General features: G+C 61.5%; 45 protein-coding genes and 10 pseudogenes (1 of these 55 running past the window's edge). 18 read left to right on the forward strand and 37 right to left on the reverse strand.

Going from position 1 to position 57671, the window contains the following annotated elements:
• Positions 1–178 precede the first annotated feature (178 nt).
• The 4 genes from C9I57_RS29965 to C9I57_RS29980 all read right to left on the reverse strand — a co-directional run bounded on the left by C9I57_RS29965 (position 179) and on the right by C9I57_RS29980 (position 5330).
• Positions 179–1696, reverse strand: a complete 1518-nt coding sequence (locus C9I57_RS29965; RefSeq protein WP_258187899.1) for an acyl-CoA synthetase — start codon at positions 1694–1696, stop codon at positions 179–181.
• A gap of 49 nt (positions 1697–1745) precedes the next feature.
• The gene (locus C9I57_RS29970; protein ID WP_107154166.1) at positions 1746–2885 is read right to left on the reverse strand and encodes an acyl-CoA dehydrogenase family protein; all 1140 of its coding nucleotides are present in this window, start codon (positions 2883–2885) and stop codon (positions 1746–1748) included.
• 6 nt (positions 2886–2891) lie between these two features.
• The gene (locus tag C9I57_RS29975; RefSeq protein WP_107154167.1) at positions 2892–4052 is read right to left on the reverse strand and encodes an acyl-CoA dehydrogenase family protein; all 1161 of its coding nucleotides are present in this window, start codon (positions 4050–4052) and stop codon (positions 2892–2894) included.
• A gap of 414 nt (positions 4053–4466) precedes the next feature.
• Positions 4467–5330 carry a reverse transcriptase domain-containing protein gene (locus C9I57_RS29980; RefSeq protein WP_369008111.1) on the reverse strand — a complete coding sequence of 288 codons (864 nt, stop codon included), beginning with the start codon at positions 5328–5330 and terminating at the stop codon, positions 4467–4469.
• Positions 5331–5760: 430 nt separating this feature from the next.
• On the opposite strand from C9I57_RS29980, the gene C9I57_RS29990 reads away from it, so the two are divergent.
• On the forward strand, positions 5761–6345 hold the full coding sequence (locus tag C9I57_RS29990; RefSeq protein ID WP_258187900.1) for an ISAs1 family transposase: 585 nt from the start codon (positions 5761–5763) through the stop codon (positions 6343–6345).
• Here C9I57_RS29990 and C9I57_RS29995 read toward each other — a convergent pair.
• The 3 genes and pseudogenes from C9I57_RS29995 to tnpA all read right to left on the reverse strand — a co-directional run.
• Positions 6342–7208: pseudogene (locus C9I57_RS29995) on the reverse strand (transposase); the annotation flags it as partial. The gene C9I57_RS29990 and the pseudogene C9I57_RS29995 sit on opposite strands and share 4 nt — an antisense overlap.
• A gap of 63 nt (positions 7209–7271) precedes the next feature.
• Positions 7272–7625 carry an IS66 family insertion sequence element accessory protein TnpB gene (gene tnpB, locus C9I57_RS30000; RefSeq protein ID WP_146166295.1) on the reverse strand — a complete coding sequence of 118 codons (354 nt, stop codon included), beginning with the start codon at positions 7623–7625 and terminating at the stop codon, positions 7272–7274.
• A complete protein-coding gene (tnpA, locus tag C9I57_RS30005) occupies positions 7601–8152 on the reverse strand; it encodes an IS66-like element accessory protein TnpA (protein WP_107154170.1) in 552 nt (183 codons plus the stop codon). Before tnpA ends, tnpB begins: the two co-directional genes overlap by 25 nt.
• Positions 8153–8488: 336 nt before the next feature.
• On the opposite strand from tnpA, the gene C9I57_RS30010 reads away from it, so the two are divergent.
• Together C9I57_RS30010 and C9I57_RS33490 are read left to right on the forward strand one after the other, a co-directional pair.
• The gene (locus C9I57_RS30010) at positions 8489–10234 is read left to right on the forward strand and encodes a recombinase family protein (protein ID WP_258187901.1); all 1746 of its coding nucleotides are present in this window, start codon (positions 8489–8491) and stop codon (positions 10232–10234) included.
• A gap of 47 nt (positions 10235–10281) precedes the next feature.
• Positions 10282–10569, forward strand: coding sequence for a hypothetical protein (locus C9I57_RS33490; protein ID WP_258187904.1), 288 nt, complete (start codon positions 10282–10284; stop codon positions 10567–10569).
• 20 nt (positions 10570–10589) lie between these two features.
• Here the strand turns inward: C9I57_RS33490 and C9I57_RS33495 are convergent.
• Positions 10590–11552 (reverse strand): annotated as a pseudogene (locus tag C9I57_RS33495) (IS3 family transposase); the annotation flags it as partial.
• Between the two features lie 51 nt (positions 11553–11603).
• Positions 11604–12141: pseudogene (locus C9I57_RS30025) on the reverse strand (DUF4158 domain-containing protein); the annotation flags it as partial.
• A 135-nt stretch (positions 12142–12276) separates the two neighbouring features.
• Between C9I57_RS30025 and C9I57_RS32930 the strand changes: the two are divergent.
• From C9I57_RS32930 to C9I57_RS30040, 3 genes are all read left to right on the forward strand, one after another.
• On the forward strand, positions 12277–12807 hold the full coding sequence (locus C9I57_RS32930) for a hypothetical protein (protein ID WP_181322004.1): 531 nt from the start codon (positions 12277–12279) through the stop codon (positions 12805–12807).
• Positions 12808–13112: 305 nt separating this feature from the next.
• Positions 13113–13907 (forward strand): FadR/GntR family transcriptional regulator, encoded by a 795-nt coding sequence (locus C9I57_RS30035; protein ID WP_107154173.1) that lies wholly within the window; start codon positions 13113–13115, stop codon positions 13905–13907.
• A gap of 51 nt (positions 13908–13958) precedes the next feature.
• On the forward strand, positions 13959–14762 hold the full coding sequence (locus C9I57_RS30040; protein WP_107154174.1) for a FadR/GntR family transcriptional regulator: 804 nt from the start codon (positions 13959–13961) through the stop codon (positions 14760–14762).
• A 343-nt stretch (positions 14763–15105) separates the two neighbouring features.
• Here C9I57_RS30040 and C9I57_RS30045 read toward each other — a convergent pair.
• The 4 genes and pseudogenes from C9I57_RS30045 to C9I57_RS32935 all read right to left on the reverse strand — a co-directional run.
• Positions 15106–15306 (reverse strand): annotated as a pseudogene (locus C9I57_RS30045) (transposase domain-containing protein); the annotation flags it as partial.
• Between the two features lie 174 nt (positions 15307–15480).
• Positions 15481–15696: pseudogene (locus tag C9I57_RS30050) on the reverse strand (tyrosine-type recombinase/integrase); the annotation flags it as partial.
• A gap of 140 nt (positions 15697–15836) precedes the next feature.
• A complete protein-coding gene (locus C9I57_RS30055) occupies positions 15837–16286 on the reverse strand; it encodes a tyrosine-type recombinase/integrase (RefSeq protein ID WP_107154176.1) in 450 nt (149 codons plus the stop codon).
• A 290-nt stretch (positions 16287–16576) separates the two neighbouring features.
• Complete coding sequence (locus tag C9I57_RS32935; protein ID WP_181322005.1) at positions 16577–16885, reverse strand: hypothetical protein; 309 nt, start codon at positions 16883–16885, stop codon at positions 16577–16579.
• Between the two features lie 117 nt (positions 16886–17002).
• Here C9I57_RS32935 and C9I57_RS30065 point away from each other — a divergent pair.
• Positions 17003–17887, forward strand: a pseudogene (locus C9I57_RS30065) (DDE-type integrase/transposase/recombinase); the annotation flags it as partial.
• Positions 17888–17964: 77 nt separating this feature from the next.
• Here C9I57_RS30065 and C9I57_RS30070 read toward each other — a convergent pair.
• Both C9I57_RS30070 and C9I57_RS30075 read right to left on the reverse strand, forming a co-directional pair.
• A pseudogene (locus C9I57_RS30070) lies at positions 17965–18327 on the reverse strand (ATP-binding protein); the annotation flags it as partial.
• Positions 18320–19711, reverse strand: coding sequence for a site-specific integrase (locus C9I57_RS30075; protein WP_107154177.1), 1392 nt, complete (start codon positions 19709–19711; stop codon positions 18320–18322). The pseudogene C9I57_RS30070 and the gene C9I57_RS30075, both read right to left, overlap by 8 nt.
• Before the next feature lie 80 nt (positions 19712–19791).
• Between C9I57_RS30075 and C9I57_RS30080 the strand changes: the two are divergent.
• The 3 genes and pseudogenes from C9I57_RS30080 to C9I57_RS30090 form a co-directional block, all read left to right on the forward strand.
• Positions 19792–20004 (forward strand): annotated as a pseudogene (locus C9I57_RS30080) (hypothetical protein); the annotation flags it as partial.
• A 30-nt stretch (positions 20005–20034) separates the two neighbouring features.
• On the forward strand, positions 20035–20160 hold the full coding sequence (locus C9I57_RS33725) for an SEC-C metal-binding domain-containing protein (RefSeq protein ID WP_107154214.1): 126 nt from the start codon (positions 20035–20037) through the stop codon (positions 20158–20160).
• Positions 20161–20189: 29 nt separating this feature from the next.
• Entirely contained in the window at positions 20190–21392 is a 1203-nt protein-coding gene (locus tag C9I57_RS30090; protein WP_107154178.1) for a zinc chelation protein SecC, read from the forward strand.
• Here the strand turns inward: C9I57_RS30090 and C9I57_RS30095 are convergent.
• Positions 21353–22882 carry a tyrosine-type recombinase/integrase gene (locus tag C9I57_RS30095; RefSeq protein WP_107154179.1) on the reverse strand — a complete coding sequence of 510 codons (1530 nt, stop codon included), beginning with the start codon at positions 22880–22882 and terminating at the stop codon, positions 21353–21355. The genes C9I57_RS30090 and C9I57_RS30095 overlap by 40 nt on opposite strands.
• The gene (locus tag C9I57_RS30100) at positions 22879–23661 is read right to left on the reverse strand and encodes a DNA-binding protein (RefSeq protein ID WP_440130258.1); all 783 of its coding nucleotides are present in this window, start codon (positions 23659–23661) and stop codon (positions 22879–22881) included. The genes C9I57_RS30095 and C9I57_RS30100 overlap by 4 nt, the downstream gene beginning before the upstream one ends.
• Positions 23662–24169: 508 nt before the next feature.
• Between C9I57_RS30100 and C9I57_RS30105 the strand changes: the two are divergent.
• The 4 genes and pseudogenes from C9I57_RS30105 to pruA all read left to right on the forward strand — a co-directional run.
• A pseudogene (locus C9I57_RS30105) lies at positions 24170–25249 on the forward strand (porin); the annotation flags it as partial.
• Between the two features lie 174 nt (positions 25250–25423).
• The gene (locus C9I57_RS30110) at positions 25424–26272 is read left to right on the forward strand and encodes an N-formylglutamate amidohydrolase (protein WP_107154181.1); all 849 of its coding nucleotides are present in this window, start codon (positions 25424–25426) and stop codon (positions 26270–26272) included.
• Between the two features lie 74 nt (positions 26273–26346).
• Positions 26347–27348, forward strand: coding sequence for a LysR family transcriptional regulator (locus C9I57_RS30115; RefSeq protein ID WP_107154182.1), 1002 nt, complete (start codon positions 26347–26349; stop codon positions 27346–27348).
• A gap of 201 nt (positions 27349–27549) precedes the next feature.
• Positions 27550–29160 carry an L-glutamate gamma-semialdehyde dehydrogenase gene (gene pruA / locus C9I57_RS30120; protein WP_107154183.1) on the forward strand — a complete coding sequence of 537 codons (1611 nt, stop codon included), beginning with the start codon at positions 27550–27552 and terminating at the stop codon, positions 29158–29160.
• A gap of 77 nt (positions 29161–29237) precedes the next feature.
• Here pruA and C9I57_RS30125 read toward each other — a convergent pair whose 3' ends face one another.
• The 4 genes from C9I57_RS30125 to C9I57_RS30140 all read right to left on the reverse strand — a co-directional run bounded on the left by C9I57_RS30125 (position 29238) and on the right by C9I57_RS30140 (position 34908).
• Positions 29238–30911, reverse strand: a complete 1674-nt coding sequence (locus C9I57_RS30125) for an electron transfer flavoprotein-ubiquinone oxidoreductase (RefSeq protein WP_107154184.1) — start codon at positions 30909–30911, stop codon at positions 29238–29240.
• Between the two features lie 217 nt (positions 30912–31128).
• Positions 31129–32673, reverse strand: a complete 1545-nt coding sequence (locus C9I57_RS30130; RefSeq protein ID WP_107154185.1) for an AMP-binding protein — start codon at positions 32671–32673, stop codon at positions 31129–31131.
• A gap of 32 nt (positions 32674–32705) precedes the next feature.
• A complete protein-coding gene (locus C9I57_RS30135; RefSeq protein WP_107154186.1) occupies positions 32706–33779 on the reverse strand; it encodes a hypothetical protein in 1074 nt (357 codons plus the stop codon).
• Between the two features lie 52 nt (positions 33780–33831).
• Positions 33832–34908, reverse strand: a complete 1077-nt coding sequence (locus C9I57_RS30140; RefSeq protein ID WP_107154187.1) for an ABC transporter substrate-binding protein — start codon at positions 34906–34908, stop codon at positions 33832–33834.
• Between the two features lie 390 nt (positions 34909–35298).
• Here C9I57_RS30140 and C9I57_RS30145 point away from each other — a divergent pair, with 390 nt between their 5' ends.
• The 4 genes from C9I57_RS30145 to C9I57_RS30160 are packed head-to-tail and all read left to right on the forward strand — an operon-like array spanning position 35299 to position 38798.
• Positions 35299–36486, forward strand: a complete 1188-nt coding sequence (locus C9I57_RS30145; RefSeq protein WP_107154188.1) for an NAD(P)/FAD-dependent oxidoreductase — start codon at positions 35299–35301, stop codon at positions 36484–36486.
• Between the two features lie 20 nt (positions 36487–36506).
• Positions 36507–37085: a HutD/Ves family protein gene (locus tag C9I57_RS30150; protein ID WP_181322007.1), complete on the forward strand. Its 579-nt coding sequence runs from the start codon at positions 36507–36509 to the stop codon at positions 37083–37085.
• A 33-nt stretch (positions 37086–37118) separates the two neighbouring features.
• Positions 37119–37868 carry an electron transfer flavoprotein subunit beta/FixA family protein gene (locus C9I57_RS30155; RefSeq protein WP_107154215.1) on the forward strand — a complete coding sequence of 250 codons (750 nt, stop codon included), beginning with the start codon at positions 37119–37121 and terminating at the stop codon, positions 37866–37868.
• Positions 37869–38798: an electron transfer flavoprotein subunit alpha/FixB family protein gene (locus C9I57_RS30160; RefSeq protein WP_107154190.1), complete on the forward strand. Its 930-nt coding sequence runs from the start codon at positions 37869–37871 to the stop codon at positions 38796–38798. It abuts the gene before it with no gap.
• 143 nt (positions 38799–38941) lie between these two features.
• Here C9I57_RS30160 and C9I57_RS30165 read toward each other — a convergent pair.
• The 16 genes and pseudogenes from C9I57_RS30165 to C9I57_RS30240 form a co-directional block, all read right to left on the reverse strand.
• A pseudogene (locus tag C9I57_RS30165) lies at positions 38942–39660 on the reverse strand (IS4 family transposase); the annotation flags it as partial.
• Positions 39661–39723: 63 nt separating this feature from the next.
• The gene (gene hutG, locus C9I57_RS30170) at positions 39724–40527 is read right to left on the reverse strand and encodes an N-formylglutamate deformylase (protein WP_107154191.1); all 804 of its coding nucleotides are present in this window, start codon (positions 40525–40527) and stop codon (positions 39724–39726) included.
• Entirely contained in the window at positions 40524–41762 is a 1239-nt protein-coding gene (locus C9I57_RS30175; RefSeq protein WP_107154192.1) for an alpha-hydroxy acid oxidase, read from the reverse strand. Before C9I57_RS30175 ends, hutG begins: the two co-directional genes overlap by 4 nt.
• Before the next feature lie 8 nt (positions 41763–41770).
• Positions 41771–43219: an FAD-binding oxidoreductase gene (locus tag C9I57_RS30180; protein ID WP_107154193.1), complete on the reverse strand. Its 1449-nt coding sequence runs from the start codon at positions 43217–43219 to the stop codon at positions 41771–41773.
• 7 nt (positions 43220–43226) lie between these two features.
• Positions 43227–44393 (reverse strand): ABC transporter ATP-binding protein, encoded by a 1167-nt coding sequence (locus tag C9I57_RS30185; RefSeq protein ID WP_107154194.1) that lies wholly within the window; start codon positions 44391–44393, stop codon positions 43227–43229.
• A gap of 14 nt (positions 44394–44407) precedes the next feature.
• Entirely contained in the window at positions 44408–45259 is an 852-nt protein-coding gene (locus C9I57_RS30190) for an ABC transporter permease (RefSeq protein WP_107154195.1), read from the reverse strand.
• Positions 45256–46089 (reverse strand): ABC transporter permease, encoded by an 834-nt coding sequence (locus C9I57_RS30195; protein ID WP_107154196.1) that lies wholly within the window; start codon positions 46087–46089, stop codon positions 45256–45258. Before C9I57_RS30195 ends, C9I57_RS30190 begins: the two co-directional genes overlap by 4 nt.
• A gap of 77 nt (positions 46090–46166) precedes the next feature.
• Positions 46167–47237 carry an ABC transporter substrate-binding protein gene (locus C9I57_RS30200; protein ID WP_107154197.1) on the reverse strand — a complete coding sequence of 357 codons (1071 nt, stop codon included), beginning with the start codon at positions 47235–47237 and terminating at the stop codon, positions 46167–46169.
• A gap of 38 nt (positions 47238–47275) precedes the next feature.
• The gene (gene dapA, locus C9I57_RS30205; RefSeq protein ID WP_107154198.1) at positions 47276–48199 is read right to left on the reverse strand and encodes a 4-hydroxy-tetrahydrodipicolinate synthase; all 924 of its coding nucleotides are present in this window, start codon (positions 48197–48199) and stop codon (positions 47276–47278) included.
• A 1176-nt stretch (positions 48200–49375) separates the two neighbouring features.
• On the reverse strand, positions 49376–50692 hold the full coding sequence (locus C9I57_RS30210; RefSeq protein WP_181322008.1) for an MFS transporter: 1317 nt from the start codon (positions 50690–50692) through the stop codon (positions 49376–49378).
• A gap of 28 nt (positions 50693–50720) precedes the next feature.
• Complete coding sequence (locus C9I57_RS30215; RefSeq protein WP_107154200.1) at positions 50721–52367, reverse strand: FAD-dependent oxidoreductase; 1647 nt, start codon at positions 52365–52367, stop codon at positions 50721–50723.
• Positions 52368–52594: 227 nt separating this feature from the next.
• On the reverse strand, positions 52595–53485 hold the full coding sequence (locus C9I57_RS30220) for a fumarylacetoacetate hydrolase family protein (protein WP_107154201.1): 891 nt from the start codon (positions 53483–53485) through the stop codon (positions 52595–52597).
• Positions 53486–53513: 28 nt separating this feature from the next.
• Positions 53514–54569, reverse strand: a complete 1056-nt coding sequence (locus C9I57_RS30225; RefSeq protein WP_107154202.1) for a cupin domain-containing protein — start codon at positions 54567–54569, stop codon at positions 53514–53516.
• A 16-nt stretch (positions 54570–54585) separates the two neighbouring features.
• On the reverse strand, positions 54586–55551 hold the full coding sequence (locus C9I57_RS30230) for a PDR/VanB family oxidoreductase (RefSeq protein ID WP_107154203.1): 966 nt from the start codon (positions 55549–55551) through the stop codon (positions 54586–54588).
• Positions 55548–56597, reverse strand: a complete 1050-nt coding sequence (locus C9I57_RS30235) for an aromatic ring-hydroxylating dioxygenase subunit alpha (RefSeq protein WP_107154204.1) — start codon at positions 56595–56597, stop codon at positions 55548–55550. Before C9I57_RS30235 ends, C9I57_RS30230 begins: the two co-directional genes overlap by 4 nt.
• A protein-coding gene (locus C9I57_RS30240) for an aromatic ring-hydroxylating dioxygenase subunit alpha (protein ID WP_107154205.1) crosses the window boundary here: on the reverse strand, positions 56594–57671 show its 3' portion. It continues 44 nt past the right edge of the window; only the last 1078 of its 1122 coding nucleotides appear in the window; its start codon lies beyond the right edge, outside the window — the gene reads right to left on this strand; it ends in the stop codon at positions 56594–56596. Before C9I57_RS30240 ends, C9I57_RS30235 begins: the two co-directional genes overlap by 4 nt.

Genomic DNA, 57671 nt, shown 5'->3' on the forward strand with positions numbered 1-57671 from the left:
GGGCCCGCAGCCAATCATCAGGCTGCAACAAGGCCGGATATAAAGCAGCAACCCAACCTAGGTCACGTCAGAGCACGCAAAAGCCTGGCAAACGGGAGGCGTTCATATAAAGTCATATCAGTATCTATGGCAGACTACCGCTCAATCCGAAAAGTTCAGCCACAGCGAAAATTCACTTCTATATTCGACGTCCAGCGTTCTGCCAGAATGGATCGCGGAGCCTACGCTTAAAAATCTTTCCACTATCCTCACGAGGCAGCGAGTCGTGGAAATCGACGCGGCGTGGAACCTTATACTTTGCAAGGCGAGCCAGCAAGAATTGCTGTATCTCTTCCGCCGTCAACTTAACTCCAGGCGAGAGTTGTACCGCTGCCGCAAGCGACTCGCCAAACTCCTCATCTGGAATGCCAAATACCGCACAATCGTGCACTCCAGGACACTGGGCCAGAACCATCTCGATCTCAGCTGGATAGATATTCGTCCCTCCGGAAATGACCATGTCCGATCTGCGATCGCAAAGATACAGTCGGCCATCTTTCAGATATCCAACGTCACCGACGCTGATTAGTCCATCTCGCTCGGCCGTTCGACGCTTCTCTTGGTTATTGAGATACGTGAAATCCGCGTATGCTGGCACACGCATATAAATCTCACCCGGCTCGCCATCTGCAGCCGGCTTTCCATCCTCGCCGTAGATCGCGATGCGGGTACCTGGCGTTGGGACGCCAACTGACCCAGGATGCGCCAACCAATCTGCAGGGGTCGCGAGCGTCGCGGTCCCGACTTCTGTACCGCCGTAAGTTTCGTAAATAATGGGGCCCCACCACTCCATCAGTTGCTGCTTTACCTCTCGTGGGCAAGGCGCCCCTGTATGCGTAACCCATTTCAGTGAACTTACATCGTAGCGCTCCCTCACTTCCTTCGGTAACTTGAGAATCATCAGGAACATCGTCGGCACCATCACCGCGTTCGTGATCTGATACTTCTCAATTGCGGCAAGCGTCTCGACCGGATCGAATTTGGACTGAAGCACGAGAACGTCTGCTACGGGGAATGCCTGCCTCCCATACGCGTTAGGCGACGCGTGATAAAGCGGGCCGGTTACCAGTGCTCGCACGCCAGGGGTAAGTCCAGAGACGCGTTCAATCAATTCGACATACGCTTTGGCCTGTTCAGGGGTGGCCGCCTCTCGCTTAACACCTTTGGGATGCCCAGTCGTCCCCGACGTATAGATCATTGTCGCGCGGCTACGTTTGGGCCCTTCCGACCAAGGTTCAAACGCATCGCACCACTCTGCCCAAACGGTGTCGGCTTGAAGAGGCTCCGCCTTCTCTTTCGGGATGCCGTATCGCCCTTGAAGCTCTTTCGGCGTGGGAACAACGAACACCTTAACTTCAGGTGGAATTACGTGACGCAGCGGCTCCAAAAGGTCAGAGTGTGCGACCAATACTTTCGGCTTTGAGTCGTTGATAATGTAAAGCGCCTCGTCGACCTTACCGTGCCAATTGAGGGGAACCGAGTATGCACCGATGTCCGCCGCTGCCTGTTGAACTTCGAAGAACGCGAAATCATTTCGCAGCAACAAGGCTACGCAATCGCCCTCTTGGACACCGATGCTCGAGAGTCCTTTCGCCGCGCGCTTAGCTCGCGCCAACACCTCGTCGTGCGGAATACCGCGATCGTCAAGGTAAATCATTCGTCCACTCATTGCCTGTCTCACTCCGTCTGAAATAGATTCTTAGGGGTTAGATCCCTGCTAGCGCTGCAAGTCTTCCAGCGTGCGCGTCACTGTCACCGAACAGTTGATCTAGAACGTGAATCCGGCAGAGATAGTGCCCAACGGCATACTCTTGCGTCATGCCGATCCCTCCGTGTAGCTGGATTGCACCGTGCGCAACAATGCGGGCGTGCCGCCCCACGGAGAGCTTTGCGCGATGAAGATCGAGTGCCGCATCGGTAGAAGCAGGGTCGTCTACAGCAACCGCAGCGGCGATTGCCATACTTTTTGCTAACTCGAGACTTACTAGCATCTCAGCGGCGCGATGACGCAGTGCCTGGTTTTCACCAATAAATCGTCCAAATTGCTTTCGTGTGTTGATGTATCCGACCGTGAGCTGGAATGCGGCATTCGCTGCGCCGAGCATATCTGCGCACACCGCCGCTGTTCCCAGCGCAATCGTTCGATCAATCGCAAGGCTCGCACGCGCCCCATCCAGATGATCACCCAATGGCAGCGCGGCGACGTCAGTCAAATCCAACGTGCTGGCCGCCGTTTCGTCGATGAATCTGAAATCCCGCTTTTGCAGACCGGATGCATTGGCGTCCACAAGAAACAACGCACATCCTTCGCTGTCGCCACTTGCACCATTCGTACGTGCACTCACAACGAACTTGTCGGCAGTCGGTCCGCCCAGTACATTCACTTTCTGCCCAGTCAATCGCCAACTTCCGCCTTTCTGATTGGCAGTCGTCTCGATCCAAGTGGCCGCATGCCTACCGGCATGCTCGTCGTGAGCCCATGCAAGGCGGGTAGTTCCCGCTGCGACGCCCGGGAGCGTGTCCCTAGCCATCGTCGTATCGTCAGCCAACTGAATGGCTGTCGCTCCGAGCACGCTAGACGCAAGGAATGGTTCCAGAGACAGCGCTTCACCGAACGCCTGCATGATCGGGAACAGATCTCTCGCGCCGCCCGAAAAGCCACCGCACGCCTCCGGTATTGGGAGCGCCAGGACACCTAGCTCCGCCAAATTGTGCCAGGTCACAGTGTCATGCCCGGCTTCAGTCGCGGCGTACCCCCGCCGCATTTCGAAGCCGTAGCGGTCACGCAGCGCACGCTGCAAGCTGTCTTTAAGCGCCAGTTGCTCAGCATTGAGTTCGAAGTACATTACCCGTTACCCCACGATATTCTTTGCCAAAATGTCTTTTTGCACTTCGCTAGTGCCCCCGTAAATGCTGGCTGCCCGGGAATAGAAATATCGTGGCGCCAATGGTCCGAACTCAGTGTCGTCAGGACCGCGTCGCTCCAATCCACCAGGACCGGCAAGTCGAGCTAGCAATGAATTAACTTCTTGCTGAAGTTCGACACCTTTGAGCTTGAGGACAGATGGAAATGCCGGCAGACGCTTTTGCTCACTCTCTGTGAGTAAAAATCGCCAATTCGTAATTTCAAGCGCCCTCACCTCAGCGTCGAGAGCGGCAAGATCGCTTTGAAGTTTCGGGTCGTAGATCAACCGTGTACCCGCCTGCGTCGTCGTTCGCGCCACTTCACGCGCGTGTTCCAATCGTTCGCGGTAAAGTCCGACGTTGGCGATTCCTGTGCGCTCATTGCCCAGAAGAAATTTCGCACAGTCCCAACCCTTGTTTTCCTCACCAACAAGGTTCGAAAGCGGCACGCGCACATCGTCGAAGAAGACCTCGTTCAGGTGATGATCGTCGTCAATCGAGCGAATGGGTCGGATTGTGATACCAGGCGTTTTCAGGTCGATCAACAGAAAGGAGATGCCCTCCTGTTTGCGCCCTTCGGGATTCGTCCTCACTAGCGCAAATACCCAGTCTGCCCAATGCGCGGTGGTCGTCCAAATCTTCTGACCATTTACAACATAGCTATCGCCATCGCGGCGAGCCGACGTCCGTAGCGAGGCCAAATCTGAGCCGGAACCCGGCTCAGAGAACCCTTGGCAAAACCACAGATCTAGGTTGGCGAGCTTGGGCAAAAAGTATTCACATTGCTGTGGCGTCCCGTACTTCATCAGAACGGGGCCCAACATGGTCACGTTGAAAGCCTGGGGCAAAGGCGCCGGAGCTCGGGACAACTCGTCGAGAAGAATTAGGCGTTCCAACTGGCCCAACTCGGCACCGCCATATTTGCGCGGCCAATGCGGCGCAGCCCATCCCTTCTCGTTCAGGATGCGCTGCCATTGAACGATTTCCTCTTTTCGCGGAGGATGGCCGGCCTTCAGGCGAGTCCGCACTTCTTCGGGTAGCCTCGCCGCGATAAATGCGCGAACCTCTTCGCGAAACGCTTGCTGGGCGGGTGAAAACCGAAGATCCATACCTTGCTCCTCTGATGATGATTTAGCTCGATTCCGCAGTCAGATCATTGTGGTTCAACCATTGTGCTTTTGCAAGTGGGAAGTTACGCTTCTACTTCGGCGCTGCCGCACTGACGGCCTCTGACCAAGATTCGGTCGAATTGCTATCACAAGCCTTGAGGTCATGAGGCAGGCACTTCTTATTCCCTATAGTTATAAAGAGATCAGGTTGTGAATGCTTTCCCGAACTGTCGCGCCCGTTTGACGTCGTCGGTGTGCAAGTAGTGCAAATGTGCTGCAGCACATTTCAGGTAATGTATAGGGGTAGGAAACGGCTCTCGCCGTCCCACCGGGTGACCGGAGGCAGTCACCCGCCCCCGGTTCCCACAGAACGTAGCGTGCGGATTTCCCGCACTACGCTCTTCAGCAGTTGATTCACAGCACCGCGATTGCTTGCAACGCCCGGTAGGGAAGATGCAGCTTTGGTCGCATTAATGGAAACCGCTTCTTGATCTCCTGGAATGTCTCCCAGGTAACGCCGCCTGAACGGCTCCGGCTGCTAAGCATTTTGCGCCAGTAACGCTCCACCGCTCTATGTACTTTCTGCAACGCCCGGAAGTTCCCGGCAATGCCATAGTAGGCATAGTGGCCACGTAATACCCGATTGAGCTTTTCAGCTTGCTCCCGAATCGATAGATGCCGAACTTGACGCATCAGGTCTTGCAAGCTAGCCATGCTACGCGGGAGTCGAGACTTTTCCGTGCGCATCCCTATCTTGAAATTGCCTTTCAGGTTGCGCGTGCAGTACAGGGTGAAGCCCAGAAAGTAAATCGTCTCTGGACGCCGCTTCCCATGCTGGCTTGCGTACCGTTGGGCAAAACGACCAAATGCAACGAGCTTGGTTTTGGTCGGTTCGAGCGCGAGACCAAATTTCCCCAATCGTTTGCGCAAGGCATCTTGAACACGAAGGGCATCGGACTGATTCTGGAAACACATCACAAAATCGTCGATATAGCGGACCAGATAAGCCTCGCCCTGCAGGTGACGCTTGACCACGCGTTCAAACCACAGGTCAAGTACGTAGTGCAGATACACGTTGCTTAAAAGCACACTAATCGAACCGCCTTGCGGGGTCCCCTCCTCGTTTGGATGCACCTGTCCATCTTCCAGAATGCCTGCTTTCAGCCAGCGCCGGATCAGACTGATCAAGCGCGGATCCCCGACTCGGTGCTCAACAAACCGGAGTATCCATGAATGATCCAGACTTCCGAAGAAGTTCTTCAAATCCGCCTCCAGCACCCAGCTAACCTTGCCACCGGCAATTCTGCCTTCCTCTTAGAGAGATAGAGTCGGCTACTCCGACCACGATCGATTTCGGGGCTATCTTTCCGTTCACTTATGTTTCGGCCTACAACCTCCCTGTCTACGCTTCGCAGTGGCCGTTGCCGGACACCACGCAAGACTCGGTACACGGCTGCTGGCTAAGCTTTGCCGCGGTTGCCATCTCAGGCAACTGAATTTCATGCGCTTGCAAGGCGCAACTCCCTCCGAACCCGGTGTGCGGTTTTCCCGCGACGGGCTCTCCAGTCAGTTGTTTCCACATCGGGATTGGCGCCCCAATCGAACAGGGCCATCGCATGAAGCGGCGTTAACAATCAACGACTTACAGAAGGGGTTGTAAACGAAAGGGTTTTGCGGGTTTACTGTCGCTTTTTGGGCGGCAGAAAAGATGGATGAACTCTTGAGCATCGAAGAAGCGTTTGGTGACCTGAAAGACCCGCGCAGCCGCACGCCAGAACATGGCCTGACTGAGATGCTGGTGGTGGCGCTGTGTGCGATTCTGGCGGGTGCGGACAGTTGGAGCGCGATCGAATTGTGGGGGCAGGAGAAGCTGCAGTGGTTGCGCCGCCATGTACAGCTACAAAACGGCATTCCTTCACACGATACCTTTGGCCGGGTGTTTGCAGCGCTCAATCCCAAGCAGTTCGAAGCTTGTTTCATCCGCTGGATGAGCCAGTTGTGCCCGGCGCTGGCTGGACAGGTGGTGGCCATCGACGGCAAGACGGTGCGGGGTTCGCATCAGCGCGGTGCGCGTGCGATCCATCTTGTATCGGCATACGGCGCCGGGCTGGGAGTTGTGCTCGGTCAGGTACGCACAGCCGAGAAAAGCAATGAAATCACTGCGATTCCTGAACTGCTCGATGCGCTCATGCTCAAGGGGGCGATCGTGACAATTGACGCAATGGGCTGTCAGCAAAGCATCGCACGAAAAATCGTGGAGGCGGGCGCGGACTATGTGCTATCGGTCAGCTGAGCGCCGCGTCCCGGCGTGTACGTGAAGCAGCGGACCGGATGTCCTGAATCGGTCATCTGCGACCAGAGGTAGCTCTTCGTTTGAGGCTTTCGCCCCTTCTCCTTCAGGACCTGGAATGTCGTCTCGTCGCAGTAGACCAGATCCGCGTCGAGCAGCGCATCACGCATCAGGTTGATCACCGGCTGAGTCGCCAGACCGACGCGTACCATGCTCGCGGCGATCGTGTTGGACGAGATGTCGCCGCCGAAACGACGTAGCAGTCCGGCCTGACGGTACAGTGGCATCCCGAACTGATACTTGCCGGTGGCGATCCACGCAAGCGCTGATTCACTCAGCAGCCCACGCGGGATGATACGCGGCGGCGCAGGCGTGACCTTGATGCCGAGATCGCAGCATGGACACGCATATTTGACGCGCTGGTTCTGGAGCACGCGAAGCTGCTCCGGAATTACATCGAGCTGCTCGCTGATCTCAACGCCGATCTCGACGAGCGGGTGGCCGTCGTTCGTACAGAAGCGTTCGGCTTCAGGCAGTTCATGGCGCACGACCTCACGCGGCAGATCGGGATCGAGCGGCTTGCGGTGACCACGCCGCTTGCGCGTGTGCGCGGCAACCGTCGTTTCCGGTGTGTCTTCCAGGGCGGGCGCGCTGTTCGCGCCAAGTGCTTCGGCTTCGTTGAACAGCCCGGGTTGATTGGAATCCCGTCCTTCACTTTTCGCGCCGAACAGTTCGCGACGGTAAGCACGCAGCCGTTCCTCGGCCAGATCACGTTCCGCTGTCACGAGCCGCAGGGCGCCGCGTAGCGCCTCCTGTTCTTCGCGCAACGCACGGGCGGCATCGCGCTCAGCGAGCAGCTCTTTCAGTTCGTCGGTGGTGATCGTGACCTAGCCCGGCATGCGGATTAGACCGGCACCCCGATGACGCGTTCAGCTGACGCGCAGATACTCGCGCTTCGGATGTCGCTGGATCGTGCTAATGTCATCGCCCTCAAGCAGCGCATGTAACAGATCAGGCGTCATCGTCACGATCTCGGCTTTCCGGTCGGGCCATATGAACCTATCGGTCTCAAGGTGTTTCGTCAGGAGCCAGAAGCCGCTGCCATCCCAGCCGAGGATCTTGACCCGGTCGCGGCGACGGTTTCCAAACACGTAAAGCGAGGAGTCCATCGGGTTCAGGCGCATCGACTGCTCAACGAGAATCGACAGGCTGTTCATGCCGTACCGGAAATCGACGGCATCGCGATGCAGGTACACCTTCAGATTCGCGTCGAACCGGAACACGGCATTCTCCCAAGCATCTGGACCACGGTGGCCAGTTCGTCGATGGTCGCGTCCGCGATGTCGAACTCGACACCGTTCGACAGACGCACGTGCAGGGCAAGCGTCATGGACGGCGGTGAGGGTATCGGCGTTCTCGCCGAGGCGCTTTCTTCGGGGAGCAACGCCGGCGGAACCGAAACGACAGGGACGAATGCAGATGACGTTCTCGTGGGTGATGCGGCCTTGCGCGGAACCAGAAGGTCGATGGCCACGCCATCGATCACTTCTGCCGCAGGCGCCGTCTCGTGATGGTCAGCAACAGGCTCCTGTGATGCAGGCGAGATGCTTTTCTCCCGCTCCAGCAGGTATTTTGTGATCCATTTACGTAGCAGATTGGCATTGATCCCGTGTTCCTGAGCCATGCGCGCGACGGAAACGCCGGGTTGCAGCGCGGCCTCGACCAGCGTGCGCTTACCTTGCTCGTCGTAGCGACGCCGGCCATCACGGCTCTGTCGTACGACTCTTAACTCTGAGTCTTTGTCAGCCATAGGTGTCCACCTCGAATAGGTGGACACCTATGCTCCTCGCTCCTGGCGATCACTGCCAGACGCTAAAGATGGACCGCTTACGTCTGATCTCGCGTTATGAGGATCTGAGGCAACAGGCACTTGGACTGCCGTGCGAGATTCCTCGCGGCCAGGGCCTCGTGCTGTTGATGCGTAGCGGCATGAGAGCGTGGATGCAGCATGGGCCCAGTGCGCGACCACGGTTGTACGGCGGCAGTCGCCGTCGGGCGATGCAGAGATCATCTCCTTCACGCTGCATCAGGAGGCGACGATGATTCTGGATTCAATGCTTCTACACCGGCGTCAGGAGGCAACAGCATGATGAGCGATCCTCACCAAAAGGTCCAGGCGAGTCATATCAAGCGCAACGCCTATTTGTATATCCGGCAATCCACATTGCGCCAGGTGTTTGAGAATACCGAGAGCACCAAACGCCAATACGCGCTGCGCCAACGGGCGGTCGCGCTGGGGTGGTCCGAGGACCGCATTATTGTGATCGATAGCGACCTCGGCCAGTCCGGCGCGTCATCGGCGGACCGCGAAGGCTTCCAGCGCCTGGTCGCCGAAGTCGGCGTGGGTCACGCCGGCATCGTTCTTGGACTGGAAGTATCGCGCCTGGCGCGCAACTCCACCGACTGGCACCGGCTGCTCGAGATCTGCGCAATCACCGACACCTTGATCCTTGATGAGGATGGCGTATACGATCCTGCTCACTTCAACGACCGGCTGTTACTGGGGCTGAAGGGCACCATGAGCGAGGCCGAATTGCATGTACTGCGCGCGCGACTTCAAGGAGGAATACTAAGCAAGGCGAGGCGTGGTGAGCTGCAGATGCGCCTGCCCGTCGGCTTCGTGTACGACGCCGCGGGCGCGGTCGTTCTCGATCCGGACCAGCAGGTCCAGCACTGTCTGAGGTGGCTGTTCGACACCTTCAGGGGCACGGGTTCGGCGATGGCCACCGCGCGCGCTGCGCATCACCTCGAGCTGGCGTTTCCACGACGGTGCTGTAAAGGTCCGCACAAGGGCGAACTGCTGTGGGGCAGTCTCGGTCATCGCCAGGTAGTGCGCATTCTGCACAACCCGAGGTATGCCGGCGCGTTCGTCTACGGTCGCACTCATACGCGCCGGACAGTCGATGGACGCACGCGTACGATTCGCGCGCCGCGGGACCAGTGGGATACGCTGATTCCGGGCGCCCATGCCGGTTATCTATCCTGGGAAGAGTACGAGCAGAATCAGAAGCGTTTGCATGAGAGCGCACAGGCGATCGGGGCCGACCGGCGCCGTGGCGCGCCGCGTGAGGGACCAGCACTGCTTCAAGGACTCGTAGTCTGTGGTCGATGCGGGAATCGCATGACGGTTCGTTATCACAGCCGCCAGGGCGGACTGTGTCCCGAGTACGTCTGCCAGCGTGAAGGCATCGAACTGGCCGAACCGGTCTGCCAGCGCGTCCATGGCGCGGCCATCGACGAGGCCATTGGCGAATTGCTCGTCGAAGCCCTCAATCCGCTTGCCATTGAGGTGAGCCTGGCGGTTCAGCGCGAACTCCAGTCCCGCATCGAAGAAGCCGACCGCCTGCGTCACAAACAGGTGGAGCGCGCCCGGTATGAAGCCGATCTGGCGCAGCGTCGCTACATGCGCGTCGATCCGGAGAACCGGCTGGTTGCCGACTCACTCGAAGCTGACTGGAACCATAAGCTGCGAGCGCTGACTGAGGCTAACGAGGAATATCAGCGTCGCCGCGAACAGGACGCGCGCATTCTGACGGACGAGCAGCGCACCGTCATCGTCTCGCTGGCGTCCAACTTCCCCCGGCTATGGCGCGATCCCGCCACGCCCGACCGGGAACGCAAACGCATGATGAGGCTGCTTCTGGAAGACGTCACCCTGAACCGTGACCAGCAGGTTACCGCACACATCCGCTTTAAGGGCGGCGCTCACCGGACTCTCAAGCTGCCGTTGCCGCTGAAATCGTGGCAGCGATGGGTCACCCCAGCCGCGGTGATTGAGGAGATCGATGCCTGCTCAATCACCATACTGTCCTGCAGATCGCCAATATCCTGAACGAACGTGGCTCCCCGTCAGGCACGGGTCGGCCCTTCAATGCCAAAATGGTCGCACGCCTGCAGCGCAACTACTGTCTGAAGCCACGCTATGACCGGTTGCGCGAAGCGGGCCTCCTGACGCTGCAGGAGATGGCCGACGCGCTGCACGTCACGCCGACGAGCGTGAAGATATGGAACCGTCGCGGGCTCATCCGCGGTCACGCCTACAGCGACAAGAACGAGTGCCTGTACGACCCGCCGGGCAATGACGCGCCCCGAAAGGCGATGGGCGTCAAGCTATCCTGCCGACGTCGCCATCCCGACGTCGTTTCCGATCGCCGCGAGGAGGTGTAGTGTGAAACGCAAGCCTTGTCGAAGCAATCCGCCACCGTCCCCATCGACAGACGCACGCCAGCCTCGCGGCAGCGGCGGCCGAAGGCAATGGACGTGTATTGGGCAGCCTTGATCGGAGTGGTGAATCACGCCAGCGGGACGACGTTGCACAAGCGCCATATCGAGCGCCCTGAGCATCAGCTCCGTGTACAGGTGATCCGACATCGCCCAACCCACGATCCGGCGGCCGAACACGTCGAGCACCACCGCGAGATAGAGGAACCCTTCGGCGGTCGGCACGTAGGTCGCATCCGCGACCCACAGCCGGTTGGGCGCGTCGGCGCTGAAATGTCGTTGCACCAGGTCCGGCGCGGGCCGTGCGTCAGGCCGCCGCCGTGCGGTCGAGATCCAGCGTCGCCGGCTTACGCCACACAGGCCTGCCAAACGCATCAGGCGGGCAACACGTTTGCGGCCAACATGAATGCCTTGCTCGACCAGTTCGGCGTGAATGCGGGGCATGCCGTAGGTGCCGCGCGATTCAGCGTGGATGGCGCGGATGCGCGCGAGCAGATCGGCATCGCTGCATGCACGTTTCGATGGAGCCCGTTCCAGCCACGCGTAAAAGCCGCTGGCGGAGACCTCCAGCAGTCGTGCCATCGTGGCAATGGGCCATGCGGCCTGATTCGCTTTCATGAACTCGAACCCTTGTCGGGCACCGTTCCGGTCTCCCGTGCGAACCAAGCCGCGGCTTTTGAGAGTATCTCTCGCTCAAGCTTGAGCTGGCGATTCTCGCGGCGAAGGCGCGTGGGCTCTTCACGCTCGGCGGTCGTCAGCCCGTCGTGACGCGTACCCGCGTCACGACCCGCCTGCGCCACCCAGTTGTAGATGGTCTGCGCGGTCGGCTCGAACTCCTTCTCCAGCTCCTCGGGCGTGCGCCCGGCTTTCACCAGTTCGACTATCTGGGCTCGGAATTCCGCCGGGTACGGGGTGCGATGCTTCGCCATGGTGGCACCTCCTTCTGTTCAAAAGGTGTCCACGAAACCGGGTCAACTCCAGCGACGCGAGACACGCCGGAACAGCGCTGTTTGAACTCGCGTGTGGACCTGCTCCACAATGGCATCGAGCGTCGAGAACGCGGGCAGTTCGACCTGCTGCTGGATCAGGCTGTCGATGGTTGCATTGATGATGTCCACCGGCTGATCCATCGTCCCGGCGGCTTCATGTGCTGCGCGCACCGCGATTTCGTTGGCATTGGAGCCGTAGTAGGACTGGATGCCAAGAAATTCCCGCATAGTGACGAATCAAGGCAGGCGACCTTGCCCTGTTGTAGTCGAGTGCGGCCTCGGCATCGATGTTCGCGCTCGCCCGGATGTGCTCGATGACAACGACGGGAATGGCGTCAACGAAGGGAAAGTAGTGCATCTGCTGAAAGACCTTCAGCAGAGCCAGCAGGCCCAGTCTCGAAGACTGGCCACGCGCGTTGCGGCGCACCCACTCAAGTTCTTCGACGTCCGGCGTATAGAACGCCTGCAGTTCCTCCGGTGAAAAAGCCTTCGGAAACCTCGGATACGCGGTACGTTCGATGGTCGCCATGCCAGATTCCGGATCTCGAATGGGCTGGCCAGTGTAGCCAAAAAATCCGGCAAAGCCGCAACACCTGTACAGATCTGTACGACCCGCTGGCCGCTATAATTTTCGGATTCGGAACGCAGCGAAGGGGGCAGAAACATGGGCAAAGCCAGCCAGCAGAAAAAATCGTCGCGTGCCCGCAAGCTGGGCGTGGGCGACCTGGAGGCATTGCGACGGGGAGCGGTTCAGTCAGGGATCCCCGACGCGATCGTTCTCGATCGTAATGATCTGCCGCCGGAGCAGAAAATCTCCTGGCCTCTCGCGCAAATGCTTCAGGATGAGGTGTCCGATCATCCAACACTGGAGGAATATCAGAGCGCGCTGACGGCGATTGTGGCGGCGTGGAATACCAGCCTCCTGCCCGAGAGCGAGCGTGCTGAAGCGCTACGCGATCAGATCGGATTCGATAAAAATGTTCCACCCGAAATACGACGCGAGATCATACAGGCCATCGAGCGCCTGGTTGGGGAAAAACTGAGCCGCTTTCCCCATGACCGCCGCCGTATCGTTTCGTGGGAGGCGAGCCTCGAAGGCGATGTACTCCGGGTCGTAGGCGCAGCGTCCGACGGTCCCCGGCACGACACCCTTGAGGATGTCATGCGGGGTTTGGCGCGAACGGTGTCCGCGTAAGAGATCGCACATCCAGACCAGTCGGCCGAGGACCCGGCCGTCCCGCGCTGGCTGACCACGTTGACCTGTCTGCATGTCGCCGACGCAAGCGGACGCGATAGTTCACGGAAGCATCCGCAGCCCGATTTCCTTATTCCACCGAAATATAAAGATCCACTGTCTCATAACTTCGACGCTTATGATCGCAATTCGGCTGAATCGTGGTCAGGGGCCCTGACCGTGCCCTGACCGAGGGCGAAGTCACAGGCCTAACGCCCTCTGGTATTATATTAGTCTAAGGTTGATCCAATCCAAAAGAGGGCAAAATGGTCACGAATCAGAAGGCTGCTGCGCTACCAGAGCAGGAATCTGGCTCAACGGGCGGTCCGGTGTTCCGCCGGGTTCGTACGCAGCGTTCGTTCGAAGCTATCTGCGATCAGATTCGTCAACGGTTGGCTCGGGGGGAGCTCAAACCGGGTGACCGGTTGCCAACGGAGCGTGAACTCGCGGAGCAACTTGGGGTCAGCCGCAGCGTCGTCCGCGAAGCCATTCGCAGCCTCGAATCTGCAGGCATTGTCGAAGCTCGTCCGGGTTTGTACGGGGGGTTCTTTATCAGGACAGGCAGTAGCAGTACTGGCTTGAGCCAAACCGTGCAGGACATGGTTTCCTTGGGCCAACTGTCAATCGCAGACGTCACCGAAGCACGAATCGAGCTTATGAGTGTCGCCATTCGGCTTGCGTGCACACGAGCGACCGAAGAAGAGTTGGACAATATCGCGGCTGACATCGACTACCATACCGAATTGCTCCGTGAAGGTGGACGGCCGCGTAACGTAAAGTCGGTCATCGAGTTCTACCGTTTAATCGCGCTTGCAACACACAATGAAGTCATCGTACTGCTGGTTGACGCGCTCTCGGAGGTCATCAGAAAGTTGATCGTGAGAATCGCTCCTGAACCTAGTCTCGACATCACGCAAGTGCGCCGAAAAGTGTTAACGTTGATGAGGAAGCGAGACGCCGATGGTGCTTGCAAAGCAATGGCATTGCATCTGCGCCGAGTCAGCGAGTACCTTGAAAGTGAAAGCAAGAAGCACTTGGGCGGCAAGAATCTCGCGGCGTAGCCCAGATGCTTCATGTAGCTCTCAATTACCCAAACTTGCACAGCAATAGCGATGGCAATCAACACGCTCCGTAAAGACAGCGCATCCTCAGACTCACGCGAACTGCAATTCCAAGCGGTGCGATCCGCACGCGCCTTTGAGGAGATTGCGAATCAAATTCGCGCAGAGTTAGCGGAGGGTCGGCTCAAAGTCGGCAGTCGGCTGCCTGCTGAACGCACGCTCGCGGTCCAGTTCGGAGTCTCGCGCAATACCTTACGCGAAGCGTTACGCTCACTGGAGCATGCAGGCCTAGTTCGCCTTCAGAAAGGCGCGACTGGTGGCGCATTCATCAGCGAAGGCTCTGGCGATGTAATCGCTAAGGGCTTACTCGATTTGCACCACGTCGGTTCAATCACACCAGAGCAACTGACGGAGGCTAGAATCTGGATGGAGTCGGTGATCGTAAGGGAAGCTTGCCGTCGCGCGACCGCCGACGACTTGGAATTGTTAGCTCAAAATGTGGAAGAAACCGTCCGCGCCACAGAAGAAGGGGATTTTCCACGCCGAGCGGAAGCCAATTTCGAGTTTCACCGAATACTTGCCAGAATGACTAACAATCCGATCATGGTAATCATGATGGACGGGTTGATGGGCGTTCTTGCTCGCTATGTCAACAGTATCGGCGAATACGAGAACTCCTTTGTGCTGCCATCACGTAAGCGATTCCTTAAGCACATGCGCGAGGGTGACGGTGACGCCGCTGCTGCGGAGATGGAGGCGAGCCTTAAGCGTCTACAGAAAAGTTATCTGTCTCACGCAAATGAAGATGCGCAGACGAATACGAAGCGTCGCAGCGGTTCGAGGAACGAAAGCTAACACTGATCTAGTCAGGACGTGGTTTAGGGAGCGACCTACTAATTAGCGCCCCACCCACCCTTGAAGAATGTCCTCAATCGTTGACGCGTGCGCAGGGGCCGGCCCACGAATGCCACCTGGTGTTCGCGAAAACCTCGGCGCAGGTGCGGGATGCCTCACTCCGTCTACGGCGACAAATGCTTTTCGGCTTTGGAGGTGAGGATTATCCCCCGCCTCTCCTTGTGACAGGACGGGGGCAAAGCAGGCGTCGGTACCGTCGAGATGTTTGCACCATTCGTATGCGATCCACGAAGGACGCCTCCCAGAGCGAGGTGGAGCGCGTGATGTGTAGTAACGGTGCGGGTCAGCGTGAGTGGGCAGGCATTTTCCAGGGAAGCAGTGCGTCGTAGTCGTCGACGGTCTTCGCCAGAGGTATCTGCCGGAACAGCCAGGTGAGGTATCGGTATGGGTCGATGCGATTCGCCTTGCACGACTCGACGAGGGAGTACAGGTTGGCGCTCGCGTTTGCTCCGTTGACGCTGTCCGAGAACAGCCTGCCGCGGCGCTTATAGAAGCCCTTCTATAAAGCGCCGCTATCCACAGGTCTTAGTTATGGAAGGCTTGGATGAATTAGGCATGCTGAATAGGTGGCAATAATGCCGCGCCCTCGCATTTTCGGGGAGACGGCATCAATGCCGATGTGTTCTCGGCGACATGACCGATAGCGAACTATCCATAACTACAGCGCTTGCAGAAAGCGAAGAAGGTCATCCTTGGGCCGATAGCGAAGTGGCTTGCTCGACGGTGATTGGAGTGCCTTCAGTGCCCGGTCCTTCATTTGCAGATCGGCTTCGACATAGCGATGCGTAGTGACAGGGCCCTCGTGACCGAGCCACAATGCGATGACCGACAGGTCAACGCCAGACTGGAGCAGATGGGTCGCTGTCGAATGTCGATAATATACCCAACGATATAATCGACACTATATGCCCTTCCGGATTATATCGGGCGGCACGATTGAACTTCGACGGTCGACCGACAATTTCGCGTCAAGAAGCGGATGTGCCGAAGCGATTACCCGACATAATTTCAAGGCTATAGACTGTTCAGAAAGTCGAGGAGTTCGTCTGTCGGCTTGAAGCGTCCAGACTTGCCGTGTCGAGGAGTTGCCTTCTCCAGTGCCTGCTCCTTCATCGCAAGGGTCGCTTCGACATAGATCTCCGTAGTTTCCACCGATTCATGCCCGAGCCACAACGCAATGACCGAGCGACGAACGCCTTGTTGCAGAAGGTCCATGGCCATGGTCTGTCTCAAACAGTGGACGGTGACCCGCTTCTCTTTCAATGACGGGCAAACTTCACAGGCGGTCTTGCGGTGCTTGTTTAACAGGTACTGCACACCGTGGACACTGAGGCGTCTACCCTGCGCGCTGGGAAACAGGTGAGCATGAGCGCGTTGGTTGATGGGAATTCGCGGTGTTTTGGGCGTCCAGCGTGATGTAGAGAGGGGGATCTCCCTCAGGCATCTTGCACAAACGACGCCCAGGGGAGAGTCTCACGTCTGCCAAGAACAGAGACTCCCCCAGTGTGCCACGTGAGAGCCAACACCCCCAATTTTTATCGCCTGTTGCTACGTATTGGTCAGGACTACGCCGACCAGACCCGGGAACAGGGTTGCCGCTGCGGCGGCGTACTGCATAGCGCCCGTTACCCACGCAAGCCGCGCGGAGTTTCATGCGAAGCCCGCTGCCACTGCGATTTCCGCCACAGCTTCTGCTGCGCTGGCTGTCGCCGCCGCACCACGCCATTCTCGGTGCGCTTTCTCGGCCGGCGCGTCTACACCGCCGCAATCATGATCGTCGTCAGCGCCACGCGTGCCAGCGCCGGTACGGCTGTGGCAATGCGCCAGCTCGATGCGCTGGGCGTACCGCCCTCGACGATTGCGCGATGGCAGCACTGATGGACGACCGGCTTCGTCGGCACACCATTCTGGTCGCTCGGACGGGCGGCGTTCGTGCCGCCCGTCGAGATCGCACAGGTGCCGGCAAGCCTGCTCGAGCGCTTCGCTACCACGCAGCCTGCCGAACCATTGTCATGCCTGCTGCGCTGGCTCTCGCCGCTCACCAGCGGCAGTGCCGTGAGCATCCTGCGTGAGGGACGGTAACCGCCCGCAGAACTTGTTGCTCGCCCCCTCCGAACAGCGCTTGTAGTCTCGCCTCTCCCCTGAATCGCGGCGCGTTGCGCCGCATCTTTGGAGAACGTATGACTGAACTTCACGATTTACCCTTGCGGGATCGTTGGGCGCGGCTGCGCTTTGCGATCGTCGGCCCCTTGCTTGCCGCACCACCTGAACCCGGCGAGTTGCGCGAACTCATCACCGTGCTGGCCGCCAGACGCTGGCGTCATCCGGTGACCGGCGACGATGTCCAGTTCGGCCGCTCGACCATCGAGCGATGGTTCTACAAGGCCCGCAAGGCCGCCCACGACCCGGTGGACACCCTTCGCAACCGCCAACGTCCTTCTGGCGCCGGCGCACTCCTGTCGCCCGCAGCGGTACAGTCGATCCGCGCGCAATATCGCGAGCACCCAGGCTGGACATGCCAGCTCCAGTACGACAACCTCAAGGTCATACTCGGCGAGGTGGGCGTACCGTCCTATACGACACTGCGCCGTTACCTGCGCGCCCAGGGGATGTATCGCGAACGCAAGCCGCGTCATACGAGCACCGGCGCGATGCTCGCCCGCGATCGTCTCGAGAAGCTCGAGGTACGCAGCTTCGAGGTCGAGCACGTCAATGCGCTCTGGCATCTCGATTTCCACCACGGCTCGCGTAAGCTGCTCATGCACGACGGCCAGTGGATTACGCCGATGCTGCTGTGCGTGCTCGACGACCGCTCGCGCATCGTCTGCCATGCGCAGTGGTTTCTCGACGAGACCGCGCGCAGTCTGATCCATGGACTGTGCCAGGCGTTCCAGCGGCGCAGCCTCCCACGCGCACTGATGACCGACAACGGCGCTGCAATGCTTGCGGAGGAAACGACCGCTGGACTGCACACGCTTGGCGTGCTGCACCAGACGACCCTCCCATACTCCCCATACCAGAACGCCAAGCAGGAGACGTTCTGGGCCCGCATCGAAGGCCGCGTCCCCGGCGGGCAGTTCAACTTCCTCCACTTATGGGCGCGTAAATTCCCCCACCCCGTGAAGCAGGACGAGATCGTTATTTAGCTCTCTTTCGTCTTTCGTGCAAGGGTTTCGGCGGCCTCCTTGAGGCGATAGCTGCGCCCGTTGAACTCGAGCAGATGGCAATGATGCATGAGCCGGTCGAGGATCGTGGTGCTCATCGTGTTGTCGCCGAGATAGGTGCCCCAGTCCTGCACGATCCGGTTGGAGGTGACGACCACGCTGCGGTGCAGCTTGTAGCGTTGATGGATGAGCGTTTGCAGCAACGCGCCCGCCTCGTCGGGGATCGTCCGCGAGAGGAACAGATCGTCGAGCACAAGCAGATCGCTCTCGAGGATGGCCTGCAGCCTCGCCTCGCGCTGGGCCGGCGGGCTCAGCGCGTAGCGGTTAAAGAAGTCAGCCGTCCTGTACAGCGTCGAACAGCTTGCGATTCTCGCGGTAAGCGAGATAGCGTTCAGTCATTGACGGTTGTACGTGCCACATCAACTGCCGCAATTGATCGAGCGCCCGCGTGTACTTCGTCCCGTTCGCTGTCATCGCGTCGACCATGTTCAACCCGAAGGTCGCGCGCAGGTCGTGGAAGCTGAACTCGTATCTGGGGTTGCCGAGTCGCACGCGCATCATGGGCAACAGTTCGTCCCTGATGAACTGGCGTACGGCCTGCCCAGTCTTGACGTGGCGGCGCACGCGCGGGCCAGTGCCGACCGGGCTGCGCGACACGCGATCCTCGTAGAGTGGCGCACCGCGATGGCTCAGAAAGAGCTGCTGGTCGGGGTGATCGCCGCCGTCCGCCATCTGGCGACGCTTGCGCGCGCGATCGCTGTGCATGTAGATGTACAGCCGTTCATAGAAACCGCGCGGCAGGTGCAGCACGCCCTTGACGCCGCCCTTCGTGTCGACGCCCGTACCTGGCCCGCAGGCGAGCCGGATGTCATCACCGTGAAACTCTCGCGGCTTGCGCATCACGTGTTTCGCGCGCACGGTCAGCACCGTCTGGATGCGAGCGCCTGTCAACAGCGCGAACAGATGAACAAGCGTCATCTCGGTGTTGCCGAATGCGGCTAACGATTCAAGCAGCGCCGACTGCTCGGCAGAGGGCAGCGGGCGCAGGCGACCACCGTCCTGGATGTGGTCGTCCCACGGGTCGTCTGCGCGCCGACCGCTGATTGACAGGTCGGTGGTCTTGACCTCGATCGCGCTGCTGAAGCCCTTCTGGTCCCTGAACTCGATGAAACGGCCAGATTCGACCCACGGCGCGTTCGCGGGCTTGAAGCCTGCTTCGGCTATGAGCCAGCGATAGAAACGCACCACGGCACCAATACGACGCCTGGCGACGCTCGCAGACAGTTCGCCCGCCTGCACGGCCAGCCTGATCGAGGCGCTATAGCGGTAGGTCGGACGTTGCCGCTTGTTCGCGGGAAACGCCAGCCAGTCGACGCCCTCGTCATCCAGATAACGACGGAACGCCACCAGGTCGTCTGCGATGCTGGCGAACGTCAGCATGTTGGGCGACGACTTCGACTCCATAATGTCGATGAGCCAGAGGTTCGCCTCAGCCCACGGCGCGCCGTCAGCGAGACGGACCACAGGGAACAGTGGGAAGGTCCTTGCAATCCACTGCGGGCGGGCGTCGCGTCGCCTGCCGGTGTCGGGGTCTGCAAGCGGAACGGTGTGATAGATGGTGCCGCCATCTGGGGTCGTGATACTGACCGGCGTCGCGCCGGGTGTGTCGCGGTCAACGACCTCGGTTAGCGGCAGTAGCCGGATGGTCGTTCGTCTTGCGGTCATCGCCAAGATACTCCTGGTGTGTTGAGAGGGCGTCCTCTGTAACACAGCCTGCGAGTATCAGAAATTCGTTACTGACTTGCGCATACACGACGCACATGCAACGCGCGCTCGACACCATCGAGGCGCTTGGCCAGCAGCCGGTCGTCGCCGAACACATGCGCCGCATTGCGCCCACCGCGCTGGAAGGCATCAACTTACGCGGTACGTTCGATTTCCCGGTCGCTCAATATGTGAGTCGTCTAATGCCCAGCACCGTCGCCGTTCCGGTGTCAGGCCTCGCGCGCGCGAGGTAACATGCGGCTGTCGTGACCACGGTGATCACCATGCCCCATCGACCCGGCCGCAACGATCCTTGTCCCTGCGGTAGCGGCAAGAAGTACAAGCACTGCTGCCTCAATGCCGCCGATCCCCGCGAGGAGGATCCGTCCAGCGTTGTTCCCGTGCACTGACCTGGCTGGAGAGCCGGCACGGACGTGCCGTGCGCGAGGCGATTGACGATGCGTTATTCGAAGACCTCGACGACGATGATCTCGAGGATTTCGACGACCTGGATGACGATATTCGCGATTTCATCACGGGTCAGGCCTATGAATGGTTGCTGGCCGAAGGCGAGATCCAGATACATGGCGAGTCCCGTCGTGTCGCAGGTCTCTTGCTCGGCGCGGGCGGCCTGCCCTTGAGCGACGCCCAGCGAACCTGGCTGACACAGCTGGCCACGACGCCCTTGCGGCTCTATACCGTGACCGATGTGCAGCCTCAACGATCGATGACCGTGTGCGATGTGCTCGATCCCGATGCCGAGCCCGTGATCATCTCCGAAAGCGTGGGCAGCAAAGCCAACCTGCTCGGGTCGACGATCGGCTTGCGCGTCATTCGAGAGAAGGAAACCTTCGTCCTGTCAGGCACGATGTACGCCTTCGTCCCGATGCAGGCCTCCAACCTGCTTCGGTGGATCCGCGAAACCAGCGAACCCGGGCGAGAGCCGTCCGCCTCGGAGCTGAGCTTCATGATCCGCCGCGCCTGGCTCGCGCAGTTTTTCGAGGAACTTGAATTGCCCACGCTGATGGATGCCTACAGCAACGAGCCGTTGCTGTTCGTGACCGACCGTTACCGCGTGCGCGACTGGAACAAGGTGAACGCCGTGCTCGCGGCGCAGCCCGATGTCGACGGCAATTCCGAGCACGGCTGGGAACGCCGCATCAACTGCGACGATGGCCAGAACCGTAGCGCCGCGAGCATCACCCGCACACGCGACGAGGAACATCTCACGGTGTTCTATCGCACCCAGCGCCATGCCGACGAGGGCCGCCCCTGGTTCGAGGCGATTATGGCGGACGCCGTCGAATTTCGTATCCGCGACCTTCAGGATCCCGTCGGCGCACTCGGCCACCTGGGCGGCGATGCTTCTTCCGCACCCCGCTCCGATGTGCCGCCCGAGCTCGCGCCATCGGCCATCCGGCAGGCGCTGCTGCGCATCTACGCCAACTGGGCCGACGAACCACTGCCGATCCTGAACGAGCGATCGCCCCGCGAGGCAATCGCCACGCCCGCCGGCCTGGAGCGTGTCAAGGGACTGCTGCGTGCCTACCAGCACGATGAGAACCGGCAGGCCGGGTTGCAACAGCGCGAACCCGTGTCGCTTCAGTTCCTCTGGGACGCCCTGGGCCTCGTGCCCGAATGAGGTGGCTCATGCGACGCGAACGTCCCCTCGACGAAGGCGCGCAATTGCGAGAGGTCGGTTTTCGCGTACGCCGCGGTCGTCTGCACCGAGGCATGACCCAGCAAGGCTTGCGCGGCAGGTAACGGCACTTGGTGGTCAACGATCATCTGCCGCGCGTAGGCATGCCGAAGCCGGTGCGGCGACGCCCGCCGCAGGCGCGCGGCACCCTCAGGGTCCGTGTTCGCAAGACGTTCCGCGGCCGCCACGAAGATCGTCTTGACTTCGTCGTACAGGCCCGAGCCCTTGAGCGAGCCGCCCTTGAGTCCCTGGATCAACGCCGCGTGCTCAAAGAGCGGCGGTTGCGGCGGCAGGCCGCGCAGCACACGGTAGGTCCGTAACACGGACACGCAGATCACCGGCAGGGGGATCGCGCGAGTCTTGCGTCCCTTGCCGAGCACGGTCAGCGTCCAGCTGCCTTGGTCGTCGATCTCGAGCCTCGGCAACTGCGCCTCTTCGGACCACACGAGCTCAATCAGCCGCACGCCGGCATAGCGGTACAGCGCCCAGATCGCACGGCGCCGCGCGCTCACCAGGGGCTCGTCGCCCGCGATGACTTCGGCCACCCACGCATCGCACGCGGCCAGCAGCGCTGGGGGCAACATGCGCTTCGGTGCGAAGCTCGCGCGCGAACGCCCGCCGCGCACCAGTCCCGCGGCGGGATTTGCGCTCAGATACCCGGTCTCGGTCCAGTAGCGGAACAAGCTCGCGACTACGGCCAGCGCGCGGGATTGCAAAGCCTCCGATACCCGGCGCCGCACATCACCCACCGTCTCGTGTGTCGGCTGACGCAGCGCCTGGCGGTACGCGAGCAGGTCGTGGCGCGTCAAATCGGAGAGCGGCCCAAGCTGATGCGCCTCGCACCACGCCACTAGCCGGCGCAGCTCGGCTCGGTAGGCGCGCAGCGTGTGCGGCGAGCGGCTCGCACGATCGCGCAGGAAGAGGGCCACCGCTTGGGCGGCATCGCCGACGCCGAGCGTATTCGTGGTACTCGCCACCGCCGCGAAGCGCCCCGCGCGCGCCAGCCATATGACAAGCGGCTGGGGCAAGGTCATCAGCGCTGTCGGCTCTCGTTTCGGCTCACCGGTTGCGGCAAGCTTGTTGGCTTCGATGGCAGGCCTGAAGCGCCGGCGATGCGTGTGCAGTACGCGCGCCAACACGACGCCGGGCGCCGGCGCCTCATCCACGGCAACCGTGCGTACGCGGCCGCGGTCCCGGTATTCGATTACGGCGGGATGATCAAGCAACAGGCGCATGATGGCCGGACGCGCCGTCTTCGCGTCGGCGAGCGAGGCGTGACGCTGCTTGATCGTGGCGAGCGTCCAGCGCGTATAGATGACGTGACCGAGCGCGTCGGCCAGATACGCGAGTGCCGCGTCGACCTCGGCCGGCAGGCGCTGCGGTGGCGTCGTGCCGTGATCGATCCACTCGGCTGAGTGCGGTGTCGTGTTCATCGTTTTTTCGGCCGCGTGGCGCTGCCGCCTTTCGGTGTGGTCTTCGTGCGCCGGGCGGTTGCGAGCCCCGGCGAGGCCGCCGGCGCCCGACGGGGCACCTCGAGCGCCGACACCACGCGCATCAGCTCGTCGAGCTGCGCATGCTGGCTCGAGTTGACGGCTTTGAGCGCGAGCGCCTCGCCAACCGCCTGCTGGCGCGTCGCGCGCTCGCTGAAGAGCTCCGCCTCGAGCCGCTCGCGTTCGCCTTCAAGCGCGGCGATGCGCCGCTCGGCGAACTTTAGCTGCGACGCGAACTGCTCGTGCTCCTTCTTCAGGGCCGCGCGCTGGTGGGCGGTTTCCTGCAGCAACTGCTTCGACAGCGCTTCGTACCGGTGCTGGGCTTCAGCAAGCCACTCCGCGTGCGCGCGTTCGAGCGCCTCCCGTTCGGCAACTGCGGCATCGAGCCGGTCCTGCCGGTCCTGCCGGTCCTGCAGTGTCGCCTCGAGCGCGGCACAGCGTTCCCGGATCAGGGTGTGCTGCGCGCGCAGATCGGCCAGCTCCGCATCGCGGCCCGTGAGGACCGTGCGCAGCTCGGTGAGCTCCTGCCGCAGCAGCTCGACGCGTAGCTGCGCGTCGGTACACGCGGCATCGGCCGCAGCGATTGCCTGTTGCGCGTCCGCCTTCAGGCGCACAACGTCGTCGAGCTGGACCGTGACGGCCGCCTGCCAGAGCGCGCGCAGCTGCTCGGCAATATCGGGGGGAATGCCGGGCATCGCGATGTCGGCCAGGCCCGCGCGCACGACTTCGGCCTCGATGTGGCGTTCAGCGCACGTGCGAGGGTGGCCGGGTCGCCGGCGCCGAGCCGCGCGCGCAGTTTGCGCACCGACACGAGTTGCCGGAAGCGCGCGCCGGTCACAGGCGCCGCGTCACCGGCCTCGGCGAGCATCGCGAGCACGGTGGCACGGATCTGGCCAGGGGTGGCGCGGGCCGGACGGGGCATGCAAGGCTCCGGAAAGGGAAATCGCGGATTTCCGGCCAATTATTCAATACAAATCTAACGTTAGAAAAGCGGATTTTGAGCGGGAAAGATCGAGCCATCGCGGATAAGACGATCTTATCGTCGCCATGCGGGCCAGCCGGGACCTCGAACGGCCGGACAAGCCCCTTCGGAGAGGTCTTCACGTGGCACAGAAAGACCAGACAGCAGGTGATTGATTTAAAAGAATATTGTTTTAGGGTCCGACCGAAAAGCCTTGTCACGCCTAGACGCCGCTAGCCCGGTAAACGGCACGAAAAGCACGGGGACCCCTATACGGTTTGATCGATGTCGGCGTGGTCTACGCCAACAACGCCGGCGGCCATAGCCAGTATCAGATGAACAGCGGCAATATTCAGGGCAGCCGCTGGGGCCTGCGCGGCAACGAAGATCTCGGCGGCGGGCTCAAGACGCTGTTCGTGCTGGAAAACGGCTTCAGCGTGGCGACGGGCAAGCTCGGCCAGGGCGGCGACGAATTCGGGTGCCAGGCCTATGTGGGGCTTTCGTCTTCGAATCTCGGCACGATCACGCTGGGCCGCCAATACGATTCCGTGACGGACTCCACGTACATGTTCGAAGCCGCCAACGCGTGGGCGCCCTACTTCGGCGTGCACCCCGGCGATCTCGACAACCTGAACGGCACCAACCGCGTCAACAACGCGATCAAGTACAAGAGCCTCTCTTACGGCGGCTTCACGTTCGGCGGCCTTTACAGCCTCGGCGGCGTTGCGGGCCAGTTCAGCCGCAACCAGATCTGGTCGCTCGGCGCCAACTACGCGCGCGGGCCACTCGTGCTCGGCGTTTCCGACCTCAATGCGAGGGACTCGAATTACTCGTACTTCGGCAATAACTCGACGTCGAGCACCACGGGGTCGAACATGACGTCGAGCCGGGTGTACTCCGGTGATGCATCGGCGAAAACGCAGCAGGTCATCGTCGCGGGCGCGCAATATACCTACGAAGCGGCGACCTTCGGCGTGACGTACAGCAACACGCAGTTCAAGGACATCGGCGCGCTCGCCGGACTGCCCGCCACGGGTGCAGGCGGCGACGCGAAATTCCACAACGTCGAGGCAAATTTCCGCTATCAGCTCACTTCGGCGCTGCTGCTGGGCGTGGCCTACGACTACACCAAGGGCTATGGCGTGAACAGCGCGAAATATCACCAAGGGGTAATCGGCGCCGATTATTTCCTTTCGAAGCGCACCGACTTGTACGCCGACGCGGTCTACCAGCACGCATCCGGCACCGATTCGACGGGGGCGAAGGCGGTCGCGAACATCAATTTCCTCACCGCTTCGACCACACAAAATCAGGTCATGGCGGTTGTCGGGATACGGCACCGCTTCTAAACCGCGCAAACGTCGGTGTATTTGCGTAAGCGGCGCTTATGGTTAGGAACAGCGCCACTTACGCACCGGCATTTCGCAGCGGGTTCGGCTATGGTGAGACAATACGCGCCGCGCTCAAGGCCGGCACGCCGCTGCCCGCAATCATGTGCACAAGCGAACCCGAGGGTATTGAACATGCAGAGCCTGGCTTTCGGGCACGTTTATCGTGCCGATTCACCGCTTGTCCTTGTCACGCCGCATAGCGGGACCCGGATTCCCAGCGAGCTCCTGAGCAACGCATCATGGGCCGCGATCGAAGGACGCATGGCCGATCCGGCGGGTCTCGCGCTCGAAGCCCTCGCCGCGAAGCACGGCATCACCACGATCGGCGCGCGCTACCATCCCTGCGTCATCGACTTCAACGTGGCAACGGAAAACCGTCCGCTATCGTTGCGCCTGAACCGCAGCGGCCTGTGCCGGACGCACACGTCGCGCGGCGAGCCGCTCTATGACGACTCGCACCCGCCTTCCGAGCGCGAGGTCGAAGCCCGCGTCGAACACTACTGGCGCCCCTTTCACGCGGCCGTGGCGGCGGAAATCGAACGCTTGCGCAGCGTACACGCACACGTGCTGCTGCTCGTTTCGCACGCGAGCTACTGGCTCTCGCCGTATCGCGACCAAAGCGGCGCGCTCGACTGCAACGTCGGCAGCAATCGCGGCCGCTCATGCGACAGGCAACTGGTGTCCGCGCTCACGGACACCGTAGGCGAGCACGACCGCTCGTGGGTCGTGAATGGCAAGGTCGCGGATGTATTCGCGGCGCAGCACTACGGCTCGCCCACCGAAGGCGTCCATGCCATCGAAATGGAAATTGCGGGTCGCTGGCGCACGGCGCTCGAATACGAACGCGAGCAGGACGAAGGCGCCGAAGCCACCGCCACGCTCAGTGCGCTGCTCGACGCGCTGGAGGACGCACTCGCACGCTTGCCAGCCGAGCAAGCGCAAACGCCAACGCCAGCCCACGCCGACCGGTCGCCGAAGTAACCGCGGTGCGTCATTCCCCAATATGTGCGCCCTGGCAACCGTGTAACATTTTGGCTGTCACGTCGCAGGCAACCATGAAAGAAAGCGCACCTGAACACTATCCGGACTGGGATCTGCTCGCGAGCTGGGTGGCCGTCGTCGAATCGGGTTCGATTTCAGACGCGGCGAGTCGCCTCGCGATCTCGCAGGCAGGCGTATCACAGCGCATCAAGGCGCTCGAAAGCATCCTCGACACCACCTTGCTCGATCGCGCCACGCGCCCCGCGCGTCCCACGGCCGCCGGTCAACGCCTGTTCGAACATGCAACGGTGCTACTGCAAGGTGCGGACCAGATGGTCGAAGCCGTGCGCAACGTCACACGCGCCAAGCGGGTCGTCGTGCGTCTCGGGTGCGTCGACTCCTTCGCGGCCACCATCGGCCCGATCATCATCAAGGCGCTCGCGGGCACTTCGCATCAAATCCGTTTGTGGTCGGGCATCACGCCCACGCTCGACGCGCAGCTCGAAGCGCGCCAGCTCGACATGGCCGTGACGACCACCGAGCTTTCGCAGGTGCTAGGCATTCGCCGCCAGAAGCTGTTTTCGGAACCGTACGTGGTCGTGCTGCCGCGCAGCTTCGAAATGGACCGCTTCACGACGCTCACCGAACTGAGCCGCCAGCTTCAACTGATCCGCTACAGCGCGCGCTCGGTCATCGGCCAACACGTCGATGCCTACCTCGCCGCCAACGCCGAAAACATCGAACGCACCTGCGAATTCGACGCCACCGACCCGATGCTGAGTCTCGTTGCCGCCGGCCTTGGCTTCGCGGTGACCACGCCGCTGTGCCTGTGGCAGTCGCGCCATTACGTGCCCGATCTGCGCGTGGTCGCCCTGTCGTCGCTCTCGCGGCACGGCCATCCTTACCAGAGCCTGAGCCGCTCGTTCTTTCTCGCATCCCGCGAGAACGAACTCGGCCATCTGCCCGCCGATCTCTACGATCTGCTCAGACGCGCTTTCGATCGCCAAGTGTCGCGCGACATCGCCAAAGCACTCGCGCTCGCGCCCGAGGAAGTCTGTATCCCCGACGAGCAATGACGCGCGCCGCATGCTCCCCGCGGGCTCCGGCACTTCCATAACGCTCGCCGATCCAAAGCATAAGTCGAGGTTTAGCAACGCCCGGTTTGCCGCCCGTCCTTTAGTCTCTACACTGAGCCTCGCCTGCGGCGCCGCTCGCAAACCACAACGGCGGCGGTGTTTTCGAATCCCCTTCCGAATCCCCTTCCCTCAGGAGCCAGTGTGATTTCAGGTCCTCAATTCCCGTTGCCCGCGAACGAACCCGAAGTGCATTTCGGCACGGGCACGCAGGCGCAAGCGGAGCTGCGCAAGGCGCTCGAACAGCGCGACGTAGTCGACATTCCCACCGTGATCGACGGCAAGCGCTACTTCTCGAACGACGTCGTCGAAGTGCGCGCGCCGCACGACACGCAGCGCGTGCTCGCCCGCATTCACCGTCCGAGCGAAACGCAGATCCAGCAGGCGGTCGATAGCGGCAAGCGCGTGGCGAAGGACTGGGCCAAACTCACGCACGCCAGCCGCGCCACGATCCTGCATCGCGCCGCCGACATCATCGCGACGCGTTCGCGCATGAAGATCAATGCCGCAACGATGTTGGGGCAAAGTAAGACGGTGGAAGAAGCCGAGCCGGACAGCGCCTGCGAGCTGATCGATTTCCTGCGTTTCAACGCCTACAACGCGCAACGCGTGTACGCGGAGCAGCCGATGTCGGTGGCCAACGCCGCGAACCGCGCCGACTGGCGCCCGCTCGAAGGCTTCGTCTACGCTGTTTCGCCGTTCAACTTCACGGCCATCGGCGGCAACCTGACCACGGCGCCCGCCATCATGGGGAACACCGTGCTGTGGAAGCCCTCCGAAAAATCGGCGCTCGCCAACTACATCTTCTTCGAAGCACTCGAAGAAGCGGGGCTGCCGCCGGGCGTGATCAACTTCGTGCCGGGCGAAGCCGAACTCACCACGCGCGTAGCGATGGCCTCGCCAGATCTCGCCGGCATTCACTTCACGGGCTCGTCGGCGGTGTTCCAGTCGATCTGGAAGGGCGTGGCGTCGAAGGTCGATTCGTTCCGCACGATTCCGCGCCTCGTGGGCGAAACGGGCGGTAAGGACTTCGTGCTCGCGCATGCGTCGGCGCATCCGTCCGAAGTGGCGATCGCCCTGATTCGCGGCGCATTCGGCTATCAAGGGCAAAAGTGCAGTGCAGCCTCGCGCGCCTATATTCCGCGCAGCTTGTGGTCGGCGGTGCGTAACGAGTTGCGCGAGCGTCTCGCCGAACTGAAGGTGGGCGACGTGGCCGATTTCAGCACGTTCATGGGCGCCGTGATTTCCGAAGCCTCGCACCAGAAGCTGAGCCGTGTACTGGCAGCGGCGAAGGACGACTCCGCCGTGACATTCGTGAGCGGTGGCAAAACGTGGTCGGAGCCTGGCTACTTCGTCGAACCGACCGTGCTCGAAGTGAACGATCCGAAGCACTCGCTGATGACCGAGGAACTGTTCGGGCCGATCCTTTCGGTGTTCGTCTACGAAGACAACGCGTGGGACAGCACGCTCACGTTGATCGACTCGACCAGCCCTTACGCGCTTACCGGCTCGATCTTCTGCACCGACCGCTTCGCGCTGCATCAGGCCGAAGACGTGCTCGTGAACGCCGCGGGCAACCTCTACCTCAACGACAAGCCGACCGGCGCCATGATCGGCCAGCAGCCGTTCGGCGGCGGCCGCGCGAGCGGCACCAACGACAAGGCCGGGTCGTATCTGAACCTGCTGCGCTGGGCGTCGCCGCGCGTCGTGAAGGAAACCTATCTGCCCACGCGCGAGTGGCGCTTCGGCGCGTAAGCGCACACTGGCTGCGGCGTCCCTGCATCGCCGGGACGCCATGAAGAAGGGCTCATCGCAAGATGAGCCCTTTTGCCTTACAGGTTCGGATAATTTGGACCGCCGCCCCCTTCTGGCGCGACCCAAACGATGTTCTGCGTCGGGTCCTTGATATCGCAGGTCTTGCAGTGAATGCAGTTCTGCGCGTTGATCACGAGTGCGCTTTCGCCTGCTGTAGCCTGCGTGAACTCATACACGCCCGCGGGGCAAAAGCGCGCTTCCGGTCCGGCGTAGCGTTCGAGATTCACGCGCACGGGCACACTGGCGTCCTTGAGCGTGAGATGCACGGGCTGGTTCTCTTCGTGATTCGTGTTCGAGAGAAACACCGAAGAAAGCCGGTCGAACGTGAGTTTTCCATCGGGCTTCGGATATGCGATCGGTTTACATTGCGCCGCCGGACGCAATGTTTCGTTATCCGAATGATGATGATGGAGCGTCCATGGCACGCGCCCGCCCAGCATCTTCTGCTCGACGCCAACCATCACGCTGCCGAAGTAAAGCCCCTTGCTCATCCATTGCTTGAAATTGCGCGCGCGATGCAGCTCCTCCTTGAGCCACGATTGCTCGAATGCTTCGGGATACGCGTCGAGCGTGTCGTTGCCGCGCCCTGCTTGCAGCGCGTCGAACGCGGCTTGCGCGGCCATCTTGCCGGAGGCGATCGCCGCATGACTGCCCTTGATGCGCGAGGCGTTGAGCATGCCCGCTTCGCAACCGATCAGCGCGCCGCCGGCGAACACGAGCTTCGGCATCGACATGAGTCCGCCCGCCGCGATGGCGCGCGCGCCATACGAAAGACGCCGGCCGCCTCCGAGAAAACGCCGGATCGCCGGATGGGTCTTGTAGCGCTGAAATTCCTCGAACGGCGACAGATACGGATTCGTATAACCCAGCCCCACGACGAACCCCACCACCACCTGGTTGTCGTTCAGGTGATAGAGAAACGAGCCGCCATAAGTGTCGCTTTCGAGCGGCCAGCCAGCGGTGTGGATCACGAGGCCCGGCTGATGCAAAGCCGGATCGATCTCCCAAAGTTCCTTGATGCCGAGGCCGTACACCTGTGGATCGGCGCCTTCGTCCAGCTTGAAACGGGCAATCAGTTCACGGCCGAGGTGGCCGCGCGCGCCTTCCGCGAACAGCGTATACCGCGCATGCAGTTCCATGCCCAGTTGGAAGTTCGCGGTCGGCTCGCCGTCCTTGCCGACGCCCATGTTGCCTGTCGCCACGCCGCGTACTTCACCGTGTTCGCCGTAGAGAACTTCCGTCGCCGCGAAGCCCGCGAAGATCTCGACGCCCAGTGTTTCAGCCTGTTCGGCGAGCCAGCGCGTCACGCTGCCGAGGCTCACGACGTAGTTGCCGTGGTTCTTGAAGTTGTCGGGCAGCAGCCAGTTGGGTACCGGCCTCGCGCTGCGTTCGGAAAGGAAAAGAAAGCGGTCTTCGGTGACCGGCACGTCGAGCGGCGCGCCGCGTTCCTTCCAGTCGGGAATCAGTTCGGAAAGCGCTCTCGGGTCCATGACCGCACCCGAGAGCGTATGCGCGCCAATGGCCGAGCCCTTTTCTAGCACGCACACGCTCAATTCCGTGTTGCGTTCCTGCGCCATCTGCTTGAGACGAATGGCGGCGGATAAACCGGCCGGCCCTCCGCCGACGATGACGACGTCATACTCCATCGATTCGCGCGGGCCGAACCGCGCTGCGAAGTTGTTGGTGTCCATTTCGACCGATATTTGACTGTGTGGGATGGCTGCCGCTCGCGCACGCGTGAATGCAACGCGGGCCGCGGCCTTGTGGAATTCCCGGCACGCGCCGCGCGAAGCGGCACGACCGGCCTGAAATCCATCCTACGTCGCCAAGTACCGGATGCGCGGGACATCACCCGCGCTTATGCAGCATTCAAGTTCGCGTTGGCCTTGGGCGCCTGGCGGGCCCGATTCAGCGCGGCGATGCGAGCGCGTCCCAACAATCGTCGATACGCTTCGACAGCGACTGCTTCTGGATGCGCTGCGTGGGCGTTTTCGGAAATTCGTCGACGAGCGCGATGAAACGCGGCACCTGGAACTTCGCCATGTTCGCCTCGCACCACGCAACGAACGTTTCGGGCGTGAACGCGGCAGCGCCCGGACGCAGCTTGACGAACAGCTTCAGGTCTTCGTCGCCGAACTCGTTGGTCACACCGATCAGCGCGCTTTCCTCGACATCGGGATGGCCGTTCGCGACGTTCTCGACCTCCCACGCCGAGATGTTTTCGCCGCGACGCCGCACGCTGTCCTTCTTGCGGCCGAGGAAAAAGAAATAGCCTTCCGTGTCCTGACGCCCGAGGTCGCCCGTATAGAGCCAGCCGTGACGCAATGTTTCGCGCGTTTTTTCCGGGTTGCGGAAATAGCCCTCGGTGATAGTGCCTGGCTCGCGCGCCGCCACGCGAATTTCGCCAACCGATCCGGGCGGCAACGGGCAATCATCGTCGCCGACGATCTGTACGTCGAAATAGTCGACGGCCTTGCCGATCGAGCCGACCCGGCCGTCGAGATTGACGACGCTGAAGCTCGATGTTTCGGTCATGCCGTAGCCTTCGCGCAAGGGAATGCCGAAACGCTCCTCGAACGCTTGCCACACTTCCACCGGCGCGCCACCGCCCCACGCCACGCGCAACGTATGATCGCGGTCGCGCAACGAAGGCGGTTGCTTGAGCAGCAGTTGCAGCACGCCGCCCACGAAATGCAGATGCGTGGCGCGGTAACGCGCGACTTCGTCCCAGAAACCCGAGGCGCTGAAGCGCGGCACGAAGGCGAGCGTAATGGGTTGCATCAGCGCCATCACGAGCACTTCGCTGCCGAACACGTGATAGATCGGGTCCCAGAAATGCAACACGCTGCCCGGCGTGATGGAGCCGATCCACGACGAGCCGAGCGCCGCCGCACGATACATGCGATCGCTCATCAGCACACCCTTGGCGGGGCCGCTCGTGCCCGAGGTGTAGAGAATCGCACGCAAGTCCGCATCCTGCGCCGCGAATTCCGGCTCGGATTCGTCCGGGTCGTCGCACAGGCGCGCGAACTCGCCGCCGCCATTTTCCGGGCGCCAGATCACGCGCAAGCCTGCCAAGCGCGCCGCCGCCGGGTCGAGCGACGACGCATACACGTCGTCCGCCAGCGCGATCGCGGGCTCCGAGTCCACCAGCACGTGTTCGAGCGCCGCGCCTTTCAGATGCACGTTGACCGGCACCTGCACCGCGCCGAGCTTGCACAGCGCGAAGTACGCAAGCGCATGATCCACGTGGTGAGAAAGCATCACCGCCACGCGGGTTTGCGCGCGCACGCCAAGACGCGAGAGACCGTTGGCGAGCCGGTTCACGCGCACGTTGAGTTCGGCGTAGGTGAGCGAGACTTCGCCCGAACGGCAGAACACGTGTTCGGGATTGCCTGCCGCGCAGTCGCGCAGCAGTTTGGGGATGTTGTCATCTGCCGAGAAATGCGCCATCGATCGTATCCTCGTTGCGTTGGCCGGGCCACTTACCAGAGCCACGTTTTCGTGTCGGTGAAGGTCCAGCGCTCGAAACCGCTCGCCTCGTCGTAGTGGCGCGCGAGCCGCACATGGCCGTTGAGCGTGCGTACGCTCATCTCGAAGTACGCGAACACGGCCGCGCGCATCTGCGCCGAGTGCGGGTACGGGAACGGCTCGAAGGTTTCAAAGCTCAGTTCGGCAACGTCTTCGCTCAGCGCCTTCCAGTGCGGCGCATTCTTGAACGCGCCAATGATCGTTGCATAGGTTTGTGCGAGCGCTGCCGGGCTATTGCCCTCCACCTCCGTTGCAGCCTTCAGCGACGGCGTGAACTGCACGGCCAGCAGTTTCATCGCCGATGCGACCAGATGGCTCGCCGCATGCATGCCGAACTGACTCACCACGACTTCGATCGCGTGCTTCACATAGTCGGCCGCGTAGTTCGCGCTGCCCTTCAAGATGCGCGCTTCGGGCCACTGAGACGGGTCGAGCTTCGGCGCCTTCGCCGCATCGAACTCGGGCGAACGATCGACATGCTCCACGCGAAAACGCTCTTCCGGCCTCAGGTCGTGGTCGTACTCCATGAAATAGCCTTCATCGTACGGGTGACCTTCCGCGACGAACTTCGTCGCCACCCACCCGAGTCTCGGACAGCCGATCAATTCGCCATTGCGCGGATGCCATGTAGAGAGAATCGTTCGCCGTACAGATGAAGGCACGGCCAGGGCGGAAATACCCGGAAACGTCCCCCACGGCGGCATATAGCGGATCCAGACTTTCTTCGGCGTTTCTTCGACATATTGCAGCGTGAGCCCGCCGATCGAATTACTGAAGTAGTGATACTTCGCGGCCGTCACCGCAGGCGGATCGTTGCGAATGCCGAGCTTTTCCAGCGCTTCGACGAAGCGCTGCGATTGCTCCGCCGCCATCAGCGTGCGCCATACGTTGTTGAGCGCGGCCTCGCCCTTCTCGCGCAGGACGATAGCCGTCACGCCCGATACGACCGACCAGCCGAATGCCCCCGCAATGTCGACACGCTTTTTCAGTGCTGCCATATCGTCTTTGCCGAACTGCTTCGCTTCCATGCTTCCTCCTGTTTTCAGTTTTGGCGACTTTCCACCGGTGCTGCGGCCACACTCACGACATCGTCCATTCCTTGAAGCGGCGCGTGACTTCGTCGAAACTCGTTGCCCACCATGCGTCGTCCATCAGCACGCTGTTTTCCGATTGCAGGTCGGGAATCCACTTGCGGCTTTCGGGGCTCATCAACGTGAGGGCTTTCTTGCTGCCCGGCGTGTTGCCGATCAATTCCATGAAGGCCGCCTGCCGGTCGGGGCGCGCGGCGAACGCAAGGAACTTCATCGCGTTCGCCTTGTTCGGGGCGTTCTTCACGATGGCGAGATATTCGAAGCCGTTCACGGTCTGGTCGAACGAAAAATCGACGGATTGCCCCGACGCCTTCGCGGGTTTGACGCGCGAGGCGTAGGTGTAGCTGAAATCGGTTTCGCCCGTTTGCAGCAGCGTGAGCGTTTGCGGCGTCTGGTCGATCCACTTCACCACGTGCGGCTTGATGCGCTCCAGCACGCGAAAGGCGCGGTCCACGTCGAGCGGATAGAGTTGCTTCGGCGAAACGCCGTCGGCGAGCAGTGCGGCTTCGAAGGTTTCGCTGGGGCGGTTGCGGAACGTGCGGCGGCCGGGAAACGCCTTGACGTCGAAATACTCGCGAAAGTTGCGCGGGTGCTTGCCGTGCGGATACTTCGCCGGATCCCACGCAACCCCGCCCACGAACACGTACCAGGGCAGCAGATTGTTCTTGATGTCGATGACGAGGTCGCCACGGTCGAACATCGAGAGATCGAGCGGTTCCCAGAATCCCGCGTTCGCGCCGGCCACGCCGAGCGCATTGGGGGCGTCGAACACGTCCCACTGCACGTTGTTGGTCTGGATCTGCGCCTTGAGTTTGGCGAGATCGGGCGTATCGATGATCGTGACCTGAACACCGGTCTCTTTCATGAACGGCTTGACGACCGACTCTTCCACGGCCTGCCGGTACGCGCCGCCCCAACTCACGAGCGTCATCTGCCCTCCGGCGGCGATCGCATTTCTCGATGTGAGAATGGCCGGCGCAGCGGCGGCGGCCAGCGCGAGACTCGATAAACCCGCGACGAATTGCCTGCGTTCCGTTGAGACCCCTTCCTTACGAAGCTTTGACATAGCGTGTCTTCTCACAACTGTGGTTGGAATGACATGCCCGGCGAGTCACGGCACGATCGCCGGTTCTGGGTTCGGCGTGGAGCGAGCCGTGACATCGAAGCTATGCAGCCACAATTCGGTGGGTGACATCGAGCACCCGTGCTTATTTAATGAATAAGGCCCAGTGATCCTGTGCGCGTCGCGGTGAATGCGAAATTGCCAGGCGAGCAGACGGCAAGGCGCCCCAAAACCGCACGGATAGCACCCGAATTCCACGCAAACCAGCCTGCGCGGCGTGCCAGTGCGACGGCCGCTTTTACTAATCATCGATCCTGCTTATATTGGCGCCCCGCGGTTTATGGCGTTTCACACTTCGCCCCATAACCTTTGCTCAGGAAAGGACGCAAAACCGTGAACAAATATGATGTGATCGTGATTGGCGCTGGCGTTATCGGCAGCTCCGTCGCATTTCAGCTCGCGAAACTCGGCACGAAGAACGTGCTGGTGCTCGATCGCGGCACGATAGGCGCCGGGACGACTTCTCAGTCGTCCGGGATCTTGCGCACCCATTATTCCGTCAAGGAAAACGTGGAGCTCGCGCTCAAGAGCTGGGAAGTCTTCAACAATTTCCCGGCTTATCTCGGCGACGACGAAGCATCCTGCGGACTCGTGAAGTGCGGCTACATCATCGTGGCGAGCGAAGGCGACAAGCTCGAACCGCTGCGCGCGTCGCTCGATCAGCAAAAAGCCCAGGGGGTGCCGCTCGAATTGCTCGACGCGAAGACCGCGCACGAACTGCTGCCGATCGCCCGTTTCGACGACGCCGCGCTGATCGGCTACGAGCCCGAAGCCGGCTTCGCCGATGCGTACCTCGTCGCCACCAGCTTCGCGCGCGCTGCGCGCCGCGGCGGCGTGACGATCCGCGAGAACGTGGCCGTCAACAAGATCCTGTTCGAAGGCAACCGCGTGGTCGGCGTATCGACGAGCGCGGGCGACTTCGCGGCGGGTATGGTCGTCAGCACGCAGAACATCTGGACGCCCGAACTCGCGGGCTGGACCGGCCGTAACCTGCCCGTGATGCCGGAGCGCCACGCTGTGCTCGCGCTCGAATGCGACGCGGCGAAATACACGTTCTCGATGCCCGTCTTCAAGGACCTGGCCTCGCCCGGCATGCTCTATTACCGCAGCTACGGCGGCAGCCAGATGCTGGTGAGCGAAGGCATCGTGGGGGAAAAACTCACCGCCGCCGAAACCGAGCAAGGCGACATTCCGATGGACTATGTCGTAGAAGTCGGCGCGCAGGTGGCCGAGCGCTTCCCGGCCTACGAAACGGCGGGGATCGCGTCGTCGTGGACGGGCGTCTATGACGTCACGCCCGACTGGAATCCGGTGCTGGGCCGTCTGCCCGGCATCGAAGGCCTCGTGGTCGGCTATGGCTTCTCGGGCCACGGCTTCAAGCTTTCGCCAACGGTGGGCCGCGTGCTCGCCCAGGAAGCACTCGGCTTGCCGACCGACGTTTCGCTCACCCCGTATTCGATCGAGCGCTTCGAGACCGGCGCGCTACTCACGGGCAAGTACGGCCTGGGCGCCGTGTCGTGAGCATGCGCGAGCCCGTGCCGATGACCATTGCCAACGTGCGCGCGCTCGCCTCGCTGCCGCCCGAACCGTGGCGCAACGGCGGCGGCGTGACGCGCACGCTTGCCGCGAGCGGCGACGCATGGCGCGTGAGCATCGCCGAAGTCGAGCGTGACGGTCCGTACTCGCGTTTTGCGGGCATGACGCGCGTGTCGTTCGTGCTGCGCGGCGCGGGCGTCGTGCTGCGCGAAGGCGCGCTGGAAGTGTCGCTCGCGCCGAACGAAGCCGTGGAATACACGGGCAACGCAGCGTGGGAAGCGCGCCTCGCAGGCGGCGCGGTCACGGTGCTCAACGTGATGAGCACGCAGCAAAAGTATCGCGTCGCGGTGCGCGCGCTCAGCGCGCCCGCGAGCGTGGCCGCGGGTGACATAGCGCTCGTGCTCGCGCTCGAAGGCGCCTGCGCAATCCACACTCACGCGGCCGAAAGCACGCGGCTCGAATCGGGCGAATACGCCACGTTCACCGGCCTGCGCGCGCCGCTGCACGTTGCGCCTGCCACACCTCGCGCGCGCATCGTGCTCGTCACCTTGTCGCCTGACGGGTCAACATCGGCATCAACATGAATGAATGCATTTGAGTATTCCGAGGAAACCAGCATGAAAGTGATTACCGCAATAAAACGCGTCGTCGATTACAACGTGAAGGTCCGCGCGAAGGCGGACGGCAGCGGCGTCGATATCGGCAACGTCAAGATGTCGATGAACCCCTTCGACGAAATCGCTACCGAAGCCGCCACGCGGCTCAAGGAAGCGGGCCAGGCCACCGAAGTCGTGGCCGTCTCGTGCGGCGTCGCGCAAAGCCAGGAAACGCTGCGCACCGCGCTCGCCATCGGCGCGGACCGCGGCATCCTCGTGGAAACCGCCGTGGAATTGCAGCCGCTCGCCGTCGCGAAGCTGCTCAAAGCGGTGATCGAGAAAGAGCAGCCGCAACTGGTGATTCTCGGCAAGCAGGCCATCGACGACGACGCGGGTCAAACCGGCCAGTTGCTCGCCGCCCTGCTCGACTGGCCGCAAGCGACGTTCGCGAGCGCAATCGAAATCGGCGACGGCACGGCCACCGTCACGCGCGAAGTGGACGGCGGTCTCGAAGTCGTTTCGCTGCGTCTGCCCGCTATCGTGACGACGGACCTGCGCCCGAACGAGCCGCGCTACGTCACGCTGCCCAACATCATGAAGGCGAAGAAAAAGCCCATCGAAACGCTTACGCCCGAGCAACTCGACGTCGATCCCGCGCCGCGCCTGAAGACGCTCAAGGTGGTCGAACCGCCCGTGCGCAAGGCCGGCGTGATCGTGCCGGACGTGGCCACGCTCCTCGAAAAACTCAAAACCGAAGCGAAGGTGATTTGAATGACAACTCTCGTGATCGCCGAACACGGCGAAGGTCAACTGAAGCCTGCGACGCTGCACACGATCGCCGCCGCGAAGCAGATCGGCAACGGCGTGCATGTGCTCGTGACGGGCCATGCCGCGAACGCCGTGGCGCAAGCCGCGAGCCATGCGGCGGGCGTCGACGAGGTCGTGCTGATCGATGCGCCACATCTCGCCGATGCGCTCGCGGAGAACGTGGCCGCCCAGGTCGTGGCGCTCGCCTCGGGCTACACGCATCTGTTCTTCCCCGCTACCGCATTCGGCAAGAACGTCGCGCCGCGCGCGGCCGCGAAGCTCGACGCCTCGCAAATCTCGGACGTGATCGCCATCGACGCGCCGGACACGTTCCAGCGCCCGATCTACGCCGGCAACGCCATCGCCACGGTGCAAACCAGCGACGCCGTCAAGGTCGCGACGATCCGCACGACCGCATTCGAAGCGGCATCGGCGCAAGGAGGCAACGCTTCGATCACCGAAGCGCCGGCCGTGCCCGATAGCGGCCTCTCGTCATTCGTGCGCCGCGAAATTGCGGCGTGCGACCGGCCCGATCTCACCTCGGCGCGCGTCGTCGTTTCGGGCGGTCGCGGCCTTGGCAGCGCCGAAGACTTCGCGCGCCTCGACCCGCTCGCCGAAAAGCTGGGCGCGGCGATCGGCGCATCGCGCGCGGCCGTCGATTCAGGCTATGCGCCGAACGATCTGCAGGTCGGGCAAACCGGCAAGATCGTCGCGCCGGAACTCTATGTTGCCGTCGGCATTTCGGGCGCGATCCAGCATCTCGCGGGCATGAAGGACTCGAAGGTGATCGTCGCCATCAACAAGGACGCCGATGCGCCGATCTTCGGCGTGGCCGACTACGGTCTCGTCGCCGATCTATTCGAAGCGGTGCCCGCTCTCGCACAAGCGCTGTAATGCATTGCTGCGCTCGCGCCGCGTTCCTTAGGAATCCTCACGCAGCAAGTTTGCCGTCTTCGCAATACGTTCGCGAAGACGGCTTTTTTACGTCAGCGATGCGCTGTGCGCCATTGAAAAAGCGGGCCATGCCCTAATGCCGTTCAGTTAAGGTTTCTTTTGAGGACACGAACGGTATAACGGAATGGTCTGGATTTGACGGCCCGAGCGCAGGTGCGCCCGGGCCGTTTCTCGTTGGGAAGTTGTTTGAGCCTTTCGCGCAGGCGCTTGAGCAGCGCAGGCAGTTTGCCGTACGAACGTGTCACGGCCGCCATGCCATTTCGTACTGGATGGTGTGGAACGCGCGCACGAAACTTAGTGCTTCGGGCGCGTGCCCGACCTCCAGTGCCGCTTTGGCCATCTCCAGGCGGATCAGGTTGTAGGCGATCAGGGCGCCCCAGAACTCCTGATACACACCCTCCACGGTGTGACTGCGAAGGGTCAGCTCCATGCCCAGCATCGACCGCTTGAGCTCATGGTAGCAGGTCTCGATCTGCCAGCGACGCCAGTAGCACGACACAATGTCTGCTGGCTTGAAACGCCTTCGATCAGTCAGCGACGTCAGCAACATCCGCTGCCGACCCCGTGCATCGACGGCAAGCACGGCGCGCGCTTGCCAGAATTCGGGCAGCCCCGGGCATTTGCTGCGAGCTTGCGACGACACGCGCATGCGCACGATCTGGTCGCCCGGTGCGCCACTCACCACCTCCCAGCACGTATTGGCCTTGGCCGGAATGATGAAGTGCCGGTTCTCGCCGCCCGAAACCAGATTGCACAGGAGCTGGGCCGACAGGAACCCTTTATCGAATACGGTGATGGAATTGGCCGGCACACGGGCCATGCCCGCGTTTTTCTCACACCCGCACGTGAATGCGTTCAACGCCGTTCAGCGTACCAGCGCACGCGCCGCCTCGAACGCCGCCTTCACCATGCGCGCGACGACCGGCTCGACCTCGCCCGCGACTTCGGGCAGGTACGCGAACGGCGACGTCTCGCTCATATACGTGGACTGGCACATTTCGAGCTGCACCGCATGCACGCCCTTTTGCGGCTCGCCGTACGCACGCGTGTTGTAGCCGCCCTTGAAGCGCCCGTTGGCGATCCACGTGAACGGCTGGGCGTCGAGCGTGCGCGTGATCGCTTCGAGCACGCTGGCGTCGCAGCTCAGCCCGCTATTCGTGCCGAGGTTCAGATCGGGCAGTTTGCCTTCGAACAGACGCGGCAGAACGCTTGCGATCGAATGCGCCTCCCACAGCAGCACGGCGCCGAATTCGGCACTCAGGCGGTCGAGTTCCGCGCGCAACTGCGCGTGATACGGACGCCAGTACTGCTCCAGACGACGTGCGACTTCGGCGGCATCGGGACCGCGGCCATTGCGATACAGCGGCTCGCCGCGAAACGTTTCGGTCGGGCACAGGCCCGTGGTCGTCTGGCCCGGATAGAGGCTTTCGCCCGAAGGCGGCCGGTTCAGGTCGATCACATAGCGCGACACGCGCGCGCCCAGCACCGAAGCGCCCATCTTTTCCGCGAATGCGTAGAGGCGGTCGAGATGCCAGTCGGTATCGGCAACTTCGCTGGCGACGTCGGTCAACTGCTCACGGATATCGGAGGGAATGGCCCTGCCTAGATGCGGAATGGAAATGAGCAACGGCACGGTGCCGCGGCGAAAATCGAAAATCGAGGACGTCATGCGGGAGTCGTTGCGGAAGCGTTGAGGGGAGCAGCGTGGGTGGCAAGAGCGGCCTGGGCTACGTGCTGCAAATGCGGCGACAACGGCGCAAACGCGCCGCCATGCGTGGTGAGACAATCCGCACCGAGGGCGTCAACGCTCGTGCAGCCGAGCAAACGCATGCAGATGTCGAGTTCCTTGTGGAGCAGCGCCAGCACGCCGCGAGCGCCGTCCTGACCGCGGGCCGCGAGGCCATAGAGGGGCGCGCGGCCGAGCAGCACGCCTTTCGCGCCCAACGCGACGGCTTTGGCGATATCGCTGCCGCGCCGGATGCCGCCATCGACGAGAATCTCCGCACCGCGCGGCGCGATGGCCGCCGTATGCGCGAGGATGTCGACGGGGCTTTGCGCGCCGTCCAGTTGCCGGCCGCCGTGATTCGACAGCACGACGCCATCGGCTTCGTGACGAAACGCCAGCGCGGCATCCGCGACTGTCTGAATTCCCTTGATGAAGATCTTGCCGGGCCAATGCTTGCGCAGCCACGCGATATCGCGCCAGTCGAGCGTGGTATCCATCTGCCGGCCGAGCGCGGCCGCCTGGGCTTCGATTCCCGGTCCGAGCCGCGCGCTGCGTGCGAGATTCACGAGCTGCGGCACGCCATGCACACCCACTTTCGCCAGCCAGCGCGGATGCGTGGCGATGTCCCACAGCAGGCGCGGCGTCCGGCGCAGCGGCAACGTGAAGCCCGTGCGTGCGTAGTGATCGCGCTGGCCGGTCACGGGCGTATCCACGGTCAACAGCAGCGTCGAGAAACGCGCGGCCTGCGCGCGTGCCATGAGGTCTTCGGCGATACGACGGTCCTGCTGCACGTAAAGCTGAAGCCACAGGTCGCCGTCCGTCGCGGCGCGCACGTCCTCGAGCAAACTCGTCGAAGCCGTCGAGAGCGCGAACGGCAGTCCCGCCGCATGCGCCGCACGCGCGAGCGCTTCTTCGGCGCCACGGCAGTAAAGCCCGTTCAGGCCAGTGGGCCCGACCACGGCGGGCCATGCGGCCTCGCAGCCCGCGAGCGTCGTGTGCGTGCTCGCGGTCGAGACATCGACCAGCACTTTCGGCGCGAAGGCGATCGACTCGTAGGCCGCGCGATTGCGGCGCATCGTGATCGCGTCTTCCGCGCCCCCTTCCAGATACGACCAGGCGAAATCGGGCAGATAACGCCGGGCCGCAACGCGGTAGTCGGCGACGTTGGAGAACACCATCGGCACGGCTATGCGGCAGCTGACGGCGATGCAACCGGCACCACGCGGCCCGGATTCATCGTGTCGTTCGGATCGAGCAGCTGTTTCATCTGCCGCATCAAGCCAATTTCGTTCGCGTCCTTGTAAAGCGACATCTCCGGTACATGCAGCGAGCCGATGCCGTGTTCGGCGCTAAACGTGCCGCCCATGGCCGCCGCGATGTCATAAAGCCGATGACTCAGCGCGAGCTGCACGGCGGCCTTGTCCGAGACGCTCGCCCAGTATTCGTGCGAAAACATGGCGATGTAGTGCAGATTGCCGTCGCCCATATGGCCGACCACGACTTGTGTGGCCTGCGGATAGTGCTCGGCGAGCGTCTTCCCGGCGGCCTCCATGAAGTCGGGAATGCGATAGGTGGGCACGGCGATGTCGTGCGTGAGGCCCATGCCCTCCCGGCCGTTCGCCTCAGTCACATGATGGCGGATGTGCCACAGGTCCGCGCGCTGCTGCGCGCTCGCGGCCACGACCGCGTCGACGATCACGCCCGCTTCGAACGAAGGCGCGAGCGCACCCGTCAAGAGCGCGGCAATCGCTTCATCGTCGCCGGACGACGCCGCCAGTTCGACCAGCACCATCCACGCCGGCGTTTCGCTGAACGGATTGCGCGCCTCCGCGGCATGGCGCAACGAGATTTCGAATTCGCTTCGCGAGATGAGTTCGAGCCCGACCAGCTCGCCCGGAAACGCCGCCTGAAGCTTGAGCCCTTCCTGCACGGCGGCATGCACCGTGTCGACGCCCAGCATGGCCGTGGCCGTCGCGCGCGGACGCGGATACAGCTTCAGCGCGGCCTGCGTGACCACGCCGAGCGTGCCCTCCGCTCCCACGAACAGGTTCTTCAGGTCGTAGCCGCTGTTGTTCTTGCGCAGCGTGCGAATGCCGTTCCAGATGCGCCCGTCGGCGAGCACGACTTCGAGTCCAAGCACGAGGTCGCGCGTATTGCCGAAGCGCAGCACGTTGGTGCCGCCCGCGTTCGTCGCGATGTTGCCGCCGATCTGGCACGAGCCCTCCGCGCCGAGCGTGAGCGGAAAAATACGGTCGGCTTCGAGCGCGGCCTGCTGGAGATCGGCCAGGATGCAGCCCGCTTCGACGGTCATCGAATTGTTGTCGGCGTTGACTTCGATGACGCGGTTCATCTTCGCGAGATTCAGCAGGATGCTGTTACCCGAGGCGTCCGGCACCGAGCCGCCGCACACGCTCGTGTTGCCGCCTTGCGGAAACACCTTCACACCGCGCGCGTTGCACCACGCCAGCACCTTCGACACCTGCGCGGTGTCGCGCGGAAACACGACGCACGCGGCGCGGCCCGAATGGCGCTTGCGCCAGTCGATCAGATGCGGCGCCATGTCGGCATAGCTCTCCAGCACGTTGGCGACACCCGCGAGTTCGCGCATCGCCTCGACAATCATGGCTTGATTCATGGTTCGATCACTTCCTCAACACGACGGCGTCGCGCGCGGTCCAGCGCACGGCCAGTTGCTGCCCGACGTTCGCGCGCTCGGCGGCGCGCGCCGAAATGCCCTTCACGAGCAGCGTCGAGCCGTCGGCAAGTTTCAGCTCGAAGCGCGTCATGCCGCCCACGAACGAGACCTGCGCGATCGTGCCCGTGCACGTGTTGTCGTCCTCTGCGCGCATCTGTTCCACGATGTCGATCTTTTCCGGGCGCACCAGCACCTTCACCTTCGAGCCGATCGCGTGCCCCTCTGTGCTGCGCACCTTGAGCACGCGGTTCGCGGAAACACGCACCACGCCATCGTCCTGCACGACGCCTTCGATCAGGTTCGATTCGCCCACGAAGTCTGCGACGAACTCGTTGACGGGCTCGAAGTACAGTTCGTCCGGCGTGCCGAGTTGCGCGATGCGGCCGCCGTTCATCAGGCACACGCGGTCGGAGAGATTGAGCGCTTCCTCCTGATCGTGCGTGACATAGACCAGCGTCGTGCCGAGATCGCGATGCAGCCGCTTGATCTCGCCTTGCAACTGGTCGCGCAGCTTCTTGTCGAGCGCGCCGAGCGGCTCGTCCATCAGGATCACCGAAGGCGAATAGACGATGCAGCGCGCGATGCCCACGCGTTGCTGCTGACCGCCCGACATCTCGCGCGGCTTGCGATTCTCGTAGCCGGTCAGGCCGACGCGTTCGAGCGCGTTGCGCACGCGCTGCTGGATCTCCGACTTCGCCACGCCGCGAATGCGCAGCGGAAACGCCACGTTGTCGAACACATTCAAATGCGGCAGCAGCGCATAGTTCTGGAACACCATGCCGAGGCCGCGCTCGCGCGGCGGCACGGTCGACACATCCTTGCCGTCCAGCACGATGGTGCCTTCGGTCGGCGCGACGGCGCCCGCGATGATGTTGAGGATCGTGCTCTTGCCCGAGCCGCTCGGTCCGAGCAGGCTCAGGAATTCGCCCTTACGGATCGAAAAGTCCGTGCCGTGCAGCGCAATTGCGCTGCCGTAATGCTTGCTCACGCCGCGAAAGACGATCATGTCTTCCGTGTTGCGCTGCGTCGCCGCGACGCTGCCCGAGGCTTCCTTTGCCGCTTGCACGGTTGCGGCCCGGGGACGGCCGTCGTTATCCAGTAGAACGTGTGACATGTTTTTCTCCAACCTCAATGCGACGACTCGGGCGCAGCCGGCTGAAGCCAAACCGACACGCAACAAAAAACCAGCGAAAGCAACGTGAGCAGCGCGGAAACGGCCGCGATCACGGGCGAAATATCCCATTGGATGCTGCTGTACATCCGCACCGGCAACGTGGTCGTCTCTGGGCTCGTGAGAAACCACGCGATGACGACTTCGTCGAACGACACCAGAAACGCGAACAGCGCACCCGCGAGAATCGACGGGCGAAGTTGCGGCAGAACCATCTTGAAGAACACGGTGCGGCGCTTCGCGCCCATGATCGTGGTCGCGAATTCGAGCGCCGGGTCGAGCTTCTTCACGCCGGCCATCACCGTCATCATCATGAACGGCGTGACATAAGCCACGTGGCTCACGACGAGGCCGAGCGTCGAGCCCACCAGGTGCAGCCGCGACAGGTACAGATAGAGGCCGAGTGACATCACGATCACGGGCACCAGAATCGGGCTCATGAGCAGCAGCAACACGAAGCGCTTGCCGGGAAACTCGTGGCGCACGAGCCCGTATGCCGCGGGCACCCCCAGCAACACCGAAACGAGCATGGTGAGGCTCGCGACCTTCAGGCTTTGCAGGATCGGACCGACCCAACTGTCCGACGTGAAAAGATGCACGTACAGCGACGTCGACCACACGCGCGGCGGGAACGTCAGCTCGCCGTCGCCGCCGAACGAAATCGGAATGACGATGAGCGTGGGCACGAGAATGAAGACGTAGACCAGAATGGCGATGACGTTGCGCAAGCGCGCGTAACGACGCGCCAGCCCATCGACGACGACACCGCGCCGGACTGCCGGCAACCCTGCTTGCATCGATGTGCTCATGCCATCACCTTTTTCGAATCGCGCTTCTGGAACCGCTCCGCGCCGAGCGCCGCGAGTGTTACGATGCCGAGCAGAATCACGCCGATTGCCGAGGCTATGTTCCAGTCCATCGTTTCGCGCGTGTAGAAGTCGACGAGATTCGACATCATCGCGTCCTTGCGGCCGCCCAGCAGCGCGGGAATCACGAAAAAGCCCATTGACATCACCGTGGTGCTCAACACCGCAGCCGCCACGCCGGGCATGGACAACGGCAGCGTGATGCGAAAGAAAATGCGCGGCGGATTCGCACCCATGATTTCCGAAGCGCGGTACAGCGACTGATCGATGGCGAGCAAACTGGCAAGCACCGGAAAGACGATGAAGGGAATCAGATAATTGGTCATGCCGACCATCACGCCGAAGCGGTTGAACAGCATCGGCAGTTGCACCTGCGTGGCAAACACGGCCGATAACAGCTTGTTGACGAGTCCGTCGCGCCCGAGCAGCACTGTGAACGCATAGCTCTTCACGAGAATGCTGGTCCAGAACGGCACCAGCACGAGCACCATGTAGAGCACGCGCTTCTTCGGCGTTTGCTTCGCGAGATGCATGGCGATCGGATAGCCGAGCAGCAGGCTGCACAGCGACGCGCAGATGCTGATCTGAAACGTCGACCACAAGGTGCGCAGAAAGAGTTCACTGCCGAAAAGCCGCCGATAGGCCGAAAACGACAGACCGTCATTCACCCAGACGCTCGTGTAGACCACGTACATCAGTGGTACGAACACCACGATAAATAAAAATACCGTTGCCGGGCCGACGTACAGCAACCCATCTTTTCTGCCTTTCATCACTCCTCCACTGCTGAAATGCCCCGACTGCAAACCACGCGGCCGCTGCTCGCGCAGCGGCCGTCTTTCAACTGACGTTACGACAGCACCCACTCCTTGAAGCGCAGCGTGAGCTCGTCGTAGTGGTCGGCCCACCAGATGTCGTTGCTGATGAGGTTCATCTTGTTGTTCGGGTCCGACAGCCATTTGCGCACGTCGGGTTTGACGAGCGGGAGCGCCTTCTTGCTCGCCGGCGTGTTGCCGAGATAATCCATGAGCGCCGCCTGACGATCGGGGCGCATGGCGAACTGCACGAACTTCATCGCGTTCGCCTTGTTGGGCGCGTTCTTCAGGACGACGAGATATTCGAGCCCGGTGAGCGTCTGCTTGAACGAGAAGTCGATCGGCTTGCCCGATTCCTGCGCGGCTTTCACGCGCGTCGAGTAGGTGTAGCTGAAATCCACCTGGCCCGTTTCGACGAGCGAGACCGTTTGCGGCGTCTGGTCGACCCACTTGCCGATATACGGCTTGATGCGGTTCAGCGAGCGAAACGCGCGTTCGACGTCGAGCGGATAGATCTTTTCCGGCGGCACGCCGTCGGCGAGCAAGGCGATTTCGAGCGTTTCGCTCGCGCGGTTGCGCAGCGTGCGCTGGCCGGGAAACTTCTTCACGTCGAAGTAATCGGCGAACGTCTCCGGGTGTTTGCCCGCCGGGTGCTTGCTGTTATCCCAGCAAATGCCGCCCGTGAAGCCGTAGAACGGCACGGCGAACTTCGTCATCGGCGCGATCAGGTCGCTCTGCTCGAACAGGGCCGGGTCGAGCGGTTCCCAGTATCCGTTCTTCGCGCCCGTCATCGCCATCGGGCCGACTGCATCGAACACGTCCCATTGCACGTTGTTCGTCATGACCTGCGCCTTGACGCGGGCAAGATCGGGCGTGTCGACGAGCGTCACGTAAACGCCGAATTCCTTTTCGAACGGCTTGGCGAGCGCTTCGTCAACGCCCTGATGATAGTTGCCGCCCCAGCTCACGACCGTGATATTGCTCGCCGCCGCGGCCTTGCGGGAGGTGACGATCATTGGCGCGGCAACGGCCCCCGTGAGCAGCGTGGCGCCCGCTGCCTGAAGGAAGCGGCGGCGCGGAAGAACGATGTTGTTATCGGATGACATGGGCTTCTCTCTTTTCGTATCGATGGTCTCTGTACGACTCAAAGGCCTGCTGCGGATGGGGAATACGCGTCCTCGCGCGCGACGAGCGGCGCCATGACGTCGGCCAGACGCTGACGCAGCGCCGCCGAGGCGGGCTTGAGCGGCGGCAGCACGTCGCCGAACGCGAGCCCTTGCAGCGTGAGCGCGGCCTTGATCGGCGCGGGATTCGGTTCGGCGAAGATGGTGTCGATCAGCGGGCGCAGCGTGGCGTGCAACGCAACGGCTTGTTCGAGCCGGCCTGTCGACGCAAGCGCCAGCACGCGCGCCCACTGCTTCGGCACGAGGTTCGAGCTGGTGATGATGCCGCCCACTGCTCCCATCGCGACATGGAGCGGCAGCACGTCTTCCTCGCCGCTCAGGATGGCGATTTTCGATGCGCAGAGCTCGGCCGCGCGCATCTGCGTGGCGAGATCCGGGTTACAGGCCTTGATGCCCACTACGCGCGTGAGCGCAGCGAGCTTGGCGACGGTTTCGTAGTGAAGCGAAACGCCCGTGCGATACGGAATTTCGTAGAGGATGATGTCGGCGTCGACGGCATCGGCGAAACGCTGGTAGTAGTCAACGATGCCTTCCTGCGTGGGGCGGAAATAATACGGCGTGACGACCATGAGCGCCTTCGCGCCGGCCTTCACGAAGGCCTTGGCGTTGTCGATGGCGTCGCCGAGTCCCGGCGAGAGAATGCCCGGCACGACGGGCAGCGCGCCGGCCGCTGCTTCGAGCGACGTTTCGACGACGCGCAGGCGTTGCGCGAACGACAGTGCCGTGTATTCGCCCGTGCCGCCGAGCGGCACGACGCCGTCCGCGCCGGCTTCCACGAGCCGGCCGATCTGCGCCGCGAGGGGCGCGGCGATGAACTGGCCGTCCGCGTCGAGGGGAGTGGGAACTGCCGTCAAAATACCTGCATACGGATGCAACGTGCTCATCGATTCGCTCTTCAATAGTGGTCCGGCCTGGGTCGCCGAGGATCTGAATGACACTCCACGGTTTGAACGATAAGGAGGCAAAAAAACCGGACACGCACCATCAGTGCCAGTTACCCTCTTTATAAGACCTGGTTATTCAATGGAGATTGATGCGGACGGGATGGGGCTCCTCGGCCTTGCGCGGCGGGCAGATCGGCGCAAGCGACAGGGTTTTCCCTGATACGACCCTCTGCTGCCTTTCAGAAGCCCGCTCACCGCAATGATTGTCGCCTTACAAAAAGACGATGCGAACGCTTGTTACGCCAGTGCCTAATAGATTCATTCTCTGGATTCGCCGGGATTCTCGTGACGTCCTGTCTGACGAATTCACGAGAGCAAAGCGCTTTCGACGCCGTTTAAATTCTGGGGCCGCTCGATAGCAGCCGTCTCGATTGCGGTACGTGAGCAGCGATTCTTGGATAACAAATCGTCGCCATATGCAATCGTGGTGAGTAGACCCGAGGAGTTGCACCTCGAGTCTCTCGCAGGTAGGGTCGAGAACTGGCGCGCGCACGGTAGGCTCCGGTGGTCTCTCCATCGCTTTCGCGGTGGCCCTCAGTCCGGTTGCCATAGTCACGTTTCCAGCTCCCGCCACGTCGAACGCAGCTTGCGGTTCCCCGCACACTACCCACACAAGCGCCGGTCCGACCGGTTCGCCATGAGTTCCGCAACGGATGGGCAGGTCAAAAAAAGTTCAAGCAGCGTCGGCAGTGCGCCGATACTTGTTTGCGAGAGCGATTGCGGCGACACTCCCTCAGACGGCGCTGCCTCACGGCTTTGATCGTGCGCGCAAGCGGACTATCCGTCATCTACAGCGTTGGTGTCGCGCTCTGACGGCGCGAATAGACATTCGCATCGTTCTTCCCACCGACTACAAAGGGCTTCACATTTGCGTTGGCAGCAGGCGCACCGTATGCCCCTGTGAGGTAAGCTGGGCGACGCAGCGTGCGCCGCTGGCCGCCGGGGTTAGGCGGATTTCGGCGCCTAGTCGGGCGAGCATTGCCTGCATGTTGTCGCTACGCTACAGCACAGTCTGCATATCCGACGTTGGATCTCGTGTGAACAGCGGCGGATCATCCGGTTGATGACGCAGTGTTCGTCGCGCCTGCGCGTCATACGTCTCTTGCGAGCTATTCATCAAGCACCTCCCGCCGAACCATTGAGATCGTCATCCTTGATGGCAAGCACCAGCAACGTCGCTATGATCGCCAAGCCGGCCGCCACGATAAACGCAACGTGATAGCTGCCCGTATGTTTGTAGATCTGTGCAAACAACGCTGGACCGCAACCCAGTCCGAAGCTGAAGCAAAACATCAATGCACCGTACACCGAACCCAGATGCCGCCGTCCAAACGTCCGCGCAGCAAGGTACGACAGCGCGTCGACCTCGGCACCAAGGGCAATGCCGATCAGTGCAGCGGCCACCGGTACGGTTATCGGGGAGATTTCGGTTGCCAGGCAGATAAAGCCAACAGCTGCACCGAAAAAAACCAATCCGGTCAGGCGCGGAGCGCGGAAATGATCCAGCAATGCGCCGACGCCGAACCGGGCGACCATCATCGTGACGCCGACGATCGTCATCACAAACGAACCCCGTTGCGTCTTAAGCCCGAAGTCGGACAGGATGATCGGCAGCACATGCGTGCCGGCTCCCACGACAACTGAGATCAAGTAGAAACCAATAGCGACCAGCCAGAATGGACGGGTACGGACAGCTTGGCGCAACCGCACCCCAGCAACCTCTATCTTTTCAGCACCCAGGACGACGCGACTCCTCTCATTTGCTATCGCGCTTGTCTTGGGCGGCTCGTGCAACAGCAGCGCCGTCGCCGGAATGCTAACGACCCAGACCATTACTGCCAGAGCAACATAGGCATTACGCCAGCCGAAGGCATCAATGAGAGCGGCCGATAAAGGCGGAAGCAACGCGACACCTGCGCCGCTCAAAAGCATCGCGCAGCCCAGCGCAAGTCCGAGACGCTTGTCGTACCAATTCGCAACAGCCTTGACATAAGGCACCGGCACTTGTGCGGCCCCGAGCAAGAAGGCCAATGCGAAAAAGAACACGAAGCTCTGGGCGCTACTGGACAGCAGACCGATCAGCATCACACCCACGCCGAGTGACGGTCCGGCGAACCACGCAACCCGTCGTGCGCCGAAACGATCCACGGCGAGTCCCGTCAGCGGTGATGCAAGCGCCACCAGCAGTTGCCCCCATAGAACGGCTACACTGACATCGGCACGCGACCAGCCGGTACTCTCGACAATCGGTTTGACAAAAACACCGAAAGTGAAGAGCAAGATTTGCCCTGTCCCCATAAACCAGTTCAGTCCGGCCCCTATGACAACACCCCGTGCACGTACCTTGTGCGAACTCGCGGCATCGGGCGCCCACACGTCTAACTCGCTCAATAACTCTCGCTCCATGTTTGTCTCCTCGTTCTTGGTGGACATTCCATTCGAATCCGTTGCGCCGCGCGCTTCACGCAGTCTGGCGCTCTTCCACCACATCAGCGTGAGCACCACGTACGACGTCAACGATGTAGCTCGCATTGCGAGGCTCAGTGTTACCGCGCCAGCAGACTTGCCCGTCGGGACGCACCAGTACTAGCGTCGTTTGATAAACCCGAGCAGCCTCGTCATTCTCGATGTGATGTACCGTCAACGGCATGCCGGCGCGCCTCGCAGCATCGATCAGTCCTTGCCCGGTTGGTGCTTGTGCACCGAAGCGCAGCAACACGAAAGTCTTGCCGAAGAGGTCGAGCATGGAGCGGCCATCGGCCAGCCAGACATGCGGTGCGCGCGAACCGGGCCTGGCAGTTTGGTTGTACGTGGACACCGTATCTTCGGGGCACGGCGTGCCATCCGGCACAATGACCGGAGAGCCTTCGTAGACGTATCCCAGGTGAATGCCAATGCTGAACCATTCGCGCTTCATCGCGTTCGTATACGCGTCGCCAAACGTCGCGCGAGCTCGATCGCCTGCGTCCGAATTGTCGAATAGCTCGCCTGGCGGCTCTTTTACACGAGGTGCAAGCATGCGCTTTAGATTGCCGGTCGACTCCGTAACATTGCGCACACCGATCGGCCGTTGCTCATGATCGTAACTGGCCAGAAGGTGCTCACCTCCCCACCCTTGGAGTGTTGCGGCCAACTTCCACGATAGGTTGACCGCATCTTGGATACCGGTGTTCATCCCGAAGCCCCCCGTCGGGGACGTCAAATGCGCTGCATCGCCAGCGATAAAGACCCGGCGGGTGGAATAGCGCTCGGCGACCAGTTGGCGACGCACCCACGGAAGGACCGACAGGATCTCGAAGTCGAACGGAATGCCCACGGCCTGCACAATAGCTTCGCGCAATTCCGACTCGGTGTATTGCCGCTTATTCGCATCGCCGATGAGCGAGAAGCGCCATTGATCCCGGCCATTGATTGCGACCAGCGTGGCCCAGGTTCCCTGCTTGCCGATGAAGATGTAGCGGTAGGCCGGCTTCTTGTCGTGCAAGCCTTCGAGCCCGTCGCACCGGAAGATAACGTTTGTTGTGTACGTTAGCGCGTCCGGGCCGACCATCTGGATGCCGACTGACTTGCGCACCGTGCTCGCACCGCCATCCGTGCCGACGAGGTAATGGCACTCGATCGTCTCCTCTTGCCCCGTATCGACATTGGCAACGCGAGCCACCACGACATCCTCGCGCTCCTCCAGGCTTACCAGCTCCGTGTGATAGCGCAGCTCGACGTGGCCGGAGCGCTCGGCGAAGCGTCGCAGCACGGGATCGAAGAAGTTTTGCGGGCAACGCTCACGCTTTTCCGGGCTCTGTGGCGGCTTCGCTTCGTCGCGGACCGAGGCAAACGGCTCACGGCCCAACTCGTAACCACTCAGACTGGTGACCCACGCACAATCTTGTGGATAGTCGCGGTTGTAGCCGGCATCGTGCACCCACGGAACGATGCCCCAGCGACGGCAATACTCCATCGTGCGAATACCTACCATATCCATCTTGGCTTGGGTAATGGCGCCGTCGGAGCGCTCAATCAAGAGCGACGATACTCCGTGCTCACCGAGATCTCCCGCGAGGGCCAAGCCAACAGGGCCGGCGCCGACAATTAGTACTGGTACTTTTTTCATGGTCAGAAAGTGTGTTTAAAGCCGGTAAGCACCGCGACCTGCCCGCTCGAGCCAACGCAGACCGATCCGCCCACGAGGTTCAAGGAGAGCGTTACTCGTTGCACCCCGAATGAACGCCGCAGGAATCCGCCGTGAATGCATTGGGTACCTCTTTTCACGGTGTTGAGAGGAGCAACGGTTTCCAGACCGTTGCGCATGTGTCTTTCTTTCTACTAGAACTGCAGATCTCAATATGCCCGAGGTGCCACTTCAGCGCTTTCCCGTACGAACACCTTCATGTTGCCGACGGTTTCGATCGCGATACATATTTCATCTCCGGGGCGAATTGGTCCCACGCCCTCTGGCGTTCCCATGGCGAGCACATCACCTGCCCGCAAAGGAAGCACCGAAGAGACCAATTCAATGAATTCTGCAACGCCGACAATCATCTCGCTCGTATTGGCGTCCTGCCGTAGTTCGCCATTAACCCACAACTGGTTGCACAGCGACATGGGATCGGTGACCTCGTCCGCCGTAACCAAATAGGGCCCCAGCGGCGTAAATCCGGCGAACGACTTGCGCATCGAGCGCTCCTCTTCGAACTCTCCAGATTCGATACGCAACGTGGCGTCGATCAAGCACGTATAGCCGAACACGTGCTCCAAAGCACGGGCCCTCGGAATGTTGGCACCCGGCTTGCCGATAATGACAGCCAGTTCCGATTCGTGGTCAAAGCGGCGCGCGGACCCCTTCGGCAGGAAGACTGTGCCTCCGGAGCCGATCAGCGATCCGGGTGCTTTCAAAAAAAAACCCTGTTCGCGAGCGGTGCGTCCCTTCTTGGTAACGGTGCTTTGAGTGCCCAGTTCCCCGAGGTGCTTCTGGTAGTTTGCGGGAGCGGCAAACACATGTACCGGCGCGGGATTGGCCGGAAGTAAGCACACCCCAGCGATCGGAACTATAGCCGCAGTGCGGCGCGCGTCGATGAGCACCGGCTTCATTCGATCCCAATTGGCGATCAGCCAGTTTATCCGTTGCTCGGGCATCTCGCCGAGCGCCACAGGAAGTACGTTCGTTACATCGAACAGCTTGTTCTGCTCGACGATGCCGACGCTGAATTTATTGAAAGAGGCAATTTTCATATTGTCTGTCCGGAAATGACCTTCGGACTCAGGAGACCGCTTCGACTTCTTCCCGGTAGTAACCGAGAGCTACCAAAGTGGGAAGATCGTTGACCTGGAACAGCATGGATTCTTCCGTTCCACCGCGGTGCGAGTGCCATGTCCAAGGAGCGATCGCCATGAAGTCACCTTGTCGCCAGTCAAAGGTGCGGTCGCCGACCGTCGTAGAGCCGTTGCCGCGCATCACGTAGTACACCTTGCTTCCAGTGTTGCGCCGGGCGCGGCCTTCGAATCCCGGTCGGATCAACTGAAGCGCCTGCGCCATGGTGCGTAGGGTTGGACCACCATCGATCGGATTGCGGTATTCGAGGATGACATCATCAAAGGGGTCTGGGGGCAGTCCGGCCGCTTCGTGCAGCGCACGTTGTGCCATGGCTGCGCTGTAGGGCAGCAGCGGATTCGTCGGCGCCGAGCGGATGCCTGGAGGAGCCATCAGTCCGCTACCAAAACGGCGCAACCCTGCGTCGGGAACAATATCGGTAGGCTGTTCTGGTTGCGGATAAGGTTCGAAAAAGGTGGCCCGCATCATATGCATGATCGACAAATCAAGAACATCGAGCCAGATCATTGGTTCTTCGCCCTCGTGCATGTGGTCATGAAAGGCCCAGGCCGGCGTCAGCACTAGGTCTCCCTCGTTCATAGGATAGCGTTCACCATCTACGTTGGTCCAAGCGCCGTTGCCGCGCATGATAAAACGCAGCGCGTTGGCGGTGTGGCGGTGCGCAGTGGCCACCTCCCCGGGATTGATCACTTGGATCGAGGCCCAGAAGGTGTTTGTTGTTCCCCGCTCTAACCCTGGGTTATGCAATCTCAGAGTGCGACGAGGCCCGTCGGCCGCCAGAGCGACCTCGCGTCCGAGTCGCTGGAGTAGAGGTTCCAGATCGCTCCAGCGCCAGTGGACTGACTGCATGTCGACCTTGGGCTCTCGCGTGAAGACCGGCGCATCGTCCCGCTGATGCACGCGGCAATGGAAGCGCTCTAAATCAGCCTGCAATTTTCGACGTGCTTCTATCTCAGCGTGGTCGCTTGTTGAGTTTAGCTGCATGGTCTCTCCTTCGATTCTAAAGATCCAGCACAAGCATGGCACTCCGTGCGCGCGAGCAGCACGGCAGGAAGCAATCGTTAGCTTCATGCTCCTCCCGCGTCAGGTACATGTCACGGTGGTCCGGCTCACCCTCCAAAACCTGGGTAAGGCAAGTTCCGCAGATGCCCTGCTCGCATGAGGTCGGAACCTCGATACCCGCGTCGGCAAGCGCCTCCACCACGGTCTGATCGGCCGTCACATTGATGACACGCCCAGAGTGTGCGAGTCGCACCTGGAAACCCTGGTCCGGACCCGAACTGGTCAGGTCCCTACGAAAGAATTCGTAATGCAATTGCGCCTCCGGCCAACCGTTACCCCGGGCCGTGGCAAGGACCGCGTCCATGAAACCTTGGGGTCCACAGATGTAGAGATGGGTGTCGTTCCCCCTCTTGGTGAGGAAAGACTCCAACTCGAGCTTCTGGTGCTCCGGCCCATCATCGAAGTGCAAGGCGACCCGCGAAGCGAATGACGATGCGACGATGCGCTCGATGAAAGCCATCCGATTCACTGACCGGGCACAGTAGTGCATTTCGAAATCCTCTCCCTGTGCCGCAAGGTGCTCCGCCATGCAAAGAATGGGGGTTACTCCGATGCCACCCGCCAGGAGCACACTACGTTGGGCAGAGCGCGCCAATGGAAAGTGATTCTTCGGAAAACTGATTTCCAGCGTGTCGCCTTCCTTCACCACGTCATGCAAGACGCGGGATCCGCCGCGGCCGCTTGCATCCCGCAGAACGCAAATCACATAGCGGTGAATCTCACTGGGTGCGTTGCAAAGAGAATACTGGCGGACCAGTCTACCCGGCAAATGTACGTCGATGTGGGCGCCCGCGGAAAAGGCCGGAAGCTCGTTACCCTCCACTGGGATAAGTTCAAAGCTCGCGATGCTCTCGGCTTCGCTAATCTTGCGCGCGACGCGAACAATTAGAAGTGGTGCCTTCATGGCAGTGGGGGTACGCTTACCGTCAATGAAGCCGATTCAGCGGCGATCTTATCTTGCAGCCGGCGACGAATGCGCACCGCGCCAGCATCGCTCGATAGCAACACCGGGTGCAATGACATCAGATCTTCGACGACTCCGATGGCGGCCTGCTGCGCCTCCAGCATAGGTTTATCCTGGTCATGAAAGGCAACATGCTGCCAGTTCCGCACTTCCTCATCGATCTGAGGATCGTCGATCCGGAACCCGCGGCAGTGGCAGTAGAAGTAGTGAGTGGTCGAGGCGGTCTCGGGAGTGAGCAGGTGCACTCCATACAAGTTAATACCTTCCTCGCGTGGCCGGCCCGTTGGAGTAACACCGGCAAACAACCGCAGGTTCGAGGGCGCATGCCAGCGAATCTCCGACCAGCGGTCGACGCGGGAAAATTTGTTACCAGCATAGTTGTTCCAGAGCACAGGTACATCGATGTTCGGAAAATGGAATTTGCTGAACACTGCTTCGCCTTCTTCCACCACCTGATGCTCTGTACGATCAAGGTGCTGCGGGGCGTAGAAACTTCCATGTACAAAGTACGCATGGCTGAGGTCGGCCAAATTATCAATGACGAGTTGGTAACCACTCTTCACGTACGCGTAGCCGTGCAATTGAGCTCGCTCCGGATCGACCATGCAGCTGAAATCGGGAATTTCGTCAGGGTTCGCTTTCTCCGGTCTGCCCATCCAGATCCAGATCATCCCGTAGCGCTCCACCACCGGGTAGCTCCGAACTTTTGCGGCCCCTGGGATTTTCTTTTCAAACGGTGCAACTACGCACTTGCCGGAGCAGTCGAAATGCAACCCGTGATACGCGCACTGGATTGTGTCCTCCACGATGCGGCCGAGGTGCAGTGGGACGAATCGGTGCGGACATCGGTCCGCGAGTGCTGCGACCTGTCCATCAGAAGTCCGAAACAGGACAACCGGCTCGTTCAATAGTCGTCTCGATAGCATCTTGTCAATGACTTCGTCCGCCTTAGCAGCGACATACCAAGTATTGTGCAGAAACATCATTTAATCTCCCGGAGAGGCTCAACCACCACGCGCTTCTCATCTGCGGCTTTCTGACTCAGGCTGGCTCTGGATGCCCCCTCCCGACGTATCAAGTCGTCGAGGATCCGGTTGCACCGAACAGGGCCCGCGTCAACTTCCAGCAATACAGGACGCGCTGTGGCTTCCGGATATCGACGCATCATCTCGGACTGTGCTTCCACCATCGGCTCATCTTGGTTCTGAAAAGCGTGCCGTCTTGCCTCAGCAAGCCATTCCTTAAACTCCTCCTGGTCCTCGTTTCGATCCAAGATCAGACCCTGTCTGGCAGCAGCAAAGTGATACAACGTGGTATGTTCGGTTTCTGGGGTGAGAAGGTGCGCGCCCAACACGCCGGAGCCATCCGAGCGCTCGCCGCCGGGCGGGTACGCGCCTGTGTCATTAAGCAAATAGCAGGGCGGGCTCCAGCGCTGTGTCGACCAGATGTCAACACGTTCACCATCCTTGCGGAACAGCCGATTCAACAATCCGGGCGGCCTGACGTTGTATTTCGGCCTATGCACCCTAACTGTCGTCCCGTCCTGCTCCACGTTAATGTCAGCCTTGATGGTCTCCGGCCCACCTATCACGCCGTCGTGAAGAAAGGGCGAGTGACTTAGGTCCAGCAGGTTGTCCGCTACCAAGCGGTAGTTAGCCTCAATGCGAAGAAAGTCGCGCCGTCCGATGTCATAGCCGGAGCCTTCATCGAGGAAAGAATAGTCGGGGATGATCGCAGCATCGGCGGGTTGGTCTCCCATCCAGATCCATACCATGCTGTGACGCTCCATGACTTCATATGACTTGATATTGCACGTAGGAGGTATGCGCCCGGAACCGTGCGGATTGTGCGTGCAATTTCCCGACGGCCCGAACTCGAGGCCGTGATAGCCGCACTGGACCCTGTCGCCGGGCAGCAGCCTTCCCTTATGGAGCGGGGCAAACTTGTGCGGACAGATGTCGCTAATTGCCGCAACGCCTCCGTCCTCACGCCGGAATAGAACAATCGCGTCCCCCACGATGGTCCTAGGAAGGAGCTCTTCTTCCTTGAGCTGCTCGCTC

The organism is Trinickia symbiotica (assembly GCF_003028655.1).
GTDB lineage: Bacteria > Pseudomonadota > Gammaproteobacteria > Burkholderiales > Burkholderiaceae > Trinickia > Trinickia symbiotica_A.

What these genes read in the sequence shown, in the direction of transcription:
- C9I57_RS29965 (WP_258187899.1), bottom strand. Translation starts at nt 1,696, where the DNA reads ATGATTTACCTTGACGATCGCGGTATTCCGCACGACGAGGTGTTGGCG.
- C9I57_RS29970 (WP_107154166.1), bottom strand. Translation starts at nt 2,885, where the DNA reads ATGTACTTCGAACTCAATGCTGAGCAACTGGCGCTTAAAGACAGCTTG.
- C9I57_RS29975 (WP_107154167.1), bottom strand. Translation starts at nt 4,052, where the DNA reads ATGGATCTTCGGTTTTCACCCGCCCAGCAAGCGTTTCGCGAAGAGGTT.
- C9I57_RS29990 (WP_258187900.1), top strand. Translation starts at nt 5,761, where the DNA reads ATGGATGAACTCTTGAGCATCGAAGAAGCGTTTGGTGACCTGAAAGAC.
- tnpA (WP_107154170.1), bottom strand. Translation starts at nt 8,152, where the DNA reads ATGGCTGACAAAGACTCAGAGTTAAGAGTCGTACGACAGAGCCGTGAT.
- C9I57_RS30010 (WP_258187901.1), top strand. Translation starts at nt 8,489, where the DNA reads ATGATGAGCGATCCTCACCAAAAGGTCCAGGCGAGTCATATCAAGCGC.
- C9I57_RS33490 (WP_258187904.1), top strand. Translation starts at nt 10,282, where the DNA reads ATGGTCGCACGCCTGCAGCGCAACTACTGTCTGAAGCCACGCTATGAC.
- C9I57_RS32930 (WP_181322004.1), top strand. Translation starts at nt 12,277, where the DNA reads ATGGGCAAAGCCAGCCAGCAGAAAAAATCGTCGCGTGCCCGCAAGCTG.
- C9I57_RS30035 (WP_107154173.1), top strand. Translation starts at nt 13,113, where the DNA reads ATGGTCACGAATCAGAAGGCTGCTGCGCTACCAGAGCAGGAATCTGGC.
- C9I57_RS30040 (WP_107154174.1), top strand. Translation starts at nt 13,959, where the DNA reads ATGGCAATCAACACGCTCCGTAAAGACAGCGCATCCTCAGACTCACGC.
- C9I57_RS32935 (WP_181322005.1), bottom strand. Translation starts at nt 16,885, where the DNA reads ATGCTCACGGCACTGCCGCTGGTGAGCGGCGAGAGCCAGCGCAGCAGG.
- C9I57_RS30075 (WP_107154177.1), bottom strand. Translation starts at nt 19,711, where the DNA reads ATGACCGCAAGACGAACGACCATCCGGCTACTGCCGCTAACCGAGGTC.
- C9I57_RS33725 (WP_107154214.1), top strand. Translation starts at nt 20,035, where the DNA reads ATGCCCCATCGACCCGGCCGCAACGATCCTTGTCCCTGCGGTAGCGGC.
- C9I57_RS30095 (WP_107154179.1), bottom strand. Translation starts at nt 22,882, where the DNA reads ATGAACACGACACCGCACTCAGCCGAGTGGATCGATCACGGCACGACG.
- C9I57_RS30110 (WP_107154181.1), top strand. Translation starts at nt 25,424, where the DNA reads ATGCAGAGCCTGGCTTTCGGGCACGTTTATCGTGCCGATTCACCGCTT.
- C9I57_RS30115 (WP_107154182.1), top strand. Translation starts at nt 26,347, where the DNA reads ATGAAAGAAAGCGCACCTGAACACTATCCGGACTGGGATCTGCTCGCG.
- C9I57_RS30125 (WP_107154184.1), bottom strand. Translation starts at nt 30,911, where the DNA reads ATGGACACCAACAACTTCGCAGCGCGGTTCGGCCCGCGCGAATCGATG.
- C9I57_RS30130 (WP_107154185.1), bottom strand. Translation starts at nt 32,673, where the DNA reads ATGGCGCATTTCTCGGCAGATGACAACATCCCCAAACTGCTGCGCGAC.
- C9I57_RS30135 (WP_107154186.1), bottom strand. Translation starts at nt 33,779, where the DNA reads ATGGAAGCGAAGCAGTTCGGCAAAGACGATATGGCAGCACTGAAAAAG.
- C9I57_RS30140 (WP_107154187.1), bottom strand. Translation starts at nt 34,908, where the DNA reads ATGTCAAAGCTTCGTAAGGAAGGGGTCTCAACGGAACGCAGGCAATTC.
- C9I57_RS30150 (WP_181322007.1), top strand. Translation starts at nt 36,507, where the DNA reads ATGACCATTGCCAACGTGCGCGCGCTCGCCTCGCTGCCGCCCGAACCG.
- C9I57_RS30155 (WP_107154215.1), top strand. Translation starts at nt 37,119, where the DNA reads ATGAAAGTGATTACCGCAATAAAACGCGTCGTCGATTACAACGTGAAG.
- C9I57_RS30160 (WP_107154190.1), top strand. Translation starts at nt 37,869, where the DNA reads ATGACAACTCTCGTGATCGCCGAACACGGCGAAGGTCAACTGAAGCCT.
- hutG (WP_107154191.1), bottom strand. Translation starts at nt 40,527, where the DNA reads ATGACGTCCTCGATTTTCGATTTTCGCCGCGGCACCGTGCCGTTGCTC.
- C9I57_RS30175 (WP_107154192.1), bottom strand. Translation starts at nt 41,762, where the DNA reads ATGGTGTTCTCCAACGTCGCCGACTACCGCGTTGCGGCCCGGCGTTAT.
- C9I57_RS30180 (WP_107154193.1), bottom strand. Translation starts at nt 43,219, where the DNA reads ATGAATCAAGCCATGATTGTCGAGGCGATGCGCGAACTCGCGGGTGTC.
- C9I57_RS30185 (WP_107154194.1), bottom strand. Translation starts at nt 44,393, where the DNA reads ATGTCACACGTTCTACTGGATAACGACGGCCGTCCCCGGGCCGCAACC.
- C9I57_RS30190 (WP_107154195.1), bottom strand. Translation starts at nt 45,259, where the DNA reads ATGAGCACATCGATGCAAGCAGGGTTGCCGGCAGTCCGGCGCGGTGTC.
- C9I57_RS30195 (WP_107154196.1), bottom strand. Translation starts at nt 46,089, where the DNA reads ATGAAAGGCAGAAAAGATGGGTTGCTGTACGTCGGCCCGGCAACGGTA.
- C9I57_RS30200 (WP_107154197.1), bottom strand. Translation starts at nt 47,237, where the DNA reads ATGTCATCCGATAACAACATCGTTCTTCCGCGCCGCCGCTTCCTTCAG.
- dapA (WP_107154198.1), bottom strand. Translation starts at nt 48,199, where the DNA reads ATGAGCACGTTGCATCCGTATGCAGGTATTTTGACGGCAGTTCCCACT.
- C9I57_RS30210 (WP_181322008.1), bottom strand. Translation starts at nt 50,692, where the DNA reads ATGTCCACCAAGAACGAGGAGACAAACATGGAGCGAGAGTTATTGAGC.
- C9I57_RS30215 (WP_107154200.1), bottom strand. Translation starts at nt 52,367, where the DNA reads ATGAAAAAAGTACCAGTACTAATTGTCGGCGCCGGCCCTGTTGGCTTG.
- C9I57_RS30220 (WP_107154201.1), bottom strand. Translation starts at nt 53,485, where the DNA reads ATGAAAATTGCCTCTTTCAATAAATTCAGCGTCGGCATCGTCGAGCAG.
- C9I57_RS30225 (WP_107154202.1), bottom strand. Translation starts at nt 54,569, where the DNA reads ATGCAGCTAAACTCAACAAGCGACCACGCTGAGATAGAAGCACGTCGA.
- C9I57_RS30230 (WP_107154203.1), bottom strand. Translation starts at nt 55,551, where the DNA reads ATGAAGGCACCACTTCTAATTGTTCGCGTCGCGCGCAAGATTAGCGAA.
- C9I57_RS30235 (WP_107154204.1), bottom strand. Translation starts at nt 56,597, where the DNA reads ATGATGTTTCTGCACAATACTTGGTATGTCGCTGCTAAGGCGGACGAA.